The following is a 57,671-nucleotide window of genomic DNA, read 5'->3' on the forward strand; positions in this document are numbered from 1 at the left end:
GCCGGAGCGGCCCGGACGGGCGCTGGCGTCGATGTGAAGAAGCGTGGTCATGAGAAATCGTGCCTGACTGGAGCTGGATGGATGAATATGATTCGTGTGTGAACGGGCGGCCCTGGGCAAATCTAGGCGTGCAAGGCCCGCATCACAACCGATGATTTTTTGTCCATGGATGAATACATCTCACCCATCAGGCCCAGCCGCCGCCTGCCGCCCTTGTCCTCGCTGCGCGCCTTCGAGGCGGCCGCCGCGCATTCGAGCTTCCAGCGCGCGGCGGCCGAACTGTCGGTCACGCCCACGGCCATCAGCCACCAGGTGCGCGGCCTGGAAGCCGGCCTGGGCCAGCCGCTGTTCAGCCGGCTCACGCGGCAATTGGTGCTGACGCCCGCGGGCCTGCGCCTGTTCCATGCTTTGCGCGAAGGCTTCGACCAGTTCGAGGCCGGCATCCGGGCCCTGCGGGCGTCCGCCGGCAGCGCGACCGTGACGCTGAGCACCAACACGGCCTTCGCCGCCAAATGGGTCCTGCCGCGCCTGGCGGCCTTCCGGCAAGCCTGCCCCGGCATCGAGTTGCGGCTGCATGCGAGCGACACGCTGGTCGACTTGGCGCGCGGCGATGCAGACCTCGCCATCCGCTCCGGCCGCGGCGAGTGGGCGGGTCTCGCGACCGCCGAACTGATGGCCGAGCGCTATGCGCCGATGTGCAGCCCGGCGCTGGGCCTGCGGCATGCGCGGGACCTGGGCAAACACCGGCTGATCCACTGCGACTGGCAGCCGAACGCGCAGGCGCCTGCGGTCTGGCCGCGCTGGTTCGAGGAAGCGGGCGTTCCCCAGCCCCGGACCAGGACGCCCGGGACGTCCAGGACGCGCACGCGCGGCGCGGCTTCGGCAGGCCTGTCCTTCTCGGACGAGACCCATGCCCTGCTCGCGGCGCTCGCCGGTCAGGGCGTGGCCCTGCTGAGCCTGACACTGACCGGGGCGGAACGGGCCAGCGGCGCGCTGGTGCAGCCCTTCGGGCCGGCGCTCGAGACCGGCAGCTACTTCCTCGCCGCCGCCAAAGGCAGGGAACGCGAACCGGCGATCCGGACGGTGTGGGCGTGGATCGCGGCCCAGCCCGGGGGTGCCTGAGGCGGCCGGGCGCGTCAGGCCTCGACCAGCGTTTCGAAGCCGCCCCAGAACATGCGCTTGCCGTCGAAGGGCAAGGTCTCGGGGTCCATCATGTCGGCCAGGCGGGGATCGGCCATCACCTTGGCATTCACCTCGTCGCGGTGCGCGCGCGACTCGTAGACGATGTACGAAAAGATCACCACCTCGTCGTCCTTGAGGATCACGGCCTGCGGAAAGGACGTGAGTTCGCCGGACTTGACATCGTCGGCCACGCATTCGCGGTACTCGAGGGCCCCGTGCTCGCGCCAGATCTTCCCTGCGAGGGTGGCCATCTCCCGGTAGCGCTCGATGTTGCGCCTGGGGACCGGAAGCACATATCCGTCGACGTAAGCCATGCAGATCTCCTTGGGTGGGAACGACTCAGCCTACTCCCCCGCGCCGGCAGCGCAAGCGCCGGCCGCGCCACCTACCCGGGTCGGCCGGGGTTCCTGCTGCAGTGAACATGTCCCCGCGGAGCGTGGAAAAGCTTGTGGAAAAGTGCATGAGCAACTGCGCCATCCCTTGTCCCACAAGGCTTTCCGCCGGATTGCCTGTCGAAGAAGCAGTGGGTTACAACGAAATGCAACAGTTACGCCGAAAGGTTTAGTTTTCGCAGAGCCACTTTTCCGCGCAGGCTTCGAATAGCGGAATGTTCTGGTCGATCTCGTCGTGCAGAAACCGGCGCGCGCCTTCGCGCGCATGGCCGTCCAGCGCCAGCCACGCTTCCCACAGGCGGCTGTCGGCGGGTGGTGGCGTGGCCTCCCAGACCAGGGCGGCAATGGGCAGTGTCTCGGCCGCGGGCAGGTCCGACCAGATGATGCCGATGCGCGACAGCGGACTGGGCGCGCCGCCCACCTCGATGCCGGTGCGCACGCGTCCGTTCTCTTCCTCGATCACGGGGCCGAAGCCGCCGCACAGCAACACGTGCAGCAGGTCCGAGGGCTCGGCGTGGCGCACCCATTCGTCGGCCCGGCGCGCCAGCTGGGCGCCGAGATCCGCCTTGGTGAGGTGCGCCCGGGCCGGGCTCGCGGCATTCTGGACGGGCTGCGCAGGCGCGGCCATGGCGTGGAACTGCTGCATTACCGCAACGGCAGGAAGACAGTCATCGCGCCAGTGTCGCCATGGCAGGGTTTTTGTCTGCCAGCGGTGGCCTACGCGCTGCCGGCCGGCCACCGACATGGCCGGCTGGCGCTCAGCCCGCGCGCAATTGGGCGCGCAGCTGCGCCCCGATGTCCGGCCGCGCCAGGAAGGGATCGGCCGGGTTCTCGATGTTGACGATGTTCTCCATCCGGCTGCGCACGTTGCCCAACGCCTTGGGGTGGCTGAACACGTAGAACTGGTTGGCGCTGATGGCTTCGAAGACCATGTGCGCCACCTCCGCCGCGGTGACCTTGCCGCTGCTGACCGCCTTGTTGCTCATCGCCTGGCCGATCAGCTGGCTCCGGGTGAGCTGGTCCGCCGCCAGTGCGCCCGGGCGGTTGCGCTCGCTGCTGGTGATGCCGGTGGGGACGAAGTACGGGCACAGCAGGCTGGCGCCGACCTGGTCGGTGATGAGCTTGAGGTCCTGGTAGAGCGTCTCGGTCAGGCTCACGACCGCGGCCTTCGCGGTGTTGTAGATGCCCATGTTGGGCGGCGTCAGCAGGCCTGCCATGCTGGCCGTGTTGACGATGTGGCCGCGGTAGGCCGGGTCCTGGGCGGCGGCCTCCAGCATCATCGGCGTGAACAGGCGCACGCCGTGCACCACGCCCCAGAGGTCGACGCCGAGCACCCACTCCCAGTCGGCCACGGTGTTCTCCCACACCAGGCCGCCGGCGCCGACGCCCGCGTTGTTGAACACGAAGTGCGGCGCACCGAATCGCTCCTTGACCGCGGCGGCCAGCGCTTCCATCTGCCCCGCATCGGAGACGTCGACCCGGCGCGCCATCACCTGCGCACCGGCCGCTTCCATCTCGGCGGCGGCGCGGTCCAGCGCATCCTGCTGCACGTCGACCAGCACCAGGTTCATGCCCCGTGCCGCGCCGATGCGCGCGCATTCGAGGCCGAAGCCGGAGCCGGCGCCGGTGAGGACGGCGGTGGTGCCCTTGAAATCCTGAATCATCTGTACATCCTTGTGGTTGCGTGGAACACCGCGGAACCGGCTTTGCCGGGCCGCTGGTGTTGCCCCCGGAAGGGGGTTGGCGAAAGCGACACGAAGTGCGCGAAGCCTGGGGGAGAGCTAAGGCTCCAGCTTGCGCAGCGTGTAGCCGATGCGCGGAAAGTGCACGTGCACCGTGCCCGCGCGGGCGTCCTTGCGGCGCAGCGTGTAGTGCGTGCGCGTGGCGGCGATCAGTTCGCCCTCGCTGGGTTCGGGACCGAAGCTCTCGGCAGCGATCGTCACGCGCGTGCCCAGCGGGATGCCGTGGTCGTCCTGGAAGGTGCTGTCCGACAGCAGCGTGTGCGGCGTCGAGGCGGCGGCCACGGCGATGGCCTGGGCCGCATCGAAGCCTTCCATCGTGCCGTGGCCGATGGCGGCCATGCGGTCCAGCCAGTCGCTCACGGCCGGTGTGAACTGCAGGACACCGGCCATCGAGGGCGTGCGCTTGCGGGTGAACCACAGTGCGTGGTAACAGGCGAAGTCGGCCACCGTCGGATACGCGCCCAGCAGGTAGTCGGTGTCGTCCAGCATGTCGGACAGGCGCCGCAGGTAGGACTTGTAGGCCGCCGCGGCATCGCCCGGGCGGTGGCGGACCATGTTGACGCTCATGGCCTTGCGGTCTTCGGCCAAGGCACGGGCCGCCTCGGGCGGCGCGTTGGCGAACAGGTCGGCCTGGCCCTTGCCGCTGAAGTTGTAGCCCATGGCGGCCCAGAAGAGCGTGCTGTCGCCCCACTGCGCGACCACGCGTTCCAGGCCCTTGCCGGGCTCGGGGTAGATCGAGGGCATCGGCGCCACGTGCTCCAGCACGTCGCAGATGAGGGCGGTGTCGCAGTAGACGTCGGCGCCGATCTGCAGCACCGGCGTGCGGCGGTAGCCGCCGGTGAGCGCCGCCAGATCGGGCTTGGGCGCGATCTGCGGAATGATCACCGACTTCCACGCCAGCTTCTTGTAGCCCAGGATCAGGCGGATCTTCTCGGAGAAGGGCGAGGTGGCGTAGTGATGGAGGATCAGGTCGGCCATGAGGCTCCTTGGTTCAGCGCCCGGCTTCTCACTGCGGGCGGGCTCGGGCGATGATCGCATCGAAATCCGCGCCGGCACCCAGGGTGCCGAAGGCATGGCCCCAGTCGCCGCCGAGGCGCGAGGCGCAGAAGGCATCCGACACCGCCGGGGGCGCGGTCTGCACCAGCAGCGATGCCTGCACGGCCAGGGCCAGGTCCTGCGCCAGGCGGCGCGCCTCGACCTCGGTGGCCATGGCCTCGATGCGCGCGGGCAGCGCATCGGCCAGGCGGTCGAGTGCCGCGTGGCTGCCGCGCGCCGGCGTCAGCTCCTGAGCCAGTGCCGCGACGGCATCGCCCTTTCGCGTGGCGCGCAGCAGGTCCAGCGCCATGATGTTGCCGGCGCCTTCCCAGATGGAGTTGAGCGGCATCTCGCGGTAGATGCGGGCCATCACGCCCTCGCCGCCCTCCTCCACGTAGCCGTTGCCGCCGAGGCATTCCATCGCCTCCTGGGCCAGGTGGCTGCCGCGCTTGCAGATCCAGAACTTGGCGACCGGCGTGAGCACGCGGGCCATCAGGCGCTCGTGCGGGTCCTGCGGACGGTCGAAGGCGCGTGCGAGGCGGACGGCCAGCGCGGTGGCGGCCTCGCTTTCGAGGGCGAGATCGGCCAGCACGTTCTTCATCAGCGGCTGCGCGGCCAGCAGCTTGCCGAAGGCCTGGCGCTGGTGCGTGTGGTGCAGCGCCAGGCTCAGGGCCTGCCGCATCAGGCCGCTGGTGCCCAGGGCACAGTCGAGGCGCGTCATGGTGCCCATCTCGAGGATCTGCGGGACGCCGCGGCCTTCCTCGCCGACCAGCCAGGCGCTGGCGCCGTGGAACTCGACCTCGGAGCTCGCGTTGGCCTTGTTGCCCAGCTTGTCCTTCAGGCGCTGGATGCGGATCGCGTTGCGGCTGCCGTCCTCCAGCACGCGCGGCAGGAAGAAGCAGCTCAGGCCGGCCGGCGCCTGCGCCAGCACCAGGAAGGCGTCGCACATGGGCGCAGAGAAGAACCACTTGTGGCCGGTGAGCTCATAGCGCTCGCCCCACGCGTCGCCGCCGGCGCGCACGGCGCGCGTGGTGTTGGCCCGCACGTCGGAGCCGCCCTGCTTCTCGGTCATGCCCATGCCCATGGTGAGCCCGGGCTTGTCGCGCCAGTGCCGCAGCTGCGGGTCGTACCAGAGGCTGGCGAGCCTGGGGCCCCAGTCGGCGAAGATGGCCGCGTTGCCGCGCAGTGCGGGGGTGACCGCGTAGCTCATCGAGATGGGGCAGAGGATCGAGGGCTCCAGCTCGGTGAAGAGCATGAAGCCGGCGGCGCGCTGGGCGTGGGGCGAGGCGGACTGGCCGCTCCACGGCGCGCCGTGCAGCCCGGCGCCCACCGCCGCCTTCATCAAGGCGTGGTAGCTCGGATGAAACTCCACCTCGTCGATGCGCCGCCCGAAGCGGTCGTGCGTGTGCAGCACCGGCGGGTTGGTGTTCGCCAGCCGCGCATGCGCCTGCATCTCGGCGCTGCCGAGCAGGCCGCCCAGGTGTTCCAGCGGCGCCAGCTGCAACTGCGGCGCGTTGAAGCGCAGCACATCGCGCAAGGGCCGGTTCGTCTCGAACAGGTTGTAGTCGACCAGCGGCGTGGGCTGGTTGAAGACCTCGTGCGTCGCGGTGTCCATCGCGGCCCCGTTTGGCGCCTAGACCAGCTTCACCAGCTGCTTGCCGAAGTTCTTGCCCTTGAGCAGGCCCAGGAAGGCCTCCGGCGCGGCCTCGATGCCCTGCGCGACCGACTCGCGCGGCCGCAGCTTGCCGCTGCCCACCAGCTGGCCCAGCTCGGCCAGCGCCTCGGGCCATACGTCCATGTGCTCGCTGACGATGAAGCCTTCGAGCTTGATGCGGTTGATCAAGAGCAGCGCCGGATTGGCCAGCGGCAGCGGCTGCCCGTCGTAGCCGGCGATCATGCCGCACAGCGCGATGCGGGCGAAGGCATTGCAGCGCATCAGCACCGCATCGAAGATGTAGCCGCCGACGTTCTCGAAGTAGCCGTCGATGCCCTGGGGGCAGGCTTCCTTGAGCGCCGCGCTCATGCTCTTGGCATCGGGATGCTGCCGGTAGTCGATGCAGTCGTCGAAGCCCAGCTCTTCCTTGACGTAGCGGCACTTGTCCGCACCGCCCGCGATGCCCACCACCCGGCAGCCACGCGCCTTGGCGAGCGCGCCGAAGGCGCTGCCGACTGCGCCGCTGGCGGCCGTGACCACCAGGGTCTCGCCGGCCTTGGGCTGGATGATCTTCACCAGGCCGTACCAGGCGGTCACGCCGGGCATGCCGACCGCGCCGAGGTAGTGCGACAGCGGCACGTGGGTGGTGTCCACCTTGCGCAGGGTGCCGGGCTGCGAGGCATCGACCACGCTGTATTCCTGCCAGCCGCCGAAGCCCACCACCTTGTCGCCGACCGCGAACTTCGGATGGCGGCTCTCCACCACCTCGCCGGCGGTGCCGCCCTGCATCACCTGCCCTAGGGGCTGCGGCTGGGCGTAGCTCTTGGCGTCGTTCATGCGGCCGCGCATGTACGGGTCCAGGCTCAGGAAGTGGTGGCGCACCAGGACCTGGTTCTCCTGCAGGGGCGGCGTCTCGCTGCTGACCAGCTTGAAGTTCGAGGCCGTGGCCTCGCCCTCCGGGCGGTTGTCGAGCAGTTGCTGTCGGTTGGTGGGCATGGTGGGAAGTCTCCTAGTCTGTGGACGGCGGGCGCATCTCGTTGGCGCTCGCGGGGCCGGTGGGCAGGCGGTGCTTCACGTACTTGAAGGTGCCGGTGGCGTGGGCGCAGGCGCGTTCCTGCGCATCGTAGATCGTCGCCTCGGTGAATGCGAGCGTGGCGGTGCGGTGCATGAGCCGTCCGCGCGCGCGCAGCGGGCCGACCGAGGGGCGCATGAAGGTGGTCTTCATCTCGATCGTGACGCAGCCCAGCTCGGGGGTCTGGCTGCGCGCCGCCGCGGCCATGGTGATGTCGAGCAGCGTCATGCAGGCGCCGCCGTGGGCCACGTCGAAGGTGTTGAGGTGCTCCGGCTTCGGCGTGTATTCGATCTCGGACTCGCCGCCTTCGAACTTCGTGATCTGGAAGCCCAGGTGATGCGCGAAGGGGATGCGGCTGGTGAAGGCGCGCAGGTCGAGGTCGCTGGATTCAGAAGGCATGGGCGTGGGTAGGAATCAAACGTTGACAGCGACACCGCTGAACCGGCTTGGCCGGGCCGCCGGCGTTGCCCCCGGGAAGGGGGTGGCGGGCCACACGAAACGGGGGACGCTGGGGGAGAAGTTCATGCGGCGCCCAGGACGACGCTCACGCCGCCGTCGACGGCCAACCACTGCCCGGTGATGTGCTTGCCCGCGTCGCTCGCGTAGAGCAGCGTGATGCCCTTGAGGTCCTCGTCGTCGCCCAGCCGCCCCAGGGGTGCGGCGGCGGCCATCTTCTCCTCGCCCAGCGACTTGATCAGGCCGGCCGCCATCTTGGTCATGAAGAAGCCGGGGCAGATCGCGTTGACGTTGATGCCGTAGCGGCCCCACTCGGCCGCCAGCGTGCGGGTGAAACCGATCACCGCGGTCTTGGAGGTGTTGTAGGCCAGCGTCCGCATCTCGGGCGGGTTGCCGTTCAGCCCGGCGATGGAGGCGATGTTGATGATGCGCCCGCTCTTCTTCGGGATCATGTAGCCGCGCGCGATCTGCTGCGCCAGGATGAAGTAGCCGCGGACGTTGAGGTTCATCACCTTGTCCCAGGCCTCCACCGGGTGCTCCTCGGCCGGTGCGCCCCAGCTCGCGCCCGCATTGTTCACCAGGATGTCGACTGCGCCCATGCGCTCCAGGGTCTCGTCGGCGAGGCGCCGGGTGTCCTCCTCCTTGGCGCAGTCGGCGGCGATCCAGCGCGCGTCGATGCCGGCGGCCTGCAACTCGGCCGCGGCCTGCTCCAGGTCATCGGCCTTGCGCGAGCTCAGCATGATCTTCGCGCCGGCCTCGCCCAGTGCGTGGGCCATCTGCAGGCCGAGGCCGCGCGAGCCGCCGGTGACCAGCGCGGTCTTGCCGCTCAGGTCGAACAGTTGCTGGATGCTTCTTGCACTCATGGGCTTCTCCGTTAGGTCAGAGGTTTCGGGTTGCGCATCAGTTTTCCACCACGCTTTCGCATGAGGCGCGACGCGCGAAATTCGCAGGCCGCGAAGCCGGCCCGTTCGGGAGCACCCGCGGAACCGGCTTTGCCGGGCCGCCGGGTGCGCCCCCGGCGAGGGGGTTGGCGGACCACACGAAGTGGGGGAGCCTGGGGGAGAGCTTCATTTCAGGGCTTGAGCCTGGAGCGCACGTAGATCAGCACGATGCCGGCCACTGCCAGCGCGGCCCCAGGGACGCCGACGGACCAGCCGAAGGCCTCGTTCTGGCGGCCCGTCGCGATGCCCAGGATCAACAGGAACAGGCCGCCGTAGATCAGGACCCAGGTCCATTTCTCGAGTGCGGCATGGGGCTTCGCGGGGGGTGTCGACATATCAGAAAGCTTCCTCGGGCAAGGCTGCACAGGTCGGATCGCGGCGCTCCACCACCTGGAGCCAGGCGTCGATCTTGGGCAGCTCGTAATGAAAGAAATAGTCGGCGGCGCCGACACGCCCCATCGTAGCCGGCTGCGCCTTGGCCGGATCGGCTTGCAGGGCACGGTCGGCCACGTCGAGCCAGATCCACGCGAGCACCAGGTGGCCGAAGGCCTGCATGTAGGGCACGGCGTTGGCCAGCGCCTCCTGCGGATTGCCGGTGGACCAGGCGGCGCGGGTGGCACTGCCCACGCGCTGCAGGGCCTCGCCCAGCGCCCTGGCATGGCCGGCCAGTGAAGGCACGGCCGCCGCGCGGTCCGCGGTGCCGGTGATGCGCCCGGCCAGCAGCTGCAGGCCGCGGCCGTCCTCCATCAGCACCTTGCGGCCCAGCAGGTCGGCCGCCTGGATGCCGTGCGTGCCTTCGTGGATCATGTTCAGCCGGTTGTCGCGCCAGTACTGCTCCACCGGGAAGTCCCGCGTGTAGCCGTAGCCGCCATGCACCTGGATGGCCAGCGAATTCGCCTCCAGGCACCACTCGCTGGGCCAGCTCTTGGCGATGGGGGTGAGCACCTCCAGCAGCAGGCGCGCCTCGTCGGCGGCCTGCGGCTCGCCGGTCTTCTGCTCGTCGACCAGGCGCGCGCAGTAGAGCTCCAGCGCCAGGGCGCCTTCGCAGTACGACTTCTGCGCCAGCAGCATGCGGCGCACGTCGGCGTGCTCGATGATGCGCACCTGCGGCCGGGCCGCATCCTTGCCGGCCGGGCCCGCGGGCCGGCCCTGCGGCCGGTTCTTCGCGTAGTCCAGCGAGGCGTAGTAGCCGGCCATGCCCAGCATGGTGGCCGCGGTGCCGACGCCGATGCGGGCCTCGTTCATCATGTGGAACATGCAGTGCAGGCCCTTGCCGGGCGCGCCGACGAGGTAGCCCACCGCGCCGGCCCGGCCGTCCACCGGGAACTTGCCCTCGCCGAAGTTCAGCAGCGTGTTGGTGGTGCCGCGCCAGCCCAGCTTGTGGTTGAGGCCCGCGAGCGCGACGTCGTTGCGCTGCCCGGTCAGGCGCCCCTCGGTGTCGACCAGTTTCTTCGGCACGATGAACAGCGAGATGCCGCGCGTGCCGGGCACCAGCTTGCCGTTCTCGTCCGGAATCTTGGCCAGCACGATATGGACGATGTTCTCGGTCAGCTCGTGATCGCCCGCCGAGATCCACATCTTGTTGCCGGTGAGGCGGTAGCGCGGGCCCAGCGGATCGTCCTGGAAGTCCGGCCCGTCGGGCACGGCGCGCGTGGCCACGTCGCTGAGGCTGGAGCCGGCCTGCGGCTCCGACAGGCACATGGTGCCCGCCCAGCGGCCGGAGAACTCGTTCTTCGCGAACACCTCCTGCTGCATGGGCGTGCCGTGCACCATGAGCAGGTTGGCATTGCCGCTGGTCAGCATGTTCGAGCCGATGCTGACCGAGGCCATGGCGAAGAAGCTGTTGGCCGCCGCCTGCACCGTGTAGGGCAACTGCATGCCGCCGATGTCGTAGTCCTGCGCCGCGCTCAGCATGCCCGATTCGACGAAGGCCTTGTGGGCCTCGTGCGTGGCCTGCGGCAGGATCACCTTGTCTCCGTCGAACTGCGGCTCCTGGGTGTCGACGATGCGGTTGTTCGGCGCGTACTTCTCGCGCGCGATGCGCTCGCAGGTGTCGAGCACCGCGTCGAAGGTCTCGCGCGAATGGTCGGCGAAGCGCTCGCGCTGGTTGAGCGATTCGGCCTGGAGCCAGTCGTAGAGCAGGAAGTCGAGGGTGGGGCGAAGGCTCATGGCTTGTCTGGTCGAGTGGCGGGCTGCTTTTGCAGCAGCCATGCTTCCAGGTTCTCGGATGCCATCGGAAGCGGTTGCAACAGCTGGCGTATCCGCGGCTCGGCACGCGCCAGCAACTCCGGGTTCTGTTGATATGCCGTCAGGATGAATGCTCGATTGGCTTCGATCTCGCGCAGCAACTTCAGATTGGCTTTGGCGTTCATGATCCAGTTCCACCAAGCTTCTTGAGCTCCTCGATATCGATGAGATCCTTGCCCCGACCCGTCCCTGTCTTCATCGCGATCAGATGTTCGATGGACGCGATAGGCACATCCAGCGGCCCGACCCTGCGCACCAACGCGTCTCGACGAAGTTCTTCGAACGGAACGATGGGTTTGATCAGTACATCGATCACTGTCGCCATCATGTCCGGCTCTCTGAGTCCGAATGCGAGCATCCCCTTGTCACGATGCCACTGGTCGAGCAAGTCGGGCTTTGCCAGCGACTCGAGTGGCACCGGAATCACCGGATGGAGGTTGGCGGCCTTGGCGCAGGCAATAAATCTCGCCAAGTTGTCAGCGTCCATCGCAAGCACGACATCGACGTCCATCGTGACCCGGTGGTAGCCATGCAGCGTCACCGCGAGGCCGCCAACAAGCACATAGTCCACGTGTGCGTCGCCAAGCGACCGAAGAAGATCGAACATGCTCATGGCGCGATGGTAGATGAGCCTGCTGCAACTTGTTTCACCGCAATGGCGCGCGCCGCTGGCTCAGGATCAGAGCACCTCAAACACGCCCGCCGCCCCCATGCCACCGCCGATGCACATCGTCACCACCACCTTCTTCGCTCCACGGCGCTTGCCTTCGATCAGCGCATGGCCGGTCAGCCGCTGGCCGCTCACGCCGTAGGGGTGGCCCACCGCGATGGCACCGCCGTTGACGTTCAGGCGGTCGCCCGGGATGCCCAGCTTGTCGCGGCAGTAGATCACCTGCACCGCGAAGGCTTCGTTGAGTTCCCAGAGGTCGATGTCGCCGATCGTGAGGCCCAGGCGCTTGAGCACCTTGGGAATGGCGAAGACGGGGCCGATGCCCATCTCGTCCGGCTCGCAGCCGGCGACCGCGAAGCCGAGGAAGCGGCCCAGCGGCTTCAGGCCCTTCTTCTCCGCGAAGGACTCCTCCACCACCACGCAGGCGCCGCCGCCGTCGGAGAACTGGCTGGCATTGCCGGCCGAGATCAGGCCGCCCGGCAGCGCCGAGCGGATGCCGCTGATGCCTTCCTTGGTGGTGCCGGGGCGGATGCCCTCGTCGTTCTCCACCGTGACTTCCTTGGTGCGCAGGCCCATGACCGGGTCGGCCACGCCGGCCAGCACGGTGATCGGCGCGATCTCGTCCTTGAACAGGCCTTTCTCCAGCGCCGCCGTGGCCTTCTGCTGGCTGGCCGCGCCGTACTCGTCCATGGCGTCGCGGCCGATGTCGTAGCGCTTGGCCACCTGCTCGGCGGTCTGCAGCATGTTCCAGTAGATCTCGGGCTTGTGCTTGACCAGCCAGGGGTCGGCCAGCATGTGCGTGTTCATCTCGTTCTGCACGCAGGAGATGCTTTCCACGCCGCCGGCCACGTACACCTCGCCCTCGCCCGCGATGATGCGCTGCGCCGCGGTCGCGATGGTCTGCAGGCCGGAGGAACAGAAGCGGTTGATGGTCATGCCCGAGGTGGTGATGGGCAGCCCGGCACGCAGCGCGATCTGCCGCGCGATGTTGGCGCCGGTGGCGCCCTCGGGGTTGGCGCAGCCCATGATCACGTCGTCGACCTGCGCAGGCTCGATGCCGGCGCGTGCGACCGCATGCTGCACGGCATGGCCGCCGAGGGTGGCACCATGCGTCATGTTGAAGGCGCCTTTCCAGCTCTTGGCGAGCGGCGTGCGGGCGGTGGAGACGATGACGGCGCGGGTCATGGTGAGGTCCTTTGCAACGGGGAAAGAAATACTTACTGGGGCTGCGCGGTGTTGCGCAGCAGCTGGTGATAGAACTGGATCATCTCGACGTAGTTGGCGATCGAGATGCGCTCGTTGGTGCCGTGAAAGCGCGGCAGTTCGTCCGGCTTGGCGCGCACGGGCGAGAAGCGGTAGACCGCGTCGCTGACGATCGAGAAATGGCGCGAATCGGTGGCCGCGATCATCAGGCCCGGCGCCACCACAGCCTCCGGAAACACCTGGCGCACCGACTGGGCAATGGCGCGGTAGCCCAGGCCTTCGCTCGGCGAGACCGGCGAAGGTTCGGAGTTGCCGGGATAGGCCTGGACCGCGATCGCGTCGTTGGCCAGCGTCTTGCGCAGGTGCGCCTCCACCGAGGCCAGGCTGTCGCCCGGCAGCACGCGGAAGTTGACGGCGGCCTCGGCCCGCCCTGGCAGCACGTTGTCCTTGTTGCCGGCGCGCACGATGGTCAGCGCGGTTGTGGTGCGCAGCATCGCGTTGCTGCTCGCGCCCTTTTCGAGCTGGCCTTGCACCACGGGGCCGAAGAGCCACAGGTTGGACAAGGCGACGCGGTTGAAGCCGTGCATCTCCGGCGCCAGTGCACCGAACATCTCGCCCGCCACGCCGCGGATGGCGGCCGGCATCGGGTTCGCCTCCAGGCGGGCCAACGCGGCACTCATGCCACCGATCGCGGTGGCCGAAGGCGGCATGGACGAGTGGCCCGGCGGCACGTCGAGCGAGAGGAAGAAGGTCGCATAGCCCTTCTCCGCCAGCCCGATCAGCGCGGCCGGCTTGTCCAGGCCCGGCAGCACACCCTCGGTGACCAGCAGGCCCTCGTCGAGCACCCACTCGAGCCTGACGCCGCGCGACTTCAGCAGCTCGGCAATGGGCTTCGCACCGCGCAGGCCGCTCACCTCTTCGTCGTCGCCGGCCACCAGGTACACCGTCTGCCGCGGCTGGAAGCCCTGCGCCAGCAGCATCTCGACAGCCTCCATCTGCGCCAGCAGATTGCCCTTGTTGTCCCAGGCGCCGCGGCCCCAGACGAAGCCGTTCTTGATCTCGCCGCTGAAGGGGTCGACCTCCCAGGCCTTCTCGGTGCCGGGTGCGATGGGCACCACATCCTGGTGGGCCATCAGTGCGATCGGCCGGGCCGACGGATCGCTGCCGGCCCAGGTGTAGAGCAGCGCGTTGTCGCCCACCACCTCTTTCTTGAGCGTGGCATGCAGCCTGGGGAAGTGCTGCGCCAGGTAGGCGTGAAGCTTCTGGAACTCCTCGCCGTTGCGCTGCAGGCCCTCGAAGCTGGAGACGGTGCGAATGGGGATCGCGCCGGCGAGCCGCTGGGCGGCGGCGCGCTCGTCGACCGCCGCCTTCTGGATGGCCGGCACCTGGAGCTGGACCGAGGGCCGGCGCCAGGTGTTGACCGCGACCGCCACGGTCAGCACCACGAGTGCCGCCAGCAGCGCGAGCAGGATCCGCTTGAGCACGACCGCGTCCCGCCCCCGCTCAGCCGAACTGCCTGCCTTCGGCCACCAGCTTGCGGATCAGCGGCGCAGGCTGCCAGAAGTCCGCGTCGTCGCGCGGGTTCTTCGCGAAGCGCTTCATGGCTTCGGCCACGTTGTACAGGCCCACCTGGTTCGCGTAGTGCATCGGGCCGCCGCGCCAGATCGGGAAGCCGTAGCCGGTGAGATAGACCATGTCGATGTCGCCCGACTTGGAGGCGATGCCGTCCTCGAGGATGTGGGCGCCTTCGTTGACCAGCGCGTAGACCAGGCGCTGCACGATCTCCTCGTCGGAGATCTTGCGCGGCGTGATGCCCAGTTCCTTGCGGTGATCCTCGATCATCTTGTTCACCAGCGCCGACGGAATGGCGTCGCGCTTGCCGGGCTGGTAGTCGTACCACCCTGCCCCGGTCTTCTGGCCGAAGCGGCCCAGCTCGCAGAGCTTGTCGGCGGTGCGGCTGTACTTCATGTCCGGCGTCTCGACGGCGCGGCGCTTGCGGATGGCCCAGCCGATGTCGTTGCCCGCCAGGTCGCCCATGCGGAAGGGACCCATCGCGAAGCCGAACTTCTCGATGGCCTTGTCCACCTGCTGCGGCGTGGCGCCCTCGTCCAGCAGGAAGCCGGCCTGGCGCGAATACTGCTCGATCATGCGGTTGCCGATGAAGCCGTCGCACACCCCGGAGACCACGGCCGTCTTCTTGATCTTCTTGGCGATGCCCATCACGGTGGCCAGCACATCCTTGCCCGTTTTGGCGCCGCGCACCACTTCCAGCAGCTTCATCACATTGGCCGGGCTGAAGAAGTGCATGCCGACCACGTCCTGCGGGCGCTTGGTGAAGGCGGCGATCTTGTCCACGTCCAGCGTGGAGGTGTTGGAAGCGAGGATGGCGCCGGGCTTGGCGACGCGGTCCAGTTCGCCGAACACCTTTTCCTTGACGCCCAGTTCCTCGAACACCGCCTCGATGATCAGGTCGGCGTCCTTCAGGTCGTCATAGGACAGCGTGGTCTTCAGCAGCGCCATGCGCTGCTCGTACTTGTCGGCCTTGAGCTTGCCCTTTTTGACCTGCGCTTCGTAGTTCTTGCGGATGGTGGCGATGCCGCGGTCCAGCGCTTCCTGCTTCATCTCGAGGATGGTGACCGGGATGCCGGCGTTCAGGAAGTTCATGGCGATGCCGCCGCCCATGGTGCCGGCGCCGATCACGCCGACGGTCTTGATGGGGCGCTGCGGCGTGTCGTCCGGCACGTCCGGGATGCGCGAGGCGGCGCGCTCGGCCATGAACAGGTGGCGCAGCGCGATCGACTCGGGCGTGAACATCAGGTTGGTGAAGTGGCGCCGCTCCTCGGCCATGCCCTCGTCGAACTTGCGCTTGGTGGCGGCCTCGACGGCGTCCACGCACTTCAGCGGCGCGGGGTAGTTCTTCGACATCGCGCCGACGGTGTTGCGCGCGAACTGGAAGTAGGCATCGCCCTGCGGGTGCTTGCACGGCAGGTTGCGCACCAGTGGCAACTCGCCGTCCTTGGCGGCCACCGACTTCGCGAACTCCACGGCTTCGTCGAACAGCGACTCCGGCGAGGCGGCCAGCTTGTCGAACAGCTTCTGACCGGGGAGCGACGCGAGCACTTCGCTCTTGACGGCCTCGCCGCTGACGATCATGTTGAGCGCGGTCTCCACGCCCAGCACGCGCGGCAGGCGCTGCGTGCCGCCGGCGCCGGGCAGCAGGCCCAGCTTGACCTCCGGCAGCGCGACGCTGGTGCCGGGTGCGGCCACGCGGTAGTGGCAGCCCAGGGCCAGTTCCAGGCCGCCGCCCATGCAGACCGAATGGATGGCCGCGACGACGGGCTTGGTCGAATGTTCCAGCGCCAGGATCACGCTCAGCAGGTTCGGGTCCTGGATCGCCTTGGGCGTGCCGAACTCCTTGATGTCGGCGCCGCCGGAGAAGGCCTTGCCGGCGCCGGTGATCACGATCGCCTTGACCGCGCCATCGTCCAGGGCCTTCGACAGGCCTTCGGTGATACCGACGCGGGTCGCGTAGCCCAGGCCGTTGACCGGAGGATTCGCCAGGGTGATCACGGCGACATCGCCGAGCACTTTGTATTCAGCCGTCATGCTGCGTTCCTTAGGGATGGGAGAGGATCGGAAAAGCGGATTCGGGGCACACCGGATTCGAGAGCGGCGATGGCATCTTGCGCTGCTGCACCGCATCTAAAAAGCACGGACGTTCTTTTTTCGGGGAAATTCTAGGCGTTTCGGCCAGACTCGCAATGAAGGCCAGTCGCTGGCGGGACAAGAAAAGGCGAGGAAGGCAGAGGCCCTCAGACCTCGAGCCACTCCTTGCGCGTGGTCGCATCGGCACGCAGGCTCGCAGGCGTGCCGTCGAAGACGATGCTGCCGTGGCCCATGACCAGGGCCCGGTCGGAGATCTCCATGGCGATGGTGAGCTTCTGCTCGATCAGCAGCACCGAGATGCCCTTGTCCTTGAGCGTGCGCAGGTACTGCCCCACCAGTTCGACGATCTTGGGCGCGAGGCCCTCGGTCGGCTCGTCGATGATGATCAGGTCGGGGTCGCCCATCAGCGTGCGGCACAGGGTCAGCATCTGCTGCTCGCCGCCGGAGAGCACGCCGGCCTCGGTGTGCTGGCGCTCCTTCAGGCGCGGGAACATGCCGTACATGTCGTCGAAGGACCAGCGGCTGCCCTTGCCGCTGCCCTTCTGGCCGAGCAGAAGGTTCTGGTGCACGGTGAGCTTGGGGAAGATGTCGCGGTTCTCGGGCACGTAGCCGATGCCCAGGTGCGCGATCTCGTAGGCCTTGCGGCGCAGGATGTCCTGGCCCTTCCAGTGCAGGCCGCCCTCTGCATGCACCAGGCCCATGATGGCCTTGGCAGTGGTGGAGCGCCCCGAGCCGTTGCGGCCCAGCAGCGCGACGATCTCCCCGGCATTGACGCCGAAGGAGACGCCGTGCAGCACGTGGCTCTTGCCGTAGTAGGCGTGGATGTCTTCGAGCTTGAGCATGTCGACCGTCCGTCCCTTGCTTGCTAATGTCCCGCGCCCTGCGCATCCGCGACGGCCGAGCCGAGGTAGGCCTCCTGCACGCGCGCATTGGCGCGCACGGCGGCCGGGGTGTCGAAGGCGATGACCTCGCCGTACACCACCACCGCGATCTTGTCGGCCAGGCCGAACACCACGCCCATGTCGTGCTCCACGGTGAGCAGGGTCTTGCCCACCGTGACCTGCTTGATCAGTGCGATGAAGTGCGCGGTCTCGGTCTTGCTCATGCCGGCGGTGGGTTCGTCCAGCAGGATCACGCTGGCACCGCCGGCGATGGTGATGCCGATCTCCAGCGCGCGCTGCTCGGCGTAGGTGAGGTTGACCGCGAGCACGTCGCGCTTCTTTTCCAGGCCCACCTGGCGCAGCAGTTCCTCGGCGCGCTCGTTGGCGTCGTCCAGGTTCGAGAGGAAGCGCAGGAAGCTGTATCGGTAGCCCAGGCTCCACAGCACCCCGCAGCGCAGGTTTTCGAACACGCTGAGCTTGGGGAAGATGTTGGTGATCTGGAAGCTGCGCGACAGCCCGAGCCGGTTGACCTCGAAGGGCCGCATGCCGTCGATGCGCTGGCCGTTCAGCAGCACTTCGCCGCTGGTCGGGGCCAGCCGGCCGCTGATCAGGTTGAACAGCGTGGACTTGCCGGCGCCGTTGGGTCCGATGATGGCGACACGGTCGCCGGCCTGCACCGCCAGGTCCACGCCGCGGATGATCTCGGTCTTGCCGAAGTTCTTGCGCAGATCCTTCAGTTCCAATGCGCAGGTCATGCCAGCTCCCTCCGCTTGATCTCGGCCTCGATCTCCTCCTGGGCCTGGCCCCAGGCCCTCACGAAGCGGCGCCGGATGACCTCGATCAGCCCGACGCCGATCAGCAGCAGTGCCGCGGACCCTGCCCAGCTCGCCGCGCCGGCGGTGTTCAGCGTGACGCCGAAGAAGTCGAGCGAGGGCCCGAGGGCCGAGTTGAGCTGGATGTGGTAGATCATCTCGATCAAGGCCGCCGCGCCGACCACCAGCGGAATGGCCGCGAGTGCGAAGGCGCCGTACAGGCCCCAGAAGCGGTTGAACTTGCCGAACTTCGCCACCCGCAGGTTCATCATGATGAGGCTGGCGATGCCGCCCGGCGCGAACATCACCATGAACACGAAGACCAGCCCGAAGTAGAGCTGCCAGGCCTTCGACAGCTCCGACAGCAGCACCGAGGCGAAGACCAGCAGCACCGCGCCGATGATCGGCCCGAAGAAGAAGGTCGCCCCGCCCAGGAAGGTGAACAGCAGGTAGCCGCCCGAGCGGATGGCGTTCAGGCTGTCGGCCGCGTTGACGATCTCGAAGTTGATCGCCGCCAGCCCGCCGCCGATGCCGGCGAAGAAGCCGGCGATGATGAAGGCGAAGTAGCGCACCCGCTGCGTGTTGTAGCCGATGAATTCCACCCGCTCCGGGTTGTCGCGCACCGCGTTGAGGATGCGGCCCAGCGGCGTGCCGGTGAAGGCGTACATCAGCGCGGTGCAGACGAAGCAGTACGCCGCGATCAGGTAGTACACCTGGATCTGCGGACCGAAGTTGAAGCCGAGGAAGGGGGTGCCGTAGACGCGGTCGGTGGTCACGCCGCCCTCCCCGCCGAAGAAGGTGGGGAACATCAGCGACATGGCGGCCACCAGCTCGCCGATGCCCAGCGTGATCATCGCGAAGGTGGTACCCGACTTCTTGGTGGTGACGAAGCCGAAGAGAGTTGCGAAGAACATGCCGGCCAGCCCGCCGACCAGCGGGATCAGCACCAGCGGGATCGGCCAGCCCCCCTTGCCGGCCAGGTTCATCGCATGGATGGCGATGAAGGAGCCCAGCCCGGTGTAGACCGCATGGCCGAAGCTGAGCATGCCGCCCTGGCCGAGCAGGATGTTGTAGCTCAGGCAGATGACGATGAGGTAGCCGATCTGCGAGGCCATGGTCAGCGCAAGGCTGCTGCGGAAGACGTGCGGTGCGGCGATCAGTGCGAGCGCGAACAGCGTCCAGATCAGGTAGCGGCCGATGTTCCAGGGCTTGAAGCGGTAGTACCGCCTCGGGCGCGATGCATCCTCGGGTCCCCTCGCCGCCATGGTCGAATGTTCCAGATGGTCTTGCGCTGTGCTCATGTCGATTGCTCCATCACGCCTGACGCGTGACGTGACGCTTGAAGAAGGCCGGCCGCGAAGCCGGCCCGTTCGGGAGCACCCGCGGAGCCGGCTTTGCCGGGCCGCTGGGTGCGCCCCCGGTGAAGGGGTTGGCGGACCACACGAAGTGGGGGAGCCTGGGGGAGAGCGTCATCTAGTCCTCTCGCGTTCCGAGCAAACCCTTGGGCCTGAAGATCAGGATCAGGACCAGGAACAGATAAGGCAGGATCGGCGCCACCTGCGAGATGGTGAGCCGCAGCAGCTCCCAGCCGAAGGTCTGTTCGCTCACCGCCACGCCGAGCGCCCGCAGGCCGGACGCGAGCGAGTGGTCCATGGCCACCGCGAAGGTCTGGATGATGCCGATCAGCAGCGAGGCCAGGAAAGCGCCCGCCAGCGAGCCCATGCCGCCGACCACCACCACCACGAAGATGATCGAGCCGACCGAGGCCGCCATCGCCGGCTCGGTGACGTAGGTGTTGCCGCCCACCACGCCGGCCAGGCCGGCCAGCGCCGCGCCGCCGCCGAAGACGAGCATGAAGACGCGTGGCACGTTGTGGCCCAGCGCCTCCACCATTTCCGGGTGCTTGAGGGCCGCCTGGATCACCAGCCCGATGCGCGTGCGCGTCAGCAGCAGCCAGACCGACAGCAGCATCAGCAGCGCCACCAGCATGATGAAGGAACGCGACTTGGGGAACTGGGTGCCGTAGAGCGTGAACAGCGGGCCCTGCAGCTGAGGCGGCAGGCCGTAGGGCACGGTCGAGCGGCCCCACACCAGCTGCACCAGCTCCAGGATCAGGTAGGAAAGCCCGAAGGTCACCAGCAGCTCCGGCACATGCCCGAACTTGTGCACGCGCCGCAGGCTGAAGCGCTCGAAGCCGGCGCCCAGCAGGCCCACCAGCAGCGGCGCGACGAACAGGGCCGGCCAGAAGCCGACGATGCCCGAGAGCGTGTAGGCGACGTAGGCGCCGAGCATGTAGAAGCTGGCGTGCGCGAAGTTGAGCACGCCCATCATGCTGAAGATCAGCGTCAGGCCGGAGCTCAGCATGAACAGCAGCAGGCCGTAGCTCACGCCGTTGAGCAGTGAGATGACGAAGAATTCGATGTTCATCGGTCCCGGGAGCGGTCGGAAAATAAAAAGGCCCGAGTGTCGAAGTCGGGCCGGGCCGGTATGGGTGGGGCGACCCTGTGCCGTCAGGGGCTGGGCCGCTTCATCTGGCAGGAGGTCGGCGTGCTGGCCACGTAGGGCTCGTAGTACTTGACCGGCACGAAGGTGTAGCCGGTCTTTTCGCCATCGACCTTGTACTTGCCTTCGGCCTTGTCCCACCGGGTGATGTAGAGGCCCTGCTGGAGCTGGTGGTCGGTCTTGCGCATCTCGACCTCGCCGTTGAAGCTCTTGAACTTCATGCCCTCCAGCACCGCGGCCACCTTCACCGGGTCGGTGGACTTGGCGCGGGCGAAGGCTTCGCTCAGCATCGTGAAGGCGGTGTAGGCCGCGGAGGTGTAGAGGTCTTCGTTGAACTTCTTGTTGAATTCCTCGGACAGGCGCTGGATCTCGCCGCCCATGTTGTAGTGGCCGTAGCCGACCTGGTAGACCTTGCCGGCGGAGGCGGCGCCCATGGCGGTGGGCGTGCCGCTGACGGTGCCGTAGTAGGTGTAGAACTTGACGTTGTTCAGGCCGGCGTCGTTGGCGGCCTTGATCAGCAGCGCCAGGTCGGAGCCCCAGTTGCCGGTGATCACGGTGTCGGCGCCCGAGGCCTTGATCTTCGCGATGTAGGGCGCGAAGTCGCGCACCTGAGCCAGCGGGTGCAGGTCCTCGCCGACCACCTGCACGTCGGGGCGCTTGCGGGCCAGGTTTTCCTTGGCGAACTTGGCGACCTGCTGGCCGTGCGAATAGTTCTGGTTGAGCAGGTAGACCTTCTTGACGTCCGGCTGGTCCTTCATGAAGGTGGTCAGCGCCTCCATCTTCATGGAAGTGTCGGCGTCCAGGCGGAAGTGCCAGTAGCTGCACTTGCTGTTGGTGAGGTCCGGGTCGACGGCGGCGTAATTGATGTACAGCACCTCCTTGCCGGGATTGCGCGCGTTGTTCTTTTCCAGCGCGTCGATGATGGCCAGGGCGGCCCCGGAGCCGTTGCCCTGCAGCACGTAGCGGGCGCCCTGGTCCTGGGCCGAGCGCAGCGCGTTGGTGGTTTCCTGCGGGCTGAGCTTGTTGTCGATGCCGATGATCTCGAACTTGACCCCGGCGACGTTCTTCTTGTTGAACTCCTCGGCCAGGAACTGGTAGGTCTTGAGCTGGTTCGTGCCCACCGCGGCCATCAGGCCGGAGAGCGGATCGAGCCAGGCGATCTTGACGGTCTCGCCCTTCTGGGCCATGGCGCCGGTGGCGACTGCGGCGAGGACGGCCGCGCTTGCGAGTTTCAGAGCGAACTTCATTGCTGTCTCCTGGTCTTGCTGCAATGCGAGATGAGGTTACTGGTCTTTGCACCCCTGCCCGTCAGGGAATGCCCGTAAGGCGCCTGCCGCGGGGGCGATTTCTATCACCCAGGCGACAGGCGCACCGGGGCGGGTGCTACCCGCCGGTAGGATCACTGCGGCAGCTTGTAGCCGCGCAGCTGCTCGCGCAGCTTGGTCTTCAGGATCTTGCCGGTCGCGCCCAGTGGAATGGCGTCGACGAAGACGACGTCGTCCGGCACCTGCCACTTGGCCACGGTCTTGTTGCCGTAGAAGGCCAGGAGCTCCTCGCGGGTGAGCTCGGCGCCGGGCTTCTTCACCACGATCACGATGGGCCGCTCGTCCCACTTGGGATGAGGCACGCCGATGCAGGCGGCGATCGCGACGGCAGGATGGGCCACGGCGATGTTCTCGATGTCGATGGAGCTGATCCACTCGCCGCCGGACTTGATCACGTCCTTGCTGCGGTCGGTGATCTGCAGGTAGCCGTCGGCGTCGATGGTGGCGACGTCGCCGGTGGGGAACCAGCCGCGGCCCTGCGCGTCAGGCACCAGCGGGTCGCCGCCCTCGCCCTTGAAGTATTCCTTGACCACCCACGGCCCCTTGACGAGCAGGTCGCCGGAGGCCTTGCCGTCCCAGGGCAGCTCCTCGCCGTTGCCGTCGACGATCTTCATGTCGACGCCGAAGATGGCCCGGCCCTGCTTCAGCCGCAGCGCGGTCTGCTCTTCCTGCGGCAGCGCCAGGTGCTTGTTCTTGAGCGTGCACAGCGTGCCCAGCGGCGACATCTCGGTCATGCCCCAGGCATGGAGCACCTCCACGCCGTACTGCTGCTGGAAGGCGTCGATCATGGCCGGCGGGCAGGCCGAGCCGCCGATGACGGTGCGCTTGAGGGTGGAGAACTTCAGGTCCTGCGACTGCATGTGGCCCAGCAGCATCTGCCAGACCGTGGGGACGCCGGCCGCGAAGCTGACGTGCTCGGCTTCGATCAGCTCGTAGACCGACTTGCCGTCCAGCGCCGGGCCCGGGAAGACCAGCTTGCAGCCGGTGAGTGCGGCCGAGTACGGGATGCCCCAGGCGTTGACGTGGAACATCGGCACCACCGGCAGCACGGCGTCGCGGGCCGACAGGGCCATCACGTCCGGCAGCGCGGCGGCGTAGGCGTGCAGCAGGGTCGAGCGGTGGCTGTAGAGCGCGGCCTTGGGGTTGCCCGTGGTGCCGCTCGTGTAGCACATGCTCGAGGCGGAGTTCTCGTCGAAACTCGGCCAGTCGTAGCGATCGGATGCCGGCGCGATCCACGATTCGTAGCTCAGCAGGTTGGGGATGCCGCTGCCCTCCGGCAGCTTGTCGGCGTCGCACAGCGCGACCCACTTCTTCACCGTGGTGCAGCGGGCGTGCACCGCCTGCACCAGCGGCAGGAAGCTGAGGTCGAAGCAGAGGATCTGGTCTTCGGCGTGGTTCGCGATCCAGGCGATCTGGTCGGGGTGCAGCCGCGGGTTGATGGTGTGCAGCACGCGGCCGCTGCCGCTGACGCCGTAGTAGAGCTCGAGGTGGCGGTAGCCGTTCCAGGCCAGCGTCGCGACGCGGTCGCTGAAGAGCAGTTGCTCGTTGTCCAGCACATTGGCCACCTGTCGCGCACGCGACGCGACCTGGCGCCAGCTGCTGCGGTGGATGTCGCCCTCCACGCGACGCGAGACGATCTCGCCGTCTCCGTTGTGGCGCTCTGCGAACTCGATCAGCGACGAGATCAAGAGCGGCTGGTCTTGCATCAAACCCAACATCGATCAACTCCTTGTAGAGATAGGGAGGCTGCGGCGCTCCCGCGAGCCTGCGCAGCCGAGGTTCACGCAAGTGCGCGCGATTTCCAATGCCACAAACCCGCAGTCGTCCGGCTTCAGCGAAGGCCGATGCGGGCGGCATCGGCGGTGGCGTCGAACACGAGGGTGGCCGGCCAGGGCAGCCAGGCGGTGCCCAGCGCGGCGGCGTTGGGGTCGCCGGTGTGCAGGAAGGCGGCGATGCCGGCCATCATGGCGTCCGACAGGGCCGTCCGCCCGGCTTGGTTGGCCCGGCTGTTGACCGCGTTGGCGAACACCGAGGGACCGAAATTGCCGAAGACGAATGGCAGGTCGAAGGCATGCGCGGCGCCGTACACGGTGTCCCACGGCGGCGGCTCCTGTGCCCAGTCGAAGCGGTAGTGCCAGAGATCGGACTGCTGCGTCTGCAGGGTGCGCAGCAGGTTGTCGCGGCTCGCTTCCATGAAGCGCCGGGTGATCAGGCCGGTCATGGCGTCGTAGCCGGTGTCCGGGGCTGTCGCCGGCAGGTAGGAGGGGTCGAGGAGGTCGGCCACGCCGAGCGCCGCAGGCGCATCGGGGTCGAAGTCCTGCATCAGCCTGAAGCGGGTGGCATCGTCGATCCGGATGCCCGGCTTGCCGCCGAAGAGCGTGAGGAAGGGTGCGAAGAGCTTGCCCTCGTCGCGCGTGATGCCCACCACCATCGGCAGCTTGGCGTAGCGCCCGGCGGCGATGGCGGCGATCGGGTCGGCCGGCACCACCGTGCCGTCGGGGATGGGGCCGGAAACGGTCAGGCGATGGGCCAGCGCGGTGGCCAGGATGGTCCGCGCGTCCTGGGCCCGCAGAAAGTCGGCGAGCTGGGCGTCGGTCTGGCCGGCCGCATAAGCTTCGGCCGCCGGCAGGTCCGCGGCCTTGCCGTCGGCCACCAGCAGGTGCAGCAGCAGCGCCCTGCCCTGCGCCTCGTAGGCGGAGGCCGGCAGCAGCGTGGGCAAGGATTCCGGCGGCAGGTTGGCGGCCAGCGAGATGCCACCGCTCAGCGCAATGGCCTGGTGGAACAGGCCCTGCGCCAGCGGCGAGGCGATCAGCGCCAGCAGGTTGATGGCGCCGGCCGACTGGCCCATGGCCGTGACCTTGCCCGGGTCGCCGCCGAAGGCCGCGATGTTCGCCTGCACCCAGCGCAGCGCGGCCAGGAGGTCCAGCAGGGCGAAATTGCCGGAGTCCTCCCCCGTGTCGCTGCCGGTCCGCAGGGGAGCCAGCTGCAGGAAGCCGAGCACGCCGAGGCGGTATTGGACGGTGACGACCACCGCGTTGGCGCGCCTGGCGAGCCGCGCACCGTCGTAGACCGGGTCGGCCGCGTAGCCCGAGATGTTGCTGCCGCCGTGGATGAAGAACAGCACCGGCAGCTGCTGCGCCGCCGAGGCCGGCCGCCAGACGTTCAGCGTCAGGCCGTCTTCGCTGCCCACCGGGGTGTTCAGCGTGCCGGCGATGGTCGCGTCGTAGCGGTTGTTGGCGCCGGGCCCGAAGAGGCGGCCGTTCTGCAGGCAGGCGGGGCCGAATTCACGGGCCTGACGCACGCCGGTCCAGGGCGAGGGAGCCACCGGCGCACGCCAGCGCAGCGGACCGACCGGCGGCTGCGCGAAAGGAATGCCCTTCCACCACCAGGTGCCGGAGCCGGCGCTGTCATCCACGCCCTCGACCTTGCCGGCGACGGTCTGGCGCACCATCGGTCCGTCGTTCGCAGCTTGTTCGGCCATGCCTGCCTCCGCCCGGGTTGATCGGAATTCCTGCACCGGTGCGGAGCCGTCATGCTCCCCGCGCGCCCGTCGGGGTCGTCACCGCTGCGGTCGGAATTCTAGGAACGGCCGCCTGTCTCCGGTTGTCGCAAGCGCGCCAAAGTGACTTCAGGCGCCTCCCCGTTGCTGCCCTTGCCCCGCAGACGCCGCTGGTGGGCGAGCGCGGCGCGCCGGCGGTGCTGGCGCGCTGAGACGCCCTACTCCTCCTGGGTCCATTCCACCCGCACGCCGAGGCTGCGCAGGTTCTCGACGAAGCGCGGATGCGCGCGCCGGATCGGGGCCGCGTTGCGGATCTCCGATCGCCCCTCGATGCTGACCGCGACCATGAAGAGCGCGATCGCCACGCGGATGATGTAAGGGCTCTCGACCACCGCCGGCGCCAGCGGACCGCCGCCGAAGGTGATGAGGCGGTGCGGGTCGGACGAGAACACGTGGGCGCCGAACTTCGACAGCTCGCCGGTCCAGCCCAGCGCGCCATCGTAGACCTTGTTCCAGAACATCGCGTTGCCCTGGGCGCGCACGCCGAGCGCGATGAAGATCGGCAGCAGGTCCACCGGCACATAGGGCCAGGGCGCGGCCTCGACCTTGGTCAGCACGTTGCTGGTGAAGGGGGCCTGCACCTTCAGGGGGCCGCCGCGGCGGGCCTGCGACCAGCCGTCGCGGTGCACGATCTGCACGCCGAATTTCGCGAAGGTGCGGTCGATCAGCGGGAACTGCTCGGGTGCGTTGTTGCGCACCAGCACGTCGCCGCCGGTGATCGCGCCCAGCGCGAGGAAGGTGGCGATCTCGTGGAAGTCCTCGTCGAAGCGGAACTCGCCGCCGCGCAGCGCCCCGCCGCCGTGCACCGTGAGCCTGGAGGTGCCGATGCCCTCGATGCGCACGCCCATCAGCGTCATGAAGCGGCAGAACTCCTGCACGTGCGGCTCCGAGGCCGCGTTGGTCAGCGTGGAGGTGCCCGACGCCGAGGCGGCGCAGAGCACGAAGTTCTCGGTGGTGGTCACCGAGGCATAGTCCAGCCAGTGGTCGACCGGGCGCAGGCCCTCCTTCAGGTGAACCAGAAGCGAGCCCTCGGTGCGCTCGACGCTGCCGCCGAAGTGGCGCAGCACCTCCACGTGCGGATCGATTTCGCGCACACCCAGAGTGCAGCCCTTGACGTTGTCTTCCAGCCGGGCCACGCCGAAGCGTGCGAGCAGCGGCGGCACCAGCATGATGGAGGAGCGCATTTCCTCCGGCAGACGGTGGCGCGCGGCATCGAAGACGGTGTCCCGGTGGTGCAGGTCCAGCGTGCCGGTCTCGCGGTCCAGCCGCACCTCGCTGCCCAGGGCCTGGAAGATCTCCAGGATCTTGCGCACGTCGGTGATGTCGGGCACGCCCAGCAGTCGCAACGGCTCGCGGGTGAGCAGGGTGGCGCACAGCACGGGCAGCACGGCATTCTTGTTGGCCGACGGCGTGATGCGGCCGCGCAGCGGAGCGCCGCCGTGGACGATGAGACTGGACATGGGGGAGAAGATGGGATGGGGAAGCGAAGCGCGAGGGCTGCACTCTACAGGCTGAAAGGGCCCGTGAGCCGGGCCCAACAAATCGAAACAGAACACGCATGCCGTTGCGCCGGGCAACGCACGGCCGCCGCCATGGCCCCGATGCCCGAGGGTTACGCGGTCTGCCGGACAATCGGGCCCATGCGCTTGCTTGCAGAAGAAGACACCAAACTGGCGGATCCCGGCGTGCGCTGGGTTCCCGGCTTCTCCGCCCTCGGACCGGCCTTCTACACCTCCCTGCGGCCCACGCCCCTGCCCTCGCCGCCTTATTGGGTGGGCTGGAGCGATGCCGTGGCGCGCGAGATCGGCATGCGCCAGGACTGGCGCAGCGACGCGGTGCTGGCTGCCCTGACCGGCCAGGCTTTGTTCGAGGGCAGCGCGCCGCTGGCCACCGTGTACAGCGGCCACCAGTTCGGCGTCTGGGCCGGCCAGCTGGGCGACGGCCGCGCCATTCTGCTGGGCGAGACCGACACCGGCTGGGAGCTGCAGCTCAAGGGCGCGGGCCGCACACCCTATTCCCGCATGGGCGACGGGCGCGCGGTGCTGCGCTCCAGCATCCGCGAATTCCTCTGCAGCGAGGCGGTGCACGCTCTCGGCATTCCCACCACCCGCGCCTTGTGCGTGACCGGCTCCGACGACCCGGTGGTGCGAGAGGAGATCGAGACCGCCGCCGTGGTGACGCGCGCCGCGCCCAGCTTCGTGCGTTTCGGCCACTTCGAGCACTTCGCGGCGGCCAACCGGGTGGACGAACTGCGGGCCCTGGCCGACTACGTGATCGACCGCTTCTACCCGGCCTGCCGCCACGACGCGCGTTTCGCGCACTTCGACGGCAATGCCTACGCCGCGTTCCTGGAGGCGGTGAGCGAACGCACGGCGGCCTTGCTGGCGCAGTGGCAGTCGGTGGGTTTCTGCCACGGCGTGATGAACACCGACAACATGAGCATCCTGGGGCTCACCATCGACTACGGTCCCTTCCAGTTCCTCGACGGCTTCGACCCGCGCCACATCTGCAACCACAGCGACACCGGCGGACGCTATGCCTACAACCAGCAGCCCAACGTCGCCTACTGGAACTTGTTCTGCCTGGCGCAGGCGCTGCTGCCGCTGATCGGCGACCAGGAGATCGCGGTCGCCGCGCTGCAGTCCTACAAGACGGTGTTCCCGGACCGGTACGAGGCTCGCATGCGTGCCAAGCTGGGCCTGCCCTCGCCCGCGCCGGACGACCGCGCGCTGGTCGAAGGCATTCTCAAGCTGCTGGCGCAGGAAAAGGTGGACTACACGATCTTCTGGCGCCGCCTCGCCGACCACAAGGCGGGCGGCGACCCGGCGGCGGTGCGCGACCTCTTCCTCGACCGGGCCGGCATCGACGCCTGGCTCGCCGCCTTCGAGGAACGCCACGCACAGGTCCCGGCCGCGCAAGCGGCACAATCCATGCGCCGCGCCAATCCGAAATTCGTGCTCCGGAACCACCTGGGCCAGCAGGCGATCGAAGCGGCGCAGCGCAAGGACTTCTCCGGCGTGGCGACCTTGCTCGAACTGCTCCAGTCCCCATTTGAAGACCATGCCGGCCACGAGGCCTATGCCGGCTTCCCGCCCGATTGGGCTTCCACCATCGAAATCAGCTGCTCATCATGACCGCTCCCATCCAGAAAACCGATGCCGAATGGAAGGCCATCCTGGCCGAGAAGGGTGCCGAGCCCGGCGCCTTCGAGATCACCCGCCGCGCCGCCACCGAGCGCCCTTTCACCGGCAAGTACGAGGCCCACTGGGAAGACGGCACCTACCACTGCATCAGCTGCGGCGCCAAGCTCTTCGAATCGGCCACCAAGTTCGACGCCGGCTGCGGCTGGCCCAGCTTCTCGCAGGAGGCGGTGCCCGGTGCCATCCGCAACGTGGTCGACCGCTCCCATGGCATGGTGCGCACCGAGAACGTCTGCGCCAACTGCGGCGCCCACCTGGGCCACGTGTTCCCCGACGGCCCGACGGAGACGGGCTTGCGCTACTGCATGAATTCAGCCTCCCTGGAATTCCAGAAACGCTGACCATGAAGTTGCTGCTCGACTTCTTCCCCATCCTGCTCTTTTTCGGAGCCTTCAAGCTCTACGACATCTACACCGCCACCGGTGTGCTGATGGCGGCGACGGTGCTGCAGATGGGGATCATCTGGTTCAACGAGCGCAGGCTGGCGCCGATGCAGAAGGCGACCCTGGTGCTGATCCTGCTCTTCGGTTCGCTCACGCTGCTGCTGCACGACGACCGCTTCATCAAGTGGAAGCCGACGGTGCTTTACGGCGCGATGGCCGTGGCATTGGCGGTGGCGCTGTGGGGCTTCAAGAAAAACTTCCTCAAGATGCTGCTGGGTGCGCAACTGGAGCTGCCGGGCCGGATCTGGGGTCGGCTCAATGTCGCCTGGATCGCCTACTGCGTGTTCATGGCCGCGATCAACGGCTACGTTGCGGCGTACTTCAGCACCGAGGCGTGGGTGGACTTCAAGCTCTGGGGCTATGTGTTCCCGATCGTGTTCCTGGTCGCGCAAGGCTTCTATATCTCGCCGCATCTCAAGTCGGACAAGCCTGCCGCATGACCCTTCCCACCGCCGCCGACCTGGATGCGCGCCTGCGCGCGACGCTCGCGCCCACCGCGCTCGAAGTGATCGACGAAAGCGCGGCGCATGCCGGCCATGCGGGCGCCAACGCCGAGGGCTACGGCACCCATTTCCGGGTGCGCATCGCCTCCCCACTGTTCGACGGGAAGTCCCGGGTCGCGCGCCATCGGCTTGTGTATGATGCGCTCCAGCTTTTCATCGCACAGGGCCTTCACGCCATCGCCATCGAGACGCTTTGAAGCGCTTTGTTTCCCGCCCATTCTGGCGGTAGAAAGTACCCTCCCTCCTATGAAGAAACACCTCCTGCAGGCCGCAGCAGCCGCCGCCCTTCTTGCTGCCCTCCCCGCCTTCGCCCAGAACGCGGCCATCGTGAACGGCAAGCCGGTGCCCAAGGCGCGCATGGACGTGCTGGCCCAGCAGCTGGCGGCCGCGGGCCGGCCGGTGACGCCCGAGATGCAGGGCCAGCTGCGCGAAGAAGTGGTCGCCCGCGAGATCTTCATGCAGGAAGCCCAGAAGCAGGGCCTGGACGCCACCGAGGACTACAAGAACCAGCTCGAACTCGCGCGCCAGGCCATCCTGATCCGCCAGCTCTTCGACAACTACCGCAAGGCCAACGCGGTCACCGACGCCGATGCCCAGGCCGAGTACGACAAGTTCGTCGCGGCCAATGGCGGGAAGGAGTACAAGGCCCGCCACATCCTGGTCGAGAAGGAAGACCAGGCCCAGAAAATCCTGGCCGACCTGAAGAAAGGCGGCAAGTTCGAGGACATCGCCAAGAAGCAGAGCAAGGACCCGGGCTCCGGCGCCAACGGCGGCGACCTGGACTGGGCCGCGCCCGCCAGCTTCGTGCCCGAGTTCTCGGAGGCGATGATCAAGCTCAAGAAGGGCGAGACCACGGCCGCCCCGGTCAAGTCGCAGTTCGGCTACCACATCATTCGCGTGGACGACATCCGCCAGGCGCAGCTGCCGAAGCTGGAAGAGGTCAAGCCGCAGATCGTGCAGCAGCTGCAGCAGCAGAAGCTGCAGAAGTACCAGGAAGAGCTGCGGGCGAAGGCAAAGGTGGAGTAAAAGTTCTCCCCCAGGCTGCCCCACTTCGTGTGGTCCGCCAACCCCCTCTCCGGGGGCAACACCAGCGGCCCGGCAAAGCCGGTTCCGCGGTGTTCCCCGAACAAGAAAAGCGGCCCTTGGGCCGCTTTTCTCTTGGACGTTCACGGGCGCAGGCAGCGAAGGCCCAGATGTGTCTCGAAGGCGTCGAAGTCCCGGTCGTTGTGCAGCAGCATCACGTCGTTTTCGATGCACCAGGTCGCGATCAGGGTGTCGATGGTCTTGCGAACGGTGACACCGAGTGCGCGCAGCCTTCGGTGATTCTTCGCCGCCTCCACGGCGATGGCTTCACCGCATAGCGTCACGACGTCCAGCGCGACAAGCAGCTTTCTTGCTTCATTGAATTCACGCTCGTTTCCGAAGCCCCGCAGCACTTCGGCGAGGATGAGGTCCCCAATGGCGACAGGTTCGCTCTGAAGCAGCCGATCCAACTGCTCGGCCGGAGTCGTAGCGGTACCCCGAAAGAAGTCGATCCAGACGCTCGAATCAACCAGGATCACTTGTCGGTCCGCATCGCAGCCAGATTACCTTGCCACTGACGCTTGCCGCGAAGGCGTCGAATCTCTTCCTGTTGCCGCAAGCGCAACAACGTACGCAAACCCAACTCGACCACCTCGCGCTTGGTACCGAGACCCGTTGCCCGCAAGGTGTCGTTCATGAGCTTGTCGTCGATGACGATGTTGGTTCGCATGATGTGTACGAATTCCTAAGTTCGTACACATCATAACGCTCCCTCCGCCACGGGGCCCCATGCTGGAATGGCTCTTTCGCCCCACTGCCGGCATTTGCAATTCGCAATCCGAGCTAGCTCGACAGATGCGGGTGCGGTGGTGCGGCCTGCCAGCGTCGATGCGATCTCGGAGGAGCCCTACCCGACCCACTTGCGCGCATTGCGCCAGATCCTCATCCACGGGCTGAAGGCGCTCTTGTCGCCCGAAGTCCAGCTCATCTGGATGTTGCGGAACACGCGCTCCGGGTGCGGCATCAGCGCGGTGAAGCGGCCGTCGGCGGTGGTGACGGATGTCAGGCCGCCGGTGCTGCCGTTGGGGTTGAAGGGATAGCGCTCGGTCGGCTGGCCCTGGTTGTCGACGTAGCGCATGGCCGCGATGGCCTTGGACGGGTCGCCGCGGTGCTTGAAGTTGGCATAGCCCTCGCCATGCGCCACCGCGATCGGCAGGCGGCTGCCCGCCATGCCGGCGAAGAAGAGGCTGGGCGACTCGAGCACCTCGACCATGGACAGGCGAGCCTCGAAGCGCTCGCTCTGGTTGGTCGTGAAGCGCGGCCAGGCCTCGGCGCCGGGAATGATGTCGGCCAGCTCGGCGAACATCTGGCAGCCGTTGCACACGCCCAGGCCGAAGGTGTCGTCACGGCCGAAGAAGGCCTTGAACTGCTCGGCCAGGCGCGGATTGAAGGTGATGCTGCGCGCCCAGCCGATGCCCGCACCCAGGGTGTCGCCATAGCTGAAGCCGCCGCAGGCCACCACACCCTTGAAGTCGGCCAGGCTGGCCCTCCCCGTCTGCAGGTCCGTCATGTGCACGTCGAACGATTCGAACCCGGCCTCGTGGAAGGCGTAGGCCATTTCCACGTGCGAGTTGACGCCCTGCTCGCGCAGGATCGCCACCCGCGGGCGCGCCAGGTTCAGGAAGGGCGCGGCCACGTTCTCTTCGATGCCGGGCGCCAGCAGCACCTGTGCGCCCGGGTCCTGCGGATCACCGGCGGCGGCATGCTCGGCATCCGCGCAGTCGGGGTTGTCGCGCTCGCGGCAGATCTTCCAGCTGACTGAATCCCAGACCTGGTGCAGGTCCTGCAGGCTGGCACTGAACACCGCCTTGGCATCGCGCCAGACTTCCACCTTGCCCTTGCCGGCATCGATGGCGGAGGCTTCGGGGCGGGTCTTGCCGACGAAATGGCTGTGGGCGCTGAGGCCGTGCGCGCGCAGCGTCTGCATGACCTCGTTGCGCTCGGCGGTGCGCACCTGCAGCAGCAGCCCGAGTTCCTCGTTGAAGAGCGCCTTGAGGGTGAGTTCCTCGCGCCGCGCACTGACCTGCCCGGCCCAGTTCTTGGCGTCGCCGTACTCGGCGCGGCTGTCACTGATGCCGTCGCCTTCCGTCACCAGCAGGTCGACGTTGAGGGCCACGCCCACGTGGCCGGCGAAGGCCATCTCGCAGGCGGCGGCGAACAGGCCGCCGTCGCTGCGGTCGTGCATCGCGAGGATGCGGCCCTCGGCGCGAAGCGCGTTGACCGCGGCCACCAGCTTGACCAGGTCCTGCGGGTCGTCGAGGTCAGGCACCTGGTCGCCCGTCTGCCCCAGCGTCTGGGCCAGGATGCTGCCGGCCATGCGCTGCCGGCCGCGGCCGAGGTCGACCAGAACCAGCGTGGTGTCCGGCTCCGCCGCGTCCAGTTGCGGCGTGAGCGTGCCCCGCACGTCGGCCAGGGTGGCGAAGGCACTGACGATGAGGCTGACCGGCGAGCTGACCTTCTTCTGCGCTTCGCCCTCGCGCCACTGTGTGCGCATGGACAACGAATCCTTGCCGACCGGGATGGAGATGCCCAGCGCCGGGCACAACTCCAGGCCCACGGCCTTGACCGTCTCGTAGAGCGCGGCATCCTCGCCGGGCTCGCCGCAGGCCGCCATCCAGTTGGCCGAGAGCTTGACGCGCGACAGTTCGATCGGCGCCGCCAGCAGGTTGGTGATGGCCTCGGCCACCGCCATGCGGCCGGAGGCCGGTGCATCGAGCGCCGCCAGTGGCGTGCGCTCGCCCATGCTCATCGCCTCGCCCGCAAAGCCTTTGTAGTCGGCCAGGGTCACGGCGCAGTCGGCCACGGGCACCTGCCAGGGGCCGACCATCTGGTCGCGGTGGCTCAGGCCGCCGACGGTGCGGTCGCCGATGGTGACGAGGAAGCGCTTGGACGCGACGGTCGGGTGCGAAAGCACGTCGATGGCGGCCTTCTGCAGGTCCACGCCGGTGAGATCCAGCGGCTTGAAGCTTCGGCGGATCGACTGCACGTCGCGCAGCATCTTCGGCGGCTTGCCGAGCAGCACGTCCATGGGCATGTCGACCGGCTGCGCCTCGGCGCCTTCGTCCGTCACGAGCAGTTGCCGCGCCTCGGTGGCCACGCCGACGACGGCGAAGGGGCAGCGCTCGCGCTCGCAGAACGCCCTGAACTGGTCAAGGGATTGCGGCGCGATGGCGAGCACGTAGCGCTCCTGGCTTTCGTTGCACCAGATTTCCTTGGGCGCCAGGCCCGACTCTTCCAGCGGCACGGCGCGCAGGTCGAAGCGGGCGCCGCGTCCGGCGTCGTTGGTGAGCTCGGGGAAGGCGTTGCTCAACCCACCGGCGCCCACGTCGTGGATGGCGAGGATGGGGTTGGCCTCGCCCTGCTGCCAGCAATGGTTGATGACCTCCTGGGCACGCCGTTCGATCTCCGGGTTGCCGCGCTGGACCGAATCGAAGTCCAGCTCGGCCGCGTTGGCGCCGGTGGCCATGGAGCTGGCCGCCCCGCCGCCCATGCCGATGCGCATGCCGGGGCCGCCGAGCTGGATCAGCAGTGTGCCGGCGGGGAACAGGATCTTCTTCGTCTGCCCGGCGTCGATGCTGCCCAGGCCGCCGGCGATCATGATCGGCTTGTGGTAGCCACGCTGCAGCGTGTCGCGGTCGCTCTCGACCGTCTGCTCGTACTCGCGGAAGTAGCCCAGCAGGTTGGGCCGGCCGAACTCGTTGTTGAAGGCGGCGCCGCCCAGCGGGCCCTCGGTCATGATCTGCAGCGGGCTGGCGATGTGCTCGGGCTTGCCGTAGCTGCCGGCCCCCGGCCAGAGCTTGGAGACGCTGAAGCCGGTCAGGCCGGCCTTGGGCCGCGAGCCGCGTCCCGTGGCACCCTCGTCGCGGATCTCGCCGCCGGCGCCGGTGGAAGCGCCCGGAAAAGGCGAGATCGCCGTCGGGTGGTTGTGGGTCTCGACCTTCATCAGCACGTGGCCGAGGGCCTCGCGCTTTTCGTAGCGATTGGCATCGGTGCCGGGCACGAAGCGCTCGATGCGAGAGCCCTCCATGATCGAGGCGTTGTCGGCATAGGCCACCACCGTGTGCTGCGGGTTCTGCCGCTCGGTGTGGCGAATCATCGAGAACAGGCTCTGCGGCTGCGGCTGCCCGTCGATCACGAAGTCGGCGTTGAAGATCTTGTGGCGGCAGTGCTCGCTGTTGGCCTGGGCGAACATCATCAGCTCGACGTCGCTGGGGTTGCGCCCGAGGCGGGTGAAGGCATCGACCAGGTAGTCGATCTCGTCGTCCGCCAGGGCCAGCCCGAACTGCGTGTTGGCCTCGACCAGCGCGGCGCGGCCGCCGCCCTGCACGTCCACGTGGGCCATCGGCTGGCCCGGCAACTCGGCGAACAGGGCCGCGGCCTGGTCCACGCCGGGCAGCACCGATTCGGTCATGCGGTCGTGCAGCAGCGCGGCCACGGCGGCGAGCCGCTCACCGTCGAGCACCGGGGCCTTGCCCAGCAAGGGCGCCTTGAGGACGACGTGGTACTGCGTGATGCGCTCGACCCGGCGCAGCGCCAGGCCGCAGTTGTGCGCGATGTCGGTGGCCTTGGAGGCCCAGGGCGAGACGGTGCCCAGGCGCGGCGTGACGACCAGGGCGGGCACGGACTTGGCCGGCGCCTCGAAGGGCTCGCCGTAGCCCAGCAGCGCGGCGAAGCGCTCGCGCTCGGCGCCTTCCAGCGCGTGGTCGGTCGCCACCAGGTGGACGAAGCGTGCCGCGATGGCTTCGATGCGCGGCTCGATGGCCTGCAGGCGAGGCAGCAACTGGCGGGCCCGGAAGCCGCCGAGCGCGCTGCCGCCCTCGAAGAAAGTCACCACCGGGGCGACGGGATGGGAAGGCGCATTCAGGGGCAACGTCACGGTCGGATCGGCCTGCGGGCCGTGTTGGGAATCCAGATCAGATGAGGCGGTGGCCGCTGACTGGGGCCATCCGCGCGAACCGGGCATTTTAGCGAGGCGGATGGGATAATTCCCGCCCTATGAGCATCACCTACAAAGACGCCGAGGGCGTGGCCGGCATGCGCACCGCGTGCCGGCTGGCCTCGGAAGTGCTGGACTACCTGACCCCGCACGTGAAGCCCGGCGTGACCACCAACGAGATCGACAAGCTCGCCCACGACTACATCACGCAGGTCCAGGGCGCGATCCCCGCCCCCCTCAACTACATGGGTGCCTCCAGCGTGCCCTACCCCAAGTCCATCTGCACCTCCGTCAATCACGTGGTGTGCCACGGCATCCCGAACGACAAGCCACTCAAGAAGGGCGACATCGTCAACCTCGACATCACGGTCATCAAGGACGGCTGGCACGGCGACACCAGCCGCATGTTCATCGTGGGCGACGCGTCCATCGCCGCCAAGCGCCTGTGCGCTCTCACTTACGAGGCCATGTGGCACGGCATCGTGAAAGTGAAGCCGGGCGCGCACCTGGGCGACATCGGCTTCGCGATCCAGCGCTTCGCGGAAAGCAACGGCTTCTCGGTGGTGCGCGAGTTCTGCGGCCACGGCATCGGCCGCGGCTTCCATGAAGAGCCGCAAGTGCTGCACTACGGCAAGCCGGGCACGCTGGACGAACTCAAGCCGGGCATGACCTTCACCATCGAGCCGATGATCAACGCCGGCAAGCGCGACATCAAGGAAGACGCGAAGGGCGGCAAGTACGACGGCTGGACGATCGTCACGCGCGACCACTCGCTGTCGGCGCAATGGGAGCACACGGTGCTGGTCACCGAGACGGGCTATGAAGTGCTCACGCTCTCGGCCGGCAGCCCGCCGCCGCCCGCCTTCGCCAGCGTTTCGGCTTGAAGCCGCTGCTCGGCCTGCGAGAGGCTGCCATGGTCGACCTCCCGTCGCTGCGTGACGCCTACCGCACGCACAAGCTGGCGCTGTACGACCAGGCGCGCAGCGCGCGCGCGCCCACCCGCAGCGTGCACACGGTGCTGCGCCAGCTCGCGGCGCTCGCCGACGAGGCGCTGCACGCCCTGTGGGACGATGCCGGCTTCGGCAACCGGCTGGCCCTGGTGGCTGTCGGCGGCTTCGGCCGCGGCGAGCTCTTCCCCTACTCCGACGTGGACGTGCTGCTGCTGCTGCCGCCGGACCATGCCCAGGAGATCGACCCGGCACGCATCGAAGCCTTCATCGGCAACTGCTGGGATGCGGGCCTGGAGATCGGCTCCAGCGTGCGCACGGTGGACGAATGCCTGGCCGAGGCGGCCAAGGACGTCACCGTCCAGACCTCGCTGCTCGAATCCCGCCTGATCGCGGGCGACAAGAAGCTCTACGCGGCCTTTTGCAAGAGCTTCTGCCATGCCATGGACCCGCGGGCCTTCTTCGAAGCCAAGTCGCAGGAGATGCGTCACCGGCACCAGAAGTACGAGAACACGCCATACGCGCTGGAGCCGAACTGCAAGGAGTCGCCTGGGGGCCTGCGCGACCTGCAGACCGTCCTGTGGGTGGCCAAGGCCGCAGGCTTCGGCCAGCGCTGGGACGACCTGGCCAAGAACGGGCTGGCCACCGCCTTCGAGGTGCAGCAGATCAAGCGCAACGAGGCACTGCTGAGCCTGATCCGAGCCCGCCTGCACGTGATCGCCAACCGCCGCGAGGACCGCCTGGTCTTCGACATGCAGGTCGCGGTGGCCGCGGCCTTCGGCTACGTGAGCGAATCGCAGCGCAAGTCCAGCGAGGCGCTGATGCGGCGCTACTACTGGGCGGCCAAGGCGGTGACGCAGCTCAACCAGATCCTGATGCTCAACATCGCCGAGCGTCTCTATCCGCAGGAGGAGCAGGCCACGCGCATCAACGACCGCTTCTTCGAGAAGGGCGGACTGATCGACGTGGCGAGCGACGATCTGTACATCCAGGATCCGCATGCGATCCTGGAAACCTTCCTGCTGTTCCAGAAGGCCGTCGGCGTGAATGGCCTGTCGGCGCGCACGCTGCGCGCGCTCTACAACGCACGCCACGTGATGGACAGCAGCTTCCGCAACGACCGCGTCAACCACGCGACCTTCATGCGCATCCTGCTGGAGCCGCGCGGCATCACGCATGCCTTCCGGCTGATGAACCAGACCTCGGTGCTGGGGCGCTACCTGCGCGTCTTCCGCAGCATCGTGGGGCAGATGCAGCACGACCTGTTCCACGTCTACACCGTGGACCAGCACATCCTGATGGTGCTGCGCAACGTGCGGCGCTTCTTCATCGTCGAGCATGCGCACGAGTATCCGTTCTGCTCGCAGCTCGCGGGCGGCTGGGACAAGCCGTGGATCCTCTACGTCGCGGCCCTGTTCCACGACATCGCCAAGGGCCGCGGCGGCGATCATTCCGAGCTGGGTGCGCGCGACGTGCGGCGCTTCTGCCGCCAGCACGAGATTGCGCGCGAGGACGCGAAGCTGATCGAATTCCTGGTGGCCGGGCACCTGGTGATGAGCCAGGTGGCGCAGAAGCAGGACCTGAGCGACCCCGAGGTGATCGCCGCCTTCGCGCGGCGCGTGGGCAACGAGCGCTACCTGACGGCGCTGTACCTGCTCACGGTCGCCGACATCCGCGGCACCTCGCCGCGCGTGTGGAATGCCTGGAAGGGCAAGCTGCTCGAGGACCTGTACCGCTACACCCTGCGCGCCCTGGGCGGACGCATGCCCGACCCCGGCGCGGAGGTCGAAGCCCGCAAGCGCGAGGCCCTGGTGCAGCTCGCGCTGCACGCGCAGCCCTTCGAGGCGCACAAGGGGCTGTGGGAGACGCTGGACGTGGGCTACTTCATGCGCCACGACGCTTCCGAGATCGCCTGGCACACGAAGCAGCTGTCGCGCCACGTGCCGCCGCGCAACGTGCCCGTCGACCCGCACACGCCGGCCGTCGTGCGGGCGCGGCTCTCGCCCGTGGGCGAAGGCCTGCAGGTGGCGGTCTACACGCCCGACCAGCCCGACCTGTTCGCGCGCATCTGCGGCTACTTCGACCAGGCCTCCTTCAGCATCCTCGACGCCAAGGTCCACACGGCCACCAACGGCTATGCGCTGGACACTTTCCAGGTGGTCGCGACCTTCATTCCCGAGCACTACCGCGACCTGATCAACATGGTCGAGAACGGCCTGGCCAAGACGCTGGACGAAGCCGGCCCCCTGCCCTCGCCCGGCAAGGGCCGGGTCTCGCGCCGGGTGCGCAGCTTTCCGATCAAGCCGCGGGTCAGCCTGCTGCCGGACGAGAAGGCGCAGCGCTGGCTGCTCAACATCTCGGCCAGCGACCGAGCGGGCCTCTTGTACTCGGTGGCGCGGGTGCTGGCGCGGCATCACTTGAACCTGCAGTTGGCGAAGGTCACGACGCTGGGCGAGCGGGTGGAAGACACCTTCTTGATCAGCGGGCCGGAGCTGCAGGGGCAGCGGACGCAGGCGGCGATCGAGACCGAGCTGCTGGAGGCGCTGGCGGCTTGAGGGGCCGGGGCAAGGGGCCAGGCTATGGGCGCAGCTCACCCGTGTCCCAGTCCAGGACGCGCGTTTTCAGCGTGACATTCATCGAACTCTTCAGCGTGGCGCTGTCTTCATGGCAGCCTTCGGCGATCAACAACCTGTTCAGCGCTGTGGCGGTGCGCGCAATGGCTTCGATTTCTTCGGAGCCGGGATTGCTTGCGAGCGTGCACCATGCGCTGATCAGTCTGTCGCGCAGCGCCGTCGAGGATGAGGGGAGCTTCAGCGCGACTTCGGCAAACGGCCAGAAAAGCCTTTGTGCACCCACGAAGCTTCTTTGCCACGCCTCGTAGTCCAGCAGCAGAGAGGCCCCTTGGGGAGCGTCCAGATGTACCGCCAACGCGGCTACCAGCTGCACATCGCCCCAGTGGCTGGCCCCGTGTTGCCGTCGACTGAGGTCGATGCCTCGCTGCGCCAGGAGCCATCGCAGAATCTCTTGATGCACCCCGCTTGATGGATCATCCTGCGCCGGCGGCAAGATGTTGTGGGCGATGCCCAGCCACATCGCACGCTGGCGAACCCAGCGCCGCACGGGTGCCGAATCGGCCTGTTCATACAGCCGGCGCAGAAACAAGGCTTCGTCGTTATCGACGTCACTCTTTAGCACGCGGCTGTCCAGCAGGGCCAGGACGACAGGCGCTGCAATGGTGTACGCGCCCTCCTGCCAGCGCTGCAGGATCTTCAGCCTGGTTTCCTTGAGCGCTGTCGCGATGTCTGCCGGAAAATCCGGCTGGCGTAACGCCAGTGCAAAGAAATTCGCCCAGCCAGAATGGCTGCAGGCGCGAACATCATGGCTGGCCATGTGCCCCCACAGCCGCAAGACCTTGCGCAAAAGCTCGCCTCGCCGCGCCGGCGACATGTCGCTGCAAATCAGCCGATGCAAGAGGCCAATACCAGCGGGGTCGGCGCGTTGGAGCAGGAGCAGGGCCAATTGGCCAAGGCTCTCGAAGGCTCTCACGTTGGGTCCGATCGTCCATCGTATCCTGCCGGTGATGTCCGAGGCGGGGCTCAAGGTGACCGCCAGGCGGCCGCTCTCGATGGCGGCCAGCGCATCTGCGCCATCATCCGCCTTCAAAAGCAGCGCGAGCACGGCGTCGGCTCCTGCGCCAGCGTCAATGCCCAGCGTCAGGCAAAGCGTCATGACGGCTTGCAGCGTCTTTTTGCTCAGCTTCACGCCACCCATGCTCGGCGGCGATGCCAGCCACCGCTGCAAGGATGCCTCAAGCCTTTGCTGCGGCACGGGCGACGCGGTCGCGATGGCGGGCGGGACTGGCTTGTGCCCCAGACGCACATTCAGCGCATACCAGTCCGTATTGCGAGCGTCGACGGGAACGGCATCGAGCAGCTCACACGCCGCCATGGGGTCGGGAGGGCTGGCGGCGGCTAGTTGGCGGATGACGCCGCTCACGGCAGTCCACGCTGCTTCCTTGTCGAGATGGTTCATCCGCGGAAACAAGGTGGCCAGCACTGGGATGCACTTGTATTTCGCGAGTTGGAGGCACCAGTCCCTCAACTTATTTGGCTCTGACTTGCCGTCCCATCGCATCATGTTGGAAATCATTTCCACCGCCTTTTGCAGCGACGCCAGCTCCTCGGATTTCAGGCCTTCTGGCGGGTCGTATGCAAATCGACCCCAAGCCCAACTCGACACCGAACATCCTTCACTGATGGGTTGGGCAGCCACCATGCGATTCATTTCCGCGAGGGTCAGGCTGCGCAGGTCCGCCAGGAATGACTGCTGCGGATCGAGTTGCACCGCTGCGCTGACGTATTCCTCGGAGCGCTCCAGGCTCAAAGGCAGCGCAGGCCTGCAGACCTGCAGTGCCGTCGATCGATCGTGACTCGACCAATGCAGGGCCCAATGCCACCTTTCCTCCGCCCCCAGATCTGGATCGCGCCAGTCCAGCTCTTTGGCGATAGCCTCGAACGCGCTCTGGAACTCGCTTGCATAAAAAAGTGGATGCCGAGACCGCAAGATCATGCACCGGGCACGTAGTACAGACATACCCTGCGCCCTCGGCATGTGGGTCAAGAACGTATACATGGTCAAGGCGCTGGGAAGCGGATTCGCTTCAGCCTCCCAAATTTTCGGCGTCGTCCGGTACCCGTTCCACAGCACTTCCCAAGCCTCAGAAGCCTCGGCCTGCCTCCCGCCCAGCAGGCACCCCAGCAGGCACTCGGCGACAGGCCAGTAGGAAACATTGGGGTCCCACCCTTTGTTCTTCTGCACCGCAACGACCATGGGAACGAGCGCCGCCGCGGCCCGGATGCGCGCTTCCGGGTCGTACAGGCGCGCGCGCAAGGAACGGACATCCACATCGCGTGGATCGACGGTGAGCTCGTTGTTTGCGAGGTGGAAGGGCTTGCCGGGGAAGGCCTCGTGCATCAAGTCCTGCATGAGCATGTAACCGATCCACTTCTGCGCCGGGGTACCGTCGATGGTCACGGTCACTTGCGAGTTGTAGGTGAACCGGTAGACCGGCCACTCGTTGCGTGCGGCCTCGTGTTCGGCCTGCAAGTCGCCGTGCTTGTCGCAGAGGTACCAGAGGATGCGCACGTACGTTTCCGCGTCCTCCAGCGGCGTCAGTTGCGCGATCTGTTCCAGCAGTGCCCGGTGTTGTTCTGGCACGTAGTCTCCCACCAGCTGCAAAGAGTTCCACTCCACACTGCCACCCAAGCCGATGTCATCCCCGTCCCGCAACACGATTTCAAGTTTCGCGTCGGCCAATTTCTGGTATGCGAGCCGAAGCGCGTCATGGAGCTTGAGCTCGACCTGGTGTTTCTGGCATTCGTCCAGCGCCGCCTTGACGCCAGGGTTGTCCGGGTACGCCCTCAGGATGTTGATCACCCGCTGCCGCAGTGCCCCGTCGTCATGCCAGGCATACACGCGCACCAGGTCCTGCGCCACCTCGGGATCGGGTCCGCCGGTCTCGAGGTGTGGCCACACAACATCGAGCAGCACATGGCCCGCAATCGCATACCCCCCCGGTCTCCAACGACGCAACAGCAGCTCTCGCAGTTGCTCCCACGGTTTGCGTGCGTCACCGAGTTCCAGGGGACTGGCGAGGACGGCGGCCACCGCACAGGCGAGTTCGCTGACATCCGGGAGCTTGACAGGCTCGGCCTCCAGCAATCGCAGGCAGACTTTGGCCACGTCGAGCAGCTCGCCTGGCAGTGCGCCCATGCCCCACGCCATGAGCGCCGCCGCTTCGGCCAGGATCTGTGCCGCCGCTGCCTGGGCCCGGATGAGCGCAGCCATCTCGTCAGAACTGAGCTTGGGTGCGGGCGATTCGCCCGAGTAGCTCTGGAGCCGCTGGATGATGGGCGCGCGCTGTGCGCCCCACGGTCCCCGATAGACATCGACCAGCAACTGCAGGTCTGTGGGCCATCCCCTGGATTCCAGTTGCTGGTGGGCCAGCAGCGCTCGCTGGCGCGGCGGATCGAAGGATGCCTCTCGAAATAGCTTTTCGGCGTACTCTGCCACCTTGTTCAGAGCGTCACCGGGATGGCCGTTCGGCTGGCTCAGCAGCTGTTGCTCCAGCGCCTGCAGCACCTGCCAGGCCTGTTTCATGGAAACCCACTTGAGCGCGCCGGAGGAAGAAGCCAAGGGCAGTTGCCCCAGGAAGCACAGCACCTGCGGGTGTTCCAGGCGGAGCTCGCCTTCCACATACCGAAGAAGTATTTCCCCGCAAACGCGCTGGCCGTTTGCAGTGAGGGGCGCAGCATTCGTGCTCCGCCGTGCCAGAAGATCGGCCAGGGACGATGCGATGGCCTGCAGAAGTTGCGCGCTGCCGGGGGCGGTGCGTCCCAGCTCGTGGCAGCGCATCAGATAGTCGAAGCAGGTCGACAGCAGCAAATCGATCTCCGCCGGGCGCGGCGTGAGGGCTTCCTGCAAAAGGCAGGCTTCGCTCAGCAGGTGCTGTGCAAAGGGCAGGAACTCGCCCGGTGGGACGATGCCTGCTGCCGCGGGGGCCAGCATGCCGTGGCGCTTGGCCATCCGCAACAGGGCCGCGGTGCGCGCAGGCGGGGGAGCAAGTCTCAGGAGCGAGAACAGCTGAGCGCCTCGATCAGCGTCCCCCTGCGAGGGAAGGATGGCTTGCGGGTTCTTCCATCCGTCGCGCTCGAGCTGCGTCGCCAGCGCTGCGCAGTGGGCGCTCTGCCCGGCGGCGGCGAGGCAGCGCTGAAGCGCGGCACGTGCGGCCGGGACCGCCATCTGGTACAGGGCAAGCAGCGCCCATTCCGTCCATCGACGATGGGCCGGGTCGCGGCAAGCGGCGGTGTGCAGGCATTCCACGCATGCGACGAGGCAGTGCTGACTTTGCTGGCTTTGCCCCGCGTTCGCGAGTGCATGCCTCAATGCGGCCGCAGCGAGGTGCATGTCGACGGGAGCGCTGCTCCATGGCTGCAGCCATGCAAGCAGGACTTGCTCGGCCTCGATGCGCGCCTGGCCGGAGGCAGTGTCGCCCGCCAAGGCTTCGGACAGCACGAGGATCCAGCTGGGGAACTGAAGAATGGCCGGATGGTCGCGATGCTGGCCCAGCGCTGTGTAGATGAGCGCATTGCGCAGATACGCGCGGTCCTCGCCACCGGGACAGGCCTGCCACGCGGCAAGCAGGAGTTCCACGACTTTGCTGGCGAGCGCGGGGTAGGTACCCCACAACAGGTTGGCGAGAGCCACGATGAGCGCAGGCTGCGGCGGGCTGGTGACTCGCCAGCAGGTCTGGTTGACGAGGCTGCCCGGTGACACAGGCAGCCGGGGCTCCAGCAGCACGCCGCCATGGCCGAGCAGTCGAAGGATGTCCGGGGTCAGCCGATCGGCGAAGGAGCAGCAGCCGAGCAGGTGGGCCATCTGCTCGGCGGCGTTCAGTCCGCTGGCATAGAGGGCGGCCTCTTCGCCGGAGGCGGGTTTCAAGCGTGCCAGGGCGCTTTGCAGCGGATCGCTGCTTGGCGCAGGCTGAGCGGCCACCGCCTGCGTCGAGGCAGCGCCTGCCCAGGTCTGGGCTTCGGTTTCGGTCAGATCGATCTTGCAGGCTTCGTCCCAGGCCCACTGGGCCATTTCAGGATCTCCCTGAGCACGGCTGCCCGCATGCAGATGCCGGAGATAGCCCCGCCTCATGGCAAAAGTCTTGTACCTGCCCGGAACCTGGCGCCATGGCGCTTCAAGCAGGATGCCAATCCACTTCCGGGCCGATCGCAGCTCTCCGGTGACTTTGCCGGTGCACCACAGGTCGAGGAGTGCGGCGATTTGCGTTTCGAAATCCTTGGCGGGTTGGTTGTTGCGGTTCAAGGTCCGGTACGTCGACCCCGCCAAGTCGGGCAGCGCATCCAGCACCAGTCCCGGGAAATGATGCGTCATGCCCTGGAGCAGTTGCAGGACCAGACGCTGTTGCCTGGCGATGGCGGGGTCGTTCAGGAAAGGATTCCACTGGAGCCGGGGTGGCCCAGGCTCGATGTGCAGATCGCCCGAGCGCAGGAGTCCGACGATGGGCCATACGCTGTCGTTGCACATGAGCACCGACAGCAGTTGCGCTGCGCCTGTGTCGCCCTGGGGCTGCGGCTCGACCCGCTGCTTCTTGGCGGCCTGCACGTCGGCCGTTGTGTTGCGCGTGGTCGTGCCAGTCGGGGGGGTCTTGGTGGAGGTGGTGAATTGCATGGCGCGTCCTGGAACAGGTGTGCCATTCAGTGGCATGTCCCTCCGCCGCGTTCCTCCTTGTCTCCGACCGCTCATGGCGTCGCGCCTGCGTCGCACGCCTTTCGAAATCGACCACAATCGCCCCTGTTTTTTTCTTACCAACAGAAAGGCTTTATCCAATGATCCGTTCCGACGATACCGGCAAGTTCGTACTTCGCGTGGCCCTGGGCATCCTGATGCTGATGCACGGCGTCGCCAAGATCAGCGGCGGCGTGGGCTTCGCGGCCAACATGCTGGTCTCGCACGGGCTTCCGGGTGCCCTGGCCTACCTGGTCTACGTCGGCGAGATCGTGGCACCGGTGCTGCTGATCATCGGCCTCTACACGCGGCCGGCCGCGTGGATCGTGGTCATCAACATGGTGGTGGCGATCTGGCTGGTCCACATGAAGGAGATCGCCATGATCAACAAGCAAGGCGGATGGGCGCTGGAGCTCCAGGGCATGTACCTGTTCAGCGCCATGGCCGTGGCCTTCATGGGCGCGGGCCGCTTCAGCGTGGGCGGTACGGGCGGGAAGTACAACTGATCGATCGCGGCCGGTCGATGACGACCGGTCGATGACGATCGCTCAATCGTCCCCGGCGGCATCGAGTCCCGGAAACAGGATCTCGGTGTAGCCGAAGCGCGAGAAATCCCGCACCCGCATCGGATAGAGCTTGCCCAGCAGGTGATCCACCTCGTGCTGCACGACGCGGGCGTGGAAGCCGCTCACCGTGCGGTCGATGGGGTCGCCATATGGATCGAAGCCGGTATAGCGGATATGGGCGAAGCGCGGCACCACGCCGCGCAGGCCGGGCACCGACAGGCAGCCCTCCCAGCCTTCCTCTTCCTCGTCGCCGATCGGCGTGATGACCGGGTTGATCAGCACCGTGCGCGGCACGACCGGCGCGTCGGGATAGCGCGGGTTCACGGTGTCGGTCCCGAAAATGACGAGCTGCTGATCGACCCCGATCTGCGGCGCCGCGAGCCCGGCGCCGCTGACCGCATGCATGGTCTCGAACATGTCGCGCACCAGCAGGTGCAGTTCGTCGGTGTCGAAGGCGGCCACCGGCTGCGCGACGCGCAGCAACCGGGGGTCACCCATCTTGAGAATCTCGCGTACCGTCATGCGGCCATTATCGCCACGGCCTCGACAGGGCCGCGGGTGCCTTCGTGTGCAGCGACTCAGGGCGGCGTCTGGTTGCGCGAGTCGGGCGAGCTCAGCATGCGGTTGATTTCGCGCGCGCTGCGGCCGGGCGGTATCGGCACGGAGGTGCCGGCCACGCCGCCGGTGGTCGGCCCCAGGCCCCGCGGCGGGGGTACCTGCGGGACCACGGCACTCGGCCGCCCGCCGCCCCAACCCGGATGCACCTGGCCCGGGTAGGGACGGTAGCCTGGATTGCCGGGGTGCGGGTAGTAGCCGGGCCGCCCGCCGTAGTACGGATAGGGATAGCGCGGGCGCGAATAGTAACCGCCATCGATGTAGACATTGGGCTGGACGACGACCGGGCCCGGGTCCACGTAGTAGGGATCGGCATACCCGTAGGAGCCTGCCGGATAGGAGACGCAGCCGCCCAGCAAGGCCGCGCCGCCGAGCACAGCCGAGATGCCTAAGAGCCGGCGAAGATGGATCATGATGGACTCCTGGTGGGCATTGCCCGATTCATGTGATTCAACGCTCCCTTGTGCCCCCTGTTGACGTCCCGCGCGTGAAGCAGCGTAACCGCCGGTAAAGGCCTGGTAAAGCCGCGCTGCATCAGCGGCCATCGCACCGCGCAACGAGGCACGGCATGGCACGGCCTCAGAGGCCGTTCTCGAGAATCGCCATCATCCCGGCCTCGTCGATCACCGTGACCCCCAGGGCCTGGGCCTTGTCGAGCTTGCTGCCGGCCTCGGCGCCTGCGACCACGTAGTCGGTCTTCTTGCTGACCGAGCCGGCCACTTTCGCGCCCGCCGCTTCCAGTTTGTCCTTGGCTTCGTCGCGGCTGAGCGTAGGAAGAGTGCCGGTGATGACGAAGGTCTTGCCCGCCAGTGGCTTGGGCGCACGCGCGCTGGGCTCGCTCTCTTCCCACTGAACGCCCACGGCGCGCAGCTGCTCCACCACCTCGCGGTTGTGCGGCTGCTGGAAGAAGGTGTGCACGCTCTCGGCCACCACCGGGCCGACGTCGGGCACTTCCAGCAGTTGCTCGACGGTCGCCGCTTCTTCGAGCGTGTGTCCCATGATGGCGTCGAGCTTGCCGAAGTGGCGCGCCAGGTCCTTGGCCGTCGTCTCGCCCACGTGGCGGATGCCCAGCGCGAAAAGAAAGCGCGGCAAGGTGGTCTTCTTGCTCTTCTCCAGCGCGGCCACCAGGTTGGCTGCGCTCTTGTCCGCCATGCGGTCCAGCGCCGCCAGCTTGGCCACGCCCAGCACATAGAGGCTGGGAAGGCTGTGCACGATGCCGCCATCCACCAGTTGATCGACGAGCTTGTCGCCCAGGCCCTCGATGTCCATGGCGCGGCGGCCGGCGAAGTGGAGGATGGCCTCCTTGCGCTGCGCCGGGCAGGAGATGCCGCCGGTGCAGCGATGGTCGATGCCGCCCTTCTCGCGCGCCACCTGGCTGCCGCACTTCGGACAGGTGCGGGGCATGCGGAAGTTGGGCACGTACTGCGCACGTGCGCCGGGCACGCGGCCGACGATTTCCGGAATCACGTCGCCGGCGCGGCGCACGATCACGTCGTCGCCCACCCGCACGTCTTTGCGGCGCAGCTCGAACAAGTTGTGCAGGGTCGCGTTGCTGACCGTGGTGCCGCCGACGAACACCGGCTCCAGCTTGGCCACCGGCGTCAGCTTGCCGGTGCGGCCGACCTGGATCTCGATGCCGTTCAGGCGCGTCACCTGCTCCTGCGCCGGGTACTTGTGGGCCACGGCCCAACGCGGCTCGCGCGTCTTGAAGCCGAGCTGCCGTTGCAGCGCCAGGCTGTTGACCTTGTAGACCACGCCATCGATGTCGAAGGGGAGCGCGTCGCGTTCGGCGGCCACGAGCGTGTGGAAACCCACCAGCGCCGACGCGCCCTCGCCCACCGTGCGGATGTCGGACACGGGCAGGCCGAAGCCGGCCAGCGCGTCGAGCACACCGCCGTGCGTGTCGGGCATGGCATCCCAGCCTTGCACCTCGCCCAGGCCGTAAGCGTAAAAGCTGAGGGGGCGCTGAGCGACCAGCGCCGGGTCGAGCTGGCGGATGGCGCCGGCCGCGGTGTTGCGCGGGTTGATGAAGGTCTTTTCGCCCTTCTCGCGCTGCCGCTCGTTGAGCTTCTCGAAGTCATCGCGGCGCATGTAGACCTCGCCGCGCACCTCCAGCACCGGCGGCACTGTGTCGCCGTGAAGGCGCAGCGGGATCTGCCCGATGGTGCGCAGGTTCTGCGTCACGTCCTCGCCCGTCTCGCCATTGCCGCGCGTGGCGCCCAGCACCAGCACGCCGGCCTCGTAGCGCAGATTGATGGCCAGGCCGTCGAACTTCAGCTCGGCCGCGTACTGCACCGGCGGGTCGTCCGCCTTCAGGCCCAGCTCGCGCCGCACGCGGGCGTCGAAGGCTTCGGCGCCGGCGGCCGTGGTGTCGGTCTCGGTCTGGATCGACAGCATGGGCACCGCGTGGCGGACCGGCGCCAGCGAGGGCAACACCGCGCCGCCCACGCGCTGGGTCGGCGAATCGGGCGTGCGCAATTCCGGGTACTCGGCTTCCAGGGCCTGCAGGCGCTGGAACAGGCGGTCGTACTCGGCATCGGGCACTTCGGGCGCGTCGAGCACGTAGTACAGGTGGGCGTGACGGCGCAGTTGCTCGCCCAGTGCGGCGGCTTCGCGAGCCGCATCTTCTCGCGTGGTCATAGGGTCTCAGGAGTAGGCGGATTCTCTCTTTTCCAGGAACACCGGGGAACCGGCTTTGCCGGGCCGCTGGTGTTGCCCCCGGCGAGGGAGTTGGCGGACCCCACGAAGTGGGGGAGCCTGGGGGAGAGCCTCATTTCAGCTGAACAGGCGGCGGGCCAGCGGGGAACCCGCAGACAGGTCCCGCGAATCCAGCGTGTCGTAGAGCTGTTCGAGGTCGGCGCCGATCGCGTCCATGGTCTCTTCGCGCAGCAGCTGGCCGTCGCCATCGGTGACCACGCCGTCCATCTCGCGCGCCAGGGCCGCGGCGATTTCGCGCATGCGCGGGAAAGGCCGCTCGGAGCGGTCGACCTGGGGCACGTCCAGGCTCAGGGTGAGTTCGCGGATGGCGGACTGCGCCGGATCGTCCGCCAGCGCGGCCTGGGTGTCGAAGGACAGGCCGAGGATCGGCGGCAGGCCGGGTTCGCCGGCGGGCAGCACCATGCGGCCGGGAATGAGGCCGGCCACGAAGCCCAGGCGCTGCGCATTCTGCTGCACGTAGCCGGGACTCCAGGCCGCGTGCAGTGCCCGCAGCACGAAGCCGAGCTGGGCATCGTGCCCGCTGGCGAACTGGTCGAGCTCGCGCGCACGTGCCACTTCGTCCAGCATCTCCGGGAACTCGGGCGCGCCGTTGACCGCATCGGCAAAGGCCTGCGCCTTCACCACGAACTCGGAATACTCGATCTCGTTGAGCGCGCCGGTGCGGTTGGCAAGCTGCACGCCGGCCTGGAAGGCGCCGTAGCGCTGGCCGGGCGCCGGGGGCTCCCACTCGCTGCTGAGTTCGTTCAGGCCTTCGATGGCCACCGGCTTGCTGCCGGCACGGCGAGTGGCAGGCATGGCCGCAATCGCTGCATCGCCGGACACCCGGTTCTCCAAGGTGATCGGCGCGATCACGTCGATCAGCGGATCGAGGCCGCCGCGGCGCCCCGCGGTCGGAATCGGCAAGGCAGCGGGCGCCGGCAGCGCGGGGTCGAACAAGGGCTCGTGGCGATCTGTGGCGCCGCCAGTCCCGGCCGGTGCGTGCAGCACGGGTTCGTCCTCGCGATTCAAAGGCGCCGGCGCAGTGAGCGGCGCATCGAGGCCGTCGTCCGCATCAGGTTGTCGCGGCGCATTGCGACGCGACATCAAGGCGTTGTAGCCGACGATGGCGGCAAGGACGAGGCCACCGACGATGGCAAGGGCAACAGTGAGATTGCTCATCCTAGTGCTGGGTCCAACCGCAAGAAATGCCGCGGCAAGCAGCGCGAAGCCCGCTCGGGGAACACCGTGGAACCGGCTTCGCCGGGCCACCGGTGTCGCCCCCGGAAAGGGCGTTGGCAGACCACACGAAGTGGGGAAGCCTGGGGGAGAACGACATCACGCGGCTTCGGCCATCGACACGGCGGATTCCATGTCCACTGCCACGATGCGCGAGACGCCCTGCTCCTGCATGGTCACGCCGATCAGCTGCTCGGCCATCTCCATCGCGATCTTGTTGTGGCTGATGAAGAGGAACTGGGTTTCGCGGCTCATGGCGGTGACGAGTTTGGCATAGCGCTCGGTGTTGGCGTCGTCCAGTGGTGCGTCCACTTCATCGAGCAGGCAGAAGGGTGCGGGGTTGAGCTGGAAGATGGCGAACACCAGCGCGATCGCGGTGAGCGCCTTCTCGCCGCCGGAAAGCAGGTGGATGGTCTGGTTCTTCTTGCCCGGAGGCTGCGCCATCACCTGCACGCCGGAATCGAGAATCTCGTCGCCGGTCATCATGAGCTTGGCATTGCCGCCGCCGAAGAGCTCCGGGAACATGCGGCTGAAGTGCTCGTTGACGGTCTTGAAGGTGCCGCCGAGCAATTCGCGGGTTTCTCCGTCGATCTTGCGAATCGCGTCTTCCAGCGTGTTGATGGCCTCGTTGAGGTCCGCCGACTGGGCGTCGAGGAAGGTCTTGCGCTCGCGCGCCGTCGCCAGTTCGTCCAGTGCCGCGAGGTTGACGGCGCCGAGCGAGGCCACCTCGCGGTTGAGGCGGTCGATCTCGGACTGCAGGCCGGTGAGCCGCACCTTGTCTTCCTCGATCGACCGGGCGACCGCTTCCAGGTCGGCCTGCGCGTCGTCCAGCAGTTGCTGGTACTGCTCGAAGCCCAGGCGCGCAGCCTGTTCCTTCAACTGCAGCTCGGTGATGCGCTGGCGCAGTGGGTCGAGTTCGCGCTCCAGTTGCAGGCGGCGCTCGTCGCTGGCGCGCAGCTTGAGCGTGAGATCGTCGTACTGGCTGCGCGCGGCGCCGAGCGCGGCCTCGCGCTCCAGCTTGAGTGACAGCGCATCCTGCAGCCCGGCCTGTGCCGCGGCATCGGACAGGCGGCCGAGTTCGGCACGGGCACGCTCCTCCTCGTCGGCGAGAGCGGCGACCTGCTGGGCCGCGGTTTCGATGGCGCGGTTGAGCTCGGCGCGGCGCGCTTCGAGCGTGCGCTGCGCGAACACGGCCTCTTGTGCCTGCCGCTCCAGGCTGCGGTGCTGCTCGCGGCTGGCGGCCAGCGCGCGCGCGGCCTCGATCACGCGCTCGTCGAGTTGGGCATGTCGCTCCTGGCTGTCGGCCAATTGCATGTCGAGTTCCTCGAAGCGGGCCTCGGCGGCGACACGCTTCTCTTGCAGCTCTTCGAGCTGCGCCTCGACTTCGCCGAGGTCGGCCGACAACTGTTGGCTGCGCGCGCGCGTCTGCTCCGCGAGCTGCGTGAGCCGCAGCGTCTCGACCTGCAGCTCGTGCGCGCGTGACTGCGCATCGGCGGCTTCGCGGCGTGCGCCCACCAGGCGCTGGGCGGCGTCGCCGTAAGCCGCCTCGGCGCGCGCCAGCGCGGTGCGCGCCTCTTCGCTGATCAGCGTCTGGGCGCGCAACTGGCGCTCCAGGTTCTCCATTTCCTGCTGGCGGGCCAGCAGGCCGGACTGCTCGGAATCCTGGGCATAGAAACTCACGCTGTGGGCCGTCACCGCGTGGCCGCTCTGGACGTAGATGGTCTCGCCCGGCTGCAGCCTGTCGCGCTGCGCCAGGGCCTCTTCCAGCGTTGCTGCGGTGTAGCAGCCGTACAGCCAGCCGGCCAGCAAGGCCTGAAGGCCCGCATCATTGAGACGCAGCAGGTCCGCGAGACGCGGCAACGCGCCCGGTGCCTGGGGCGCGGCAGCGCTGGGCGGGCTGTAGAAGGCGAGCCTGGCCGGTGGCGCATCGTTGCCGAAGGCGCGGACCATGTCGAGCCGGCTGACCTCCAGCGCGCCCATGCGTTCGCGCAGCGCGGCTTCGAGCGCGTTCTCCCAGCCCTGCTCGATGTGGATGCGGCTCCACAGCCCCTGCAGGCTCTCCAGGCCATGCTTGGCCAGCCAGGGCGCCAGCTTGCCGTCGGTCTTGACCTTCTCCTGCAGCGCCTTGAGTGCCTCCAGGCGGGCCGAGAGCTCGGCATGGCGCGCCCCTTCGGAGTTCACCGCCTGCTGCTTGGAGCGGCGGTCTTCATCCAGCCGTGGCACCGACTCCTGCAATTCCTGCAGGCGCGCATCGGCTTCCGCGGCCGCCTCCTGGGCGGCGGCGAGCTGCTCCTGCATGTCCTGCAGGCGCGCTTCGTCGGGCGCCGCCAGCGCGTTCTGGTCGCCGCGCAGGCGCTCGGCACGCTGCGTGAGCTGCCGCATCTGGTCTTCGATGTTGCGCTGGTCGGCCGCCAGCACCTGGATCTGCTGCTGCACCTGCGTCACGCTGGCGCGCTGGGCATTGGCCTCGTCCTGGGCGCGCTGCTGCGCCTCTTCGAGCGCGGGCATGCGCGCATCGTGCTCCTCGAGCTGCGCGGCCAGCAGCTCGGCCTGTTCCTCGGCGTTGACGCCCTGCCCGGCGAGGGTCTCGATCTCGGCCTCGGCGTCTTCGCGGCGCGTGGTCCACTGGCCGATCTGCTCCTTCAACTGAACCAGCCGTTGCTCGACGCGCTGGCGGCCCTCGACCACGAAGCGGATCTCGCCCTCCAGCCGCCCGACTTCGGCGCTCGCCTCGTAGAGCCGGCCCTGCGCCTGGTTGACCTGGTCGCCCGCGGCGTAGTGCGCCTGCCGCACCGTCTCGAGCTCGGATTCGACATGGCGCAGGTCGGCCGTGCGCGACTCCAGGTCGTTCACCGCCTTTTCGCCGTCGGCCTTGACCTTGGCCTGGTCGCCCTCGCTTTCGGCCCGCTTGAGAAACCACAGCTGGTGCTGCTTGCGGGTGGCGTCGGCCTGCAGCGTGTTGTAGCGCGTGGCCACCTCGGCCTGCTTTTCAAGGCGCTCCAGATTGCTGCCCAGCTCGCGCAGGATGTCTTCGACGCGGGTGAGGTTCTCGCGCGTGTCGCCGAGGCGGTTTTCCGTCTCGCGGCGGCGCTCCTTGTACTTCGAAACACCGGCGGCCTCTTCGAGGAAGAGGCGCAGTTCCTCGGGCTTGGACTCGATGATCCGGCTGATCGTCCCCTGGCCGATGATGGCGTAGGCGCGCGGCCCGAGGCCGGTGCCCAGGAACACGTCCTGCACATCGCGCCGGCGCACCGGCTGGTTGTTGATGTAGTAGCTGGAATTGCCGTCGCGCGTGAGCACGCGCTTGACCGCGATCTCGGTGAACTGCGACCACTGGCCGCCGGCGCGGTGGTCGGCGTTGTCGAACACCAGCTCCACGCTCGATCGGCTGGCCTGCTTGCGGGTGGTCGTGCCGTTGAAGATCACGTCCTGCATGGACTCGCCGCGCAACTCGGAGGCCCGCGATTCGCCGAGCACCCAGCGCACGGCATCCATGATGTTCGACTTGCCGCAGCCGTTGGGACCGACGACCCCGACCAGTTGACCGGGCAGCAGGAAATTGGTGGGTTCGGCGAAGGACTTGAAGCCGGAGAGCTTGATGGAGTTGAGACGCACGGCGGGTCTGGCGGGGTGCCAAGGTATTGATTTGTAAGGGATTCTTGGCCGGCCTCACCCTCCGGGACCGGCTGCTGCCCGAGGCGGCGATGATAACTTGCGGGCCCGTCGCAATCTTGCCTTCCTTCCCCTCTCGCACACCATGTGGCGCTCATCGACGCCGGCGATGCCAGCCGCCGAGGCCCGCGTGGGGACACGACCTTCTGGTATGGGCAAGCGAGTCCTTCAGCGCTGTCTGAACGAAGCCTTTTGTTTTCTGACTATTCAAGTTTGAAGCATCGAGAAGGACGACGACGACGATCGATCCCAACGCGAATCGTCCCTCTACATGACGTCGCCTTCCCTGTGGAAAGGCATTCCTGAAGCTTTCTTTTCTGGAGGGCACACAAGTTCACATACCGGGCCCCGCAGACCCTGGAACGTTTGTTTTCAAAAGTTTACTTATTCACAGCATCGCTGGATCACGAATGTGCCCCGGCATGGCAGCGAGTTTGCGGGGTGCGTCCGATGCAGTGAAGCGCCAGACCACGGACAAGGCCTGAGCGACAAATTTCCCATTCACATCCACAGGAGTTGCATTGATGGATTCGACACGATCTGACAATCTTTCCGTAACGGGTCGCGGGGCGTCCCGTCTCGTCGCTGCGGGGGGCAGGCTATGAGCGCTCCTAACTCAGTAAGGATGTTTGTGCCCGCACTGCCGACGCGGGAGATTGGCAACATTCCCCTCCCGGGAAAAAAGCCGCCGAAACTTGATAGCCAATCGGAGCCCCTAAAGCCGCCGCTAGTATCTATCGTTCATCAAAATTTCGTGAAAGCAGCTCCTCGTTCAAGGGGCCCGATCTACGCCCAGAATCTGAACAAATCCACCAGCACGCAAGAGGAACGTTCAGGTGCCAGCGAAGAAAGTTCGGAAACTGCCGAAGATAGCTCGAGCTCTGAGTTGGAAAAGTCAGCGGAAGAAAATCAAGAACGTGTAACGGTGGATATTTCCACCTCCGATTCAACTCCCCGCATTTCAGTTCCTTGGAAGGCGGATGCCGCGACTCGTCAGAGGCAACGCAGACGCGAGATACAACAAAGTGACAAGCCGTTGCCGGCACGGCGCCCCGCCAGGCGCAATCTGCTCGCCACCGGAGATGTAAGGAAAGAATTGGAGTTAGGCGGACTGTCGCTGTCGCGGGAACTCGAAGGCGCATTGATTACCGGTTCGGAGCCCGGCTACCCGCTCGAGTCGACAATGAATGAAAATAAGCAAACCCCTTCGACCGAGCTCAAGAGCACGATCATTGATCTCGTTCCAAAATCAGGTACGTCGAAGACCAATAACCGTTTGCCCGCCTCTGATGCCAAACTGCTGAAGCTCCAAAAGCGCATGCTGAAGCAACTTCGCACATCCAAACTCTATGCGGAGGCCGCGAGCGCCCAGCAGCTCCCCGAAACGATGGGCGTTACGATGTGTCCACGTATTCTGGAAACCTATTTGACGAGTTTGCTCAATGATGAGCGTGCGCGGCAAACGATCCGAGAGCATAAATTGACTGCCTCGGAGGCGGTCGCAATACGGTACTACGGGCTTGAAGGCTTTCAATTCGTCCAGCCCAGTCTGAGAGAGAAAGCAGATCCTGCTCTCGGTGCGGATTTTGCGCCGGCAGGGACCTTTGATAATCTCATTAAGGAATGTGAAGGCGCTTTTGCCAAGCTACCGCTCCTTCAGCCCAAGACGAAACTCTTCCGCGGCACAGACTTTCTGTTCCGGGATGAACTTGCGGTAGGTGAAACGTATCTCGATCCAGCATTCGTGTCTTCCAGCACCTCAAGCGACGTCGCAACCCAGAGATTCAATGGCAGGTTCTTGCTGATTTTCGAAGTGCCCGAAAAGGACCCGCGTTTTCGCGATGTCTCTCCCCTCACAGGCAACTCGAAAGAAGAGGAAGTCCTTGGCCTGCCCAACATCAGGTTCGAAGTTGTCGCACGCGGAGAGGGCGCCGGGACACGCGAAGACCCGGAAATCGTCAGGCTTTCGCCAATCGCCATTATTTGAACGAGCGCATTTCCGTGCGCGTTCGCCGGGGATCCTCATCGTGGGCGCCGGGGTGATAACGTGCGCCCATGAGCGCTTCCGTCCCGTCCACCCAACTCTCGCGACGCGCCCTGCTCGCGGCCGGCATGGCAGCTGTCGCGACGGCCCTTGCAGCCTGCAGCAGCACCGAACGGGCTGAGCCCTACGGCAACAACGAATGGCTCCAGAGCGGCGCCAACCGCATCGCCAACCTTGCCTTGCGCGACAACCTGCAGTCGATACGGCGGGTGCAGCTCTCGCTGTACCGGCGCAACCCGCGGGAATGGCGCAAATGGACGTCGAGCCCGGAAGAAGCGACCCAGCGCACCTGGGATGCCATCCTGCAGGACAGCCCGTTGCCTGCGTTGCGCGGGGCCACAGGCATCGAGGCCATCCGTCTCGCCTTCGAGACCCAGCCCAAGCCCTACGAAGGCGACCGCATCGCGGCGCTGGTGGTGGGATGGGCCACGCTGCTGAAGCAGGCCAACGGGGGCACGTGGGAGCAGACCATGCTGGACGGCATCAACGCCGAGAACAGCTACCGTGCGGCACGCAACGTCGAGATCTCTCTGTGGCTCATCAGCTCTAGGACCGGGCCCGACGGCCAGCCGTTGCTGTTGGCCACCGAGATCAGCGACCGCGGGCGCAACCTGCTCATTGACCGCGAGCTTTCCAAGGTGGTGGCGCGGCTGGACCTGATGGCGGCGCAGGCCGACGAGAAGTATCGGCGCGCCGCGCTGGATTTCAGCCAGAACTGGCTGTTGGGCAACCTGGGGCCGTTCTTCTCTATGGTGCAGCGCTAGCTTCGCCAGCGCAGACGCGGCGAAGGTCTGCTCGTCGCCATGAGTTCAAGGCCGAAGACGCAATCAGTAAAGCGTGATCGCCGCTTGACGGTGCACGCACAAGTGTCGCTCGCACGGTGATCGAAGGCTGGGACCGCGACGTCTTCCAGCGACCCTCGCCGGGACCCTTCTTTGTGATCGGCGGCAGCCGATGCGTCTATGAGTCTTTTGTTTTCAATTAGTCGATATTTCGATTGTGAAAACTAATCATTCTTCAGCGTTCGAAATGACGGCACGCGATGGCCACGCACCCGGTTTCTCCTCTGAAAAATGGTGCAAAGCTTCTTCTCTGAGCCTTCAGAAAATGTCAACTTCACACCTTGCCTGGAAGTGGAACCTTTGTTTTCTGATCGTCACTGATCTCACGAGCAAGCCGACCCAAGGGGCCGGGTGAAAGCAAAAGGGGGGGCGATCGTGGCGAAAAAGCGCACCGTACGACGGCGGCATCGTCACCTGACGACAGGTATGCAGAACCATGGATTCAGACCATGTGGCCCGGCTCCTTGTGGAGTTGGGTGGCCGTACGCCGCGCATTGAAAGCATCGTCCAGGAGGCGGACGTGCCTCGATGGGCCATCGAGTTGGAGGACGGGCTTGTCGTCATCGCGGAACTCGATCAAGAACGCACTCTGCTCAGTCTTGAAACAGACCTAGGCCGCCCCCCTGAAAAGCACCGGCTGGCGACCTGCGAAGCTTTGATGATATTCACATCACTTAAGCACGCGTCACATGGCTTCGCAATGGCACTTGGCGAACCAGGCGGGGATTTCCAGCTTTGCGGCCACGTCCTCATGACGGAATTCGACTCGGAAAAATTTCAATCAAATTTCTTCGCGTTTGCCGACTGCGCGCAGCAGTGGAAAGAAATTATTACACGCGACATTCAACAGGATTTTTTCTTGACGAATGAAATATTTAGCAACGAGCTCCGAGCTTAAGCCGTTTATTCTCACAGTACCACAGAACTTATAGAAAATTCACACCATGGCAAAGCTCATTGTTACGCAATTCACATCCATTTCCATGGCGGCCGCCTTCTTGCAGCAAAACGGAGACTCTGAACTACTGCAACAGACAAAACACACGGTTCCTGAACGGCACGCCGCCTCGACGCCGTAATCTCTTCCTTTCTGTCTCTCTGCCTGTCTGCCTTTGCTTCTCTGCCTCTTTCATTCATCATCGAAATCAACTATGTCCACATTTAGTTCGATCCCTCTCGGATTCAATCGCTCCTCTTCAATCAAAAATCCCGCAGAAGAACCGACACCAAAAAATGAGGAAAAAAAGACT

At 66.9% G+C, this 57,671-nt stretch carries 46 protein-coding genes (2 of these 46 only partly in view); 13 read left to right on the top strand and 33 right to left on the bottom strand.

Going from position 1 to position 57,671, the window contains the following annotated elements; genetic code table 11:
* Positions 1-51 carry the start of an FMN-dependent NADH-azoreductase gene (locus ABEA07_RS09325; protein ID WP_345537387.1) on the bottom strand. It extends 669 nt beyond the left edge of the window, so only the first 51 of its 720 coding nucleotides appear in the window; its start codon is at positions 49-51; the stop codon falls past the left edge of the window.
* Positions 52-165: 114 nt separating this feature from the next.
* Between ABEA07_RS09325 and ABEA07_RS09330 the strand changes: the two genes are divergently transcribed.
* Positions 166-1,122, top strand: coding sequence for a LysR substrate-binding domain-containing protein (locus tag ABEA07_RS09330; RefSeq protein WP_345537389.1), 957 nt, complete (start codon positions 166-168; stop codon positions 1,120-1,122).
* A 14-nt stretch (positions 1,123-1,136) separates the two neighbouring features.
* On the opposite strand, the gene ABEA07_RS09335 is transcribed toward ABEA07_RS09330, so the two are convergent.
* The 23 genes from ABEA07_RS09335 to ABEA07_RS09445 form a co-directional block, all read right to left on the bottom strand.
* Positions 1,137-1,496 carry a DUF1428 domain-containing protein gene (locus ABEA07_RS09335; RefSeq protein ID WP_345537390.1) on the bottom strand — a complete coding sequence of 120 codons (360 nt, stop codon included), beginning with the start codon at positions 1,494-1,496 and terminating at the stop codon, positions 1,137-1,139.
* Positions 1,497-1,743: 247 nt separating this feature from the next.
* On the bottom strand, positions 1,744-2,220 hold the full coding sequence (locus tag ABEA07_RS09340; RefSeq protein ID WP_345537391.1) for a hypothetical protein: 477 nt from the start codon (positions 2,218-2,220) through the stop codon (positions 1,744-1,746).
* Positions 2,221-2,332: 112 nt separating this feature from the next.
* Positions 2,333-3,238 (bottom strand): SDR family oxidoreductase, encoded by a 906-nt coding sequence (locus ABEA07_RS09345; protein ID WP_345537392.1) that lies wholly within the window; start codon positions 3,236-3,238, stop codon positions 2,333-2,335.
* A 117-nt stretch (positions 3,239-3,355) separates the two neighbouring features.
* Positions 3,356-4,294 carry a glutathione S-transferase family protein gene (locus ABEA07_RS09350; RefSeq protein ID WP_345537393.1) on the bottom strand — a complete coding sequence of 313 codons (939 nt, stop codon included), beginning with the start codon at positions 4,292-4,294 and terminating at the stop codon, positions 3,356-3,358.
* 28 nt (positions 4,295-4,322) lie between these two features.
* On the bottom strand, positions 4,323-5,966 hold the full coding sequence (locus ABEA07_RS09355; RefSeq protein WP_345537395.1) for an isovaleryl-CoA dehydrogenase: 1,644 nt from the start codon (positions 5,964-5,966) through the stop codon (positions 4,323-4,325).
* Between the two features lie 18 nt (positions 5,967-5,984).
* Entirely contained in the window at positions 5,985-7,001 is a 1,017-nt protein-coding gene (locus ABEA07_RS09360; protein ID WP_345537396.1) for an NADP-dependent oxidoreductase, read from the bottom strand.
* A 13-nt stretch (positions 7,002-7,014) separates the two neighbouring features.
* On the bottom strand, positions 7,015-7,476 hold the full coding sequence (locus ABEA07_RS09365; RefSeq protein ID WP_345537397.1) for a PaaI family thioesterase: 462 nt from the start codon (positions 7,474-7,476) through the stop codon (positions 7,015-7,017).
* A gap of 122 nt (positions 7,477-7,598) precedes the next feature.
* Entirely contained in the window at positions 7,599-8,396 is a 798-nt protein-coding gene (locus tag ABEA07_RS09370) for an SDR family oxidoreductase (protein WP_345537398.1), read from the bottom strand.
* Positions 8,397-8,605: 209 nt separating this feature from the next.
* Complete coding sequence (locus ABEA07_RS09375) at positions 8,606-8,809, bottom strand: hypothetical protein (protein ID WP_345537399.1); 204 nt, start codon at positions 8,807-8,809, stop codon at positions 8,606-8,608.
* A gap of 1 nt (position 8,810) precedes the next feature.
* Positions 8,811-10,643: an acyl-CoA dehydrogenase gene (locus ABEA07_RS09380; protein WP_345537401.1), complete on the bottom strand. Its 1,833-nt coding sequence runs from the start codon at positions 10,641-10,643 to the stop codon at positions 8,811-8,813.
* Positions 10,640-10,846 (bottom strand): hypothetical protein, encoded by a 207-nt coding sequence (locus ABEA07_RS09385; protein WP_345537403.1) that lies wholly within the window; start codon positions 10,844-10,846, stop codon positions 10,640-10,642. Before ABEA07_RS09385 ends, ABEA07_RS09380 begins: the two co-directional genes overlap by 4 nt.
* Positions 10,843-11,334: a nucleotidyl transferase AbiEii/AbiGii toxin family protein gene (locus ABEA07_RS09390; RefSeq protein WP_345537405.1), complete on the bottom strand. Its 492-nt coding sequence runs from the start codon at positions 11,332-11,334 to the stop codon at positions 10,843-10,845. Before ABEA07_RS09390 ends, ABEA07_RS09385 begins: the two co-directional genes overlap by 4 nt.
* A gap of 66 nt (positions 11,335-11,400) precedes the next feature.
* Positions 11,401-12,576 carry an acetyl-CoA C-acyltransferase gene (locus ABEA07_RS09395; RefSeq protein WP_345537406.1) on the bottom strand — a complete coding sequence of 392 codons (1,176 nt, stop codon included), beginning with the start codon at positions 12,574-12,576 and terminating at the stop codon, positions 11,401-11,403.
* Between the two features lie 32 nt (positions 12,577-12,608).
* Entirely contained in the window at positions 12,609-14,078 is a 1,470-nt protein-coding gene (locus tag ABEA07_RS09400; RefSeq protein WP_345537407.1) for a M20 family peptidase, read from the bottom strand.
* Positions 14,079-14,097: 19 nt separating this feature from the next.
* Positions 14,098-16,200, bottom strand: coding sequence for a 3-hydroxyacyl-CoA dehydrogenase NAD-binding domain-containing protein (locus tag ABEA07_RS09405; protein ID WP_345537409.1), 2,103 nt, complete (start codon positions 16,198-16,200; stop codon positions 14,098-14,100).
* A gap of 206 nt (positions 16,201-16,406) precedes the next feature.
* Positions 16,407-17,102 (bottom strand): ABC transporter ATP-binding protein, encoded by a 696-nt coding sequence (locus tag ABEA07_RS09410; RefSeq protein ID WP_345537410.1) that lies wholly within the window; start codon positions 17,100-17,102, stop codon positions 16,407-16,409.
* A gap of 23 nt (positions 17,103-17,125) precedes the next feature.
* Positions 17,126-17,896 carry an ABC transporter ATP-binding protein gene (locus tag ABEA07_RS09415; protein ID WP_345537412.1) on the bottom strand — a complete coding sequence of 257 codons (771 nt, stop codon included), beginning with the start codon at positions 17,894-17,896 and terminating at the stop codon, positions 17,126-17,128.
* A complete protein-coding gene (locus ABEA07_RS09420) occupies positions 17,893-19,218 on the bottom strand; it encodes a branched-chain amino acid ABC transporter permease (RefSeq protein ID WP_345537554.1) in 1,326 nt (441 codons plus the stop codon). The genes ABEA07_RS09415 and ABEA07_RS09420 overlap by 4 nt, the downstream gene beginning before the upstream one ends.
* A 208-nt stretch (positions 19,219-19,426) precedes the next feature.
* A complete protein-coding gene (locus ABEA07_RS09425; protein WP_345537414.1) occupies positions 19,427-20,380 on the bottom strand; it encodes a branched-chain amino acid ABC transporter permease in 954 nt (317 codons plus the stop codon).
* 83 nt (positions 20,381-20,463) lie between these two features.
* Complete coding sequence (locus ABEA07_RS09430; RefSeq protein WP_345537415.1) at positions 20,464-21,702, bottom strand: branched-chain amino acid ABC transporter substrate-binding protein; 1,239 nt, start codon at positions 21,700-21,702, stop codon at positions 20,464-20,466.
* Between the two features lie 152 nt (positions 21,703-21,854).
* Positions 21,855-23,498 (bottom strand): 3-(methylthio)propionyl-CoA ligase, encoded by a 1,644-nt coding sequence (locus ABEA07_RS09435; RefSeq protein WP_345537416.1) that lies wholly within the window; start codon positions 23,496-23,498, stop codon positions 21,855-21,857.
* Between the two features lie 113 nt (positions 23,499-23,611).
* Positions 23,612-25,261 (bottom strand): carboxylesterase/lipase family protein, encoded by a 1,650-nt coding sequence (locus ABEA07_RS09440; protein WP_345537417.1) that lies wholly within the window; start codon positions 25,259-25,261, stop codon positions 23,612-23,614.
* Between the two features lie 236 nt (positions 25,262-25,497).
* A complete protein-coding gene (locus ABEA07_RS09445; RefSeq protein WP_345537418.1) occupies positions 25,498-26,799 on the bottom strand; it encodes a UDP-N-acetylglucosamine 1-carboxyvinyltransferase in 1,302 nt (433 codons plus the stop codon).
* 180 nt (positions 26,800-26,979) lie between these two features.
* Here ABEA07_RS09445 and ABEA07_RS09450 point away from each other — a divergent pair, with 180 nt between their 5' ends.
* From ABEA07_RS09450 to ABEA07_RS09470, 5 genes are read left to right on the top strand one after another with little or no spacing between them, the layout of a single operon-like run.
* Positions 26,980-28,473 (top strand): protein adenylyltransferase SelO, encoded by a 1,494-nt coding sequence (locus ABEA07_RS09450; protein ID WP_345537419.1) that lies wholly within the window; start codon positions 26,980-26,982, stop codon positions 28,471-28,473.
* Positions 28,470-28,880, top strand: a complete 411-nt coding sequence (gene msrB / locus ABEA07_RS09455; protein ID WP_345537421.1) for a peptide-methionine (R)-S-oxide reductase MsrB — start codon at positions 28,470-28,472, stop codon at positions 28,878-28,880. Before ABEA07_RS09450 ends, msrB begins: the two co-directional genes overlap by 4 nt.
* A 2-nt stretch (positions 28,881-28,882) precedes the next feature.
* Positions 28,883-29,422: a septation protein A gene (locus ABEA07_RS09460; RefSeq protein ID WP_345537423.1), complete on the top strand. Its 540-nt coding sequence runs from the start codon at positions 28,883-28,885 to the stop codon at positions 29,420-29,422.
* Entirely contained in the window at positions 29,419-29,682 is a 264-nt protein-coding gene (locus tag ABEA07_RS09465) for a BolA family protein (RefSeq protein WP_345537425.1), read from the top strand. The genes ABEA07_RS09460 and ABEA07_RS09465 overlap by 4 nt, the downstream gene beginning before the upstream one ends.
* Before the next feature lie 49 nt (positions 29,683-29,731).
* The gene (locus tag ABEA07_RS09470; RefSeq protein WP_345537426.1) at positions 29,732-30,511 is read left to right on the top strand and encodes a peptidylprolyl isomerase; all 780 of its coding nucleotides are present in this window, start codon (positions 29,732-29,734) and stop codon (positions 30,509-30,511) included.
* A 140-nt stretch (positions 30,512-30,651) separates the two neighbouring features.
* Here the strand turns inward: ABEA07_RS09470 and vapC are convergent, their stop codons facing one another.
* From vapC to purL, 3 genes are all read right to left on the bottom strand, one after another.
* The gene (vapC, locus tag ABEA07_RS09475) at positions 30,652-31,047 is read right to left on the bottom strand and encodes a type II toxin-antitoxin system VapC family toxin (RefSeq protein ID WP_345537427.1); all 396 of its coding nucleotides are present in this window, start codon (positions 31,045-31,047) and stop codon (positions 30,652-30,654) included.
* Positions 31,044-31,238, bottom strand: coding sequence for a type II toxin-antitoxin system VapB family antitoxin (locus ABEA07_RS09480; RefSeq protein ID WP_345537428.1), 195 nt, complete (start codon positions 31,236-31,238; stop codon positions 31,044-31,046). The genes vapC and ABEA07_RS09480 overlap by 4 nt, the downstream gene beginning before the upstream one ends.
* Positions 31,239-31,415: 177 nt before the next feature.
* Positions 31,416-35,444 (bottom strand): phosphoribosylformylglycinamidine synthase, encoded by a 4,029-nt coding sequence (gene purL, locus ABEA07_RS09485; RefSeq protein WP_345537429.1) that lies wholly within the window; start codon positions 35,442-35,444, stop codon positions 31,416-31,418.
* Positions 35,445-35,563: 119 nt separating this feature from the next.
* Here purL and map point away from each other — a divergent pair, with 119 nt between their 5' ends.
* Together map and ABEA07_RS09495 are read left to right on the top strand one after the other, a co-directional pair.
* On the top strand, positions 35,564-36,388 hold the full coding sequence (map, locus tag ABEA07_RS09490) for a type I methionyl aminopeptidase (protein ID WP_345537430.1): 825 nt from the start codon (positions 35,564-35,566) through the stop codon (positions 36,386-36,388).
* Between the two features lie 29 nt (positions 36,389-36,417).
* Positions 36,418-39,006 carry a [protein-PII] uridylyltransferase gene (locus tag ABEA07_RS09495; protein WP_345537432.1) on the top strand — a complete coding sequence of 863 codons (2,589 nt, stop codon included), beginning with the start codon at positions 36,418-36,420 and terminating at the stop codon, positions 39,004-39,006.
* A 22-nt stretch (positions 39,007-39,028) separates the two neighbouring features.
* Here the strand turns inward: ABEA07_RS09495 and ABEA07_RS09500 are convergent, their stop codons facing one another.
* Complete coding sequence (locus tag ABEA07_RS09500; protein ID WP_345537433.1) at positions 39,029-44,692, bottom strand: death domain-containing protein; 5,664 nt, start codon at positions 44,690-44,692, stop codon at positions 39,029-39,031.
* A 158-nt stretch (positions 44,693-44,850) separates the two neighbouring features.
* Here ABEA07_RS09500 and ABEA07_RS09505 point away from each other — a divergent pair, with 158 nt between their 5' ends.
* Positions 44,851-45,255 carry a DoxX family protein gene (locus tag ABEA07_RS09505; RefSeq protein ID WP_345537434.1) on the top strand — a complete coding sequence of 135 codons (405 nt, stop codon included), beginning with the start codon at positions 44,851-44,853 and terminating at the stop codon, positions 45,253-45,255.
* 42 nt (positions 45,256-45,297) lie between these two features.
* Here ABEA07_RS09505 and def read toward each other — a convergent pair whose 3' ends face one another.
* The 5 genes from def to smc form a co-directional block, all read right to left on the bottom strand.
* Complete coding sequence (def, locus tag ABEA07_RS09510) at positions 45,298-45,837, bottom strand: peptide deformylase (RefSeq protein ID WP_345537435.1); 540 nt, start codon at positions 45,835-45,837, stop codon at positions 45,298-45,300.
* 56 nt (positions 45,838-45,893) lie between these two features.
* Positions 45,894-46,343 carry a hypothetical protein gene (locus ABEA07_RS09515; protein WP_345537437.1) on the bottom strand — a complete coding sequence of 150 codons (450 nt, stop codon included), beginning with the start codon at positions 46,341-46,343 and terminating at the stop codon, positions 45,894-45,896.
* Positions 46,344-46,509: 166 nt separating this feature from the next.
* Complete coding sequence (gene ligA, locus ABEA07_RS09520; protein ID WP_345537438.1) at positions 46,510-48,570, bottom strand: NAD-dependent DNA ligase LigA; 2,061 nt, start codon at positions 48,568-48,570, stop codon at positions 46,510-46,512.
* Between the two features lie 135 nt (positions 48,571-48,705).
* Complete coding sequence (locus tag ABEA07_RS09525; RefSeq protein ID WP_345537439.1) at positions 48,706-49,806, bottom strand: cell division protein ZipA C-terminal FtsZ-binding domain-containing protein; 1,101 nt, start codon at positions 49,804-49,806, stop codon at positions 48,706-48,708.
* 156 nt (positions 49,807-49,962) lie between these two features.
* Complete coding sequence (gene smc / locus ABEA07_RS09530; RefSeq protein WP_345537441.1) at positions 49,963-53,478, bottom strand: chromosome segregation protein SMC; 3,516 nt, start codon at positions 53,476-53,478, stop codon at positions 49,963-49,965.
* Between the two features lie 811 nt (positions 53,479-54,289).
* On the opposite strand from smc, the gene ABEA07_RS09535 reads away from it, so the two are divergent.
* From ABEA07_RS09535 to ABEA07_RS09550, 4 genes are all read left to right on the top strand, one after another.
* Positions 54,290-55,522, top strand: coding sequence for an ADP-ribosyltransferase family protein (locus tag ABEA07_RS09535; protein WP_345537442.1), 1,233 nt, complete (start codon positions 54,290-54,292; stop codon positions 55,520-55,522).
* A gap of 68 nt (positions 55,523-55,590) precedes the next feature.
* A complete protein-coding gene (locus ABEA07_RS09540; RefSeq protein ID WP_345537444.1) occupies positions 55,591-56,343 on the top strand; it encodes a hypothetical protein in 753 nt (250 codons plus the stop codon).
* Between the two features lie 514 nt (positions 56,344-56,857).
* Entirely contained in the window at positions 56,858-57,319 is a 462-nt protein-coding gene (locus ABEA07_RS09545; RefSeq protein WP_345537445.1) for a type III secretion system chaperone, read from the top strand.
* A gap of 253 nt (positions 57,320-57,572) precedes the next feature.
* Positions 57,573-57,671, top strand: the start of a protein-coding gene (locus tag ABEA07_RS09550) for a hypothetical protein (RefSeq protein ID WP_345537446.1). The gene runs 1,782 nt beyond the window's last position; only the first 99 of its 1,881 coding nucleotides appear in the window; the start codon lies at positions 57,573-57,575; its stop codon lies off the right edge, out of view.

The sequence above is a fragment of the Variovorax defluvii genome, assembly GCF_039541515.1.
GTDB classification, from domain to species: domain Bacteria; phylum Pseudomonadota; class Gammaproteobacteria; order Burkholderiales; family Burkholderiaceae_C; genus Variovorax; species Variovorax defluvii.

Excerpts from the sequence above, each read along its gene's own strand:
- ABEA07_RS09395 (WP_345537406.1), bottom strand. The coding sequence starts at position 12,576 with ATGACCCGCGCCGTCATCGTCTCCACCGCCCGCACGCCGCTCGCCAAG.
- ABEA07_RS09440 (WP_345537417.1), bottom strand. The coding sequence starts at position 25,261 with ATGGCCGAACAAGCTGCGAACGACGGACCGATGGTGCGCCAGACCGTC.
- ABEA07_RS09450 (WP_345537419.1), top strand. The coding sequence starts at position 26,980 with ATGCGCTTGCTTGCAGAAGAAGACACCAAACTGGCGGATCCCGGCGTG.
- ABEA07_RS09330 (WP_345537389.1), top strand. The coding sequence starts at position 166 with ATGGATGAATACATCTCACCCATCAGGCCCAGCCGCCGCCTGCCGCCC.
- ABEA07_RS09495 (WP_345537432.1), top strand. The coding sequence starts at position 36,418 with ATGGTCGACCTCCCGTCGCTGCGTGACGCCTACCGCACGCACAAGCTG.
- ABEA07_RS09410 (WP_345537410.1), bottom strand. The coding sequence starts at position 17,102 with ATGCTCAAGCTCGAAGACATCCACGCCTACTACGGCAAGAGCCACGTG.
- ABEA07_RS09340 (WP_345537391.1), bottom strand. The coding sequence starts at position 2,220 with ATGCAGCAGTTCCACGCCATGGCCGCGCCTGCGCAGCCCGTCCAGAAT.
- ABEA07_RS09365 (WP_345537397.1), bottom strand. The coding sequence starts at position 7,476 with ATGCCTTCTGAATCCAGCGACCTCGACCTGCGCGCCTTCACCAGCCGC.
- ABEA07_RS09350 (WP_345537393.1), bottom strand. The coding sequence starts at position 4,294 with ATGGCCGACCTGATCCTCCATCACTACGCCACCTCGCCCTTCTCCGAG.
- ABEA07_RS09545 (WP_345537445.1), top strand. The coding sequence starts at position 56,858 with ATGGATTCAGACCATGTGGCCCGGCTCCTTGTGGAGTTGGGTGGCCGT.
- ABEA07_RS09465 (WP_345537425.1), top strand. The coding sequence starts at position 29,419 with ATGACCCTTCCCACCGCCGCCGACCTGGATGCGCGCCTGCGCGCGACG.
- ABEA07_RS09435 (WP_345537416.1), bottom strand. The coding sequence starts at position 23,498 with ATGTTGGGTTTGATGCAAGACCAGCCGCTCTTGATCTCGTCGCTGATC.
- ABEA07_RS09380 (WP_345537401.1), bottom strand. The coding sequence starts at position 10,643 with ATGAGCCTTCGCCCCACCCTCGACTTCCTGCTCTACGACTGGCTCCAG.
- ABEA07_RS09505 (WP_345537434.1), top strand. The coding sequence starts at position 44,851 with ATGATCCGTTCCGACGATACCGGCAAGTTCGTACTTCGCGTGGCCCTG.
- ABEA07_RS09480 (WP_345537428.1), bottom strand. The coding sequence starts at position 31,238 with ATGCGAACCAACATCGTCATCGACGACAAGCTCATGAACGACACCTTG.
- ABEA07_RS09360 (WP_345537396.1), bottom strand. The coding sequence starts at position 7,001 with ATGCCCACCAACCGACAGCAACTGCTCGACAACCGCCCGGAGGGCGAG.
- ABEA07_RS09370 (WP_345537398.1), bottom strand. The coding sequence starts at position 8,396 with ATGAGTGCAAGAAGCATCCAGCAACTGTTCGACCTGAGCGGCAAGACC.
- ABEA07_RS09420 (WP_345537554.1), bottom strand. The coding sequence starts at position 19,218 with ATGGCGGCGAGGGGACCCGAGGATGCATCGCGCCCGAGGCGGTACTAC.
- def (WP_345537435.1), bottom strand. The coding sequence starts at position 45,837 with ATGACGGTACGCGAGATTCTCAAGATGGGTGACCCCCGGTTGCTGCGC.
- ABEA07_RS09335 (WP_345537390.1), bottom strand. The coding sequence starts at position 1,496 with ATGGCTTACGTCGACGGATATGTGCTTCCGGTCCCCAGGCGCAACATC.
- ABEA07_RS09355 (WP_345537395.1), bottom strand. The coding sequence starts at position 5,966 with ATGGACACCGCGACGCACGAGGTCTTCAACCAGCCCACGCCGCTGGTC.
- ABEA07_RS09415 (WP_345537412.1), bottom strand. The coding sequence starts at position 17,896 with ATGACCTGCGCATTGGAACTGAAGGATCTGCGCAAGAACTTCGGCAAG.
- ABEA07_RS09425 (WP_345537414.1), bottom strand. The coding sequence starts at position 20,380 with ATGAACATCGAATTCTTCGTCATCTCACTGCTCAACGGCGTGAGCTAC.
- ABEA07_RS09405 (WP_345537409.1), bottom strand. The coding sequence starts at position 16,200 with ATGACGGCTGAATACAAAGTGCTCGGCGATGTCGCCGTGATCACCCTG.
- ABEA07_RS09385 (WP_345537403.1), bottom strand. The coding sequence starts at position 10,846 with ATGAACGCCAAAGCCAATCTGAAGTTGCTGCGCGAGATCGAAGCCAAT.
- ABEA07_RS09515 (WP_345537437.1), bottom strand. The coding sequence starts at position 46,343 with ATGATCCATCTTCGCCGGCTCTTAGGCATCTCGGCTGTGCTCGGCGGC.
- ABEA07_RS09540 (WP_345537444.1), top strand. The coding sequence starts at position 55,591 with ATGAGCGCTTCCGTCCCGTCCACCCAACTCTCGCGACGCGCCCTGCTC.
- ABEA07_RS09460 (WP_345537423.1), top strand. The coding sequence starts at position 28,883 with ATGAAGTTGCTGCTCGACTTCTTCCCCATCCTGCTCTTTTTCGGAGCC.
- ABEA07_RS09445 (WP_345537418.1), bottom strand. The coding sequence starts at position 26,799 with ATGTCCAGTCTCATCGTCCACGGCGGCGCTCCGCTGCGCGGCCGCATC.
- ABEA07_RS09470 (WP_345537426.1), top strand. The coding sequence starts at position 29,732 with ATGAAGAAACACCTCCTGCAGGCCGCAGCAGCCGCCGCCCTTCTTGCT.
- ABEA07_RS09390 (WP_345537405.1), bottom strand. The coding sequence starts at position 11,334 with ATGAGCATGTTCGATCTTCTTCGGTCGCTTGGCGACGCACACGTGGAC.
- ABEA07_RS09500 (WP_345537433.1), bottom strand. The coding sequence starts at position 44,692 with ATGCAATTCACCACCTCCACCAAGACCCCCCCGACTGGCACGACCACG.
- ABEA07_RS09375 (WP_345537399.1), bottom strand. The coding sequence starts at position 8,809 with ATGTCGACACCCCCCGCGAAGCCCCATGCCGCACTCGAGAAATGGACC.
- ligA (WP_345537438.1), bottom strand. The coding sequence starts at position 48,570 with ATGACCACGCGAGAAGATGCGGCTCGCGAAGCCGCCGCACTGGGCGAG.
- ABEA07_RS09345 (WP_345537392.1), bottom strand. The coding sequence starts at position 3,238 with ATGATTCAGGATTTCAAGGGCACCACCGCCGTCCTCACCGGCGCCGGC.
- msrB (WP_345537421.1), top strand. The coding sequence starts at position 28,470 with ATGACCGCTCCCATCCAGAAAACCGATGCCGAATGGAAGGCCATCCTG.
- ABEA07_RS09525 (WP_345537439.1), bottom strand. The coding sequence starts at position 49,806 with ATGAGCAATCTCACTGTTGCCCTTGCCATCGTCGGTGGCCTCGTCCTT.
- ABEA07_RS09430 (WP_345537415.1), bottom strand. The coding sequence starts at position 21,702 with ATGAAGTTCGCTCTGAAACTCGCAAGCGCGGCCGTCCTCGCCGCAGTC.
- map (WP_345537430.1), top strand. The coding sequence starts at position 35,564 with ATGAGCATCACCTACAAAGACGCCGAGGGCGTGGCCGGCATGCGCACC.